Here is a 56480-nt window from a genome sequence, read left to right on the forward strand (position 1 = left end):
TTGCACTGGAGCACGATGCCGACGATGTTCTTGCCGATGTCGTGGACGTCGCCCTTGACCGTCGCGAGCACGATCTTGCCGGCGGACGAGGAGCCTTCGGTACCGATGCCGCTCGCAAGGTTGCGCGCCTTCTCCTCCTCCATGAACGGCATGAGGTAAGCGACGGCCTGCTTCATGACGCGGGCAGACTTCACCACCTGCGGCAAAAACATCTTGCCGTCGCCGAAGAGGTCGCCGACCACGTTCATCCCGGCCATCAGCGGGCCCTCGATGACGTCGAGCGGGCGCGAGGATTTCTTGCGGGCTTCTTCAGTGTCCTGCTCGATGAACTCGGTGATGCCATGCACCAGCGAATGCGACAGCCGCTTCTCCACCGGCCATTCGCGCCAGGCGAGATCGGCTTCCTTGCCTTCGGTCTTCTTGCCGCGGAATTTCTCGGCGAGCGCCAGCAGCCGCTCGGAGGCGCCCGCGTCACGGTTGAGGACGACGTCCTCGCACACTTGCCGCAGCTCCGGGTCGATGTCGTCATAAACGATCATCTGTCCGGCATTGACGATGCCCATGTCCATGCCGGCCTTGATGGCGTGATACAGGAACACCGAGTGCATCGCCTCGCGCACCGGTTCGTTGCCGCGGAACGAGAACGACAAATTGGAGACGCCGCCCGAGACATGCGCGCCCGGCAGGCTCTGGCGGATCCAGCGCGTCGCCTCGATGAAGTCGACGCCGTAATTGTTGTGCTCCTCGATGCCGGTCGCGATCGCGAAGATGTTCGGATCGAAGATGATGTCCTCAGGCGGGAAGTCGACCTTGTTCACCAGGATGTCGTAGGCGCGCTTGCAGATCTCGGTCTTGCGCGCGAACGTGTCGGCCTGGCCGACCTCGTCGAATGCCATCACGACAACGGCCGCGCCGTGGCGGCGGGCGATCTTGGCCTCAAGGATGAACTTCTCCTCGCCTTCCTTCATCGAGATCGAGTTGACGACCGGCTTGCCTTGCACGCATTTCAGGCCGGCCTCGATCACCGAGAATTTCGAGGAATCGACCATGACAGGCACGCGCGCGATGTCGGGCTCGGCGGCGAGGAGATTGAGGAACGTCACCATCGCCGCTTCGGAATCGAGCAGGCCCTCGTCCATGTTGACGTCGATGATCTGGGCGCCGTTCTCGACCTGATCGCGCGCGACCTGGAGCGCGGCGGTGTAGTCGCCAGCGGTGATCAGCTTGCGGAAGCGCGCCGAGCCCGTGACGTTGGTGCGCTCGCCGACATTGACGAACGGAATCGCGTCCGTCAGAATGAACGGCTCGAGGCCGGAGAGCCGCAGGCGCGGGGTGATCTCCGGCACGATGCGCGGCTTGTGCGGGGCCACTGCCGCAGCAATCGCCGCGATATGGTCCGGGGTCGTACCGCAGCAGCCGCCGACGATGTTGACGAGGCCGTCGCGCGCGAACTCGCCGATCAGCCGCGCCATGTATTCCGGCGTTTCGTCATACTGGCCGAACTCGTTCGGCAGCCCGGCATTGGGATAGGCGCAGACCAGCGTGTCGGCGACGCGGCCGATATCGGCGATATGCGCGCGCAGGTCTTCGGCGCCGAGCGCGCAGTTGAAGCCGATGGTGACGGGCTTGGCGTGCCGCACCGAATTCCAGAACGCTTCCGGCATTTGGCCCGACAGCAGGCGGCCGGATTTGTCGGTGATGGTGCCCGACACCATCACGGGCACGTCGAAGCCGAGCTCTTCGGTGATCTCGGCGATCGCATAGAGCGCCGCCTTGGCGTTGAGCGTGTCGAAGATGGTCTCGACCAGCAAGAGGTCGACGCCGCCGTCGATCAGGCCGCGGATCTGCTCGCCATAGGATTTGCGCAGATCGTCGAAGGTGACGGCGCGGTAGCCGGGATTGGAAACGTCGGGCGAGATCGAGGCCGTGCGGTTGGTGGGGCCGATGGCGCCGGCGACGAAGCGCGGCTTGCCGTCCTCGGCTTCGACGCGCCGTGCGGCATTGCCGGCGAGGCGGGCGCCTTCACGCGCCACCTCGTAGACGATGTCGGTGAGGTCGTAATCGGCCTGCGCGATCGAGGTCGTCGAGAACGTGTTGGTCGCGACGATGTCGGCGCCGGCGCGCAAATAGGCGGCGTGGATGTCCTCGATCGCCTGCGGCTGGGTCAGGATCAACAAATCGTTGTTGCCGCGCAGGTCGCGATGGAAGTTCTTGAAGCGCTCGCCGCGGAAGGCTTTCTCGTCGAGCTGCAGGTTCTGGATCATCGTGCCCATGGCGCCGTCGAGCACCAGGATGCGCTCGCGCGCGGCGTCGAGCAGGGCAGTTCGCTTCGGAGAGATGGTCACGGTCATTTCTCTTACGCCGCCTTCTGCGCGCTTTTCGCGCGAATGCCGAGCAAATGGCTGATCGCGAACACGAGATCGGCGCGGTTCATGGTGTAGAAATGGAAGGTGTCGACGCCGTGCTTGGCGAGCTTCTGCACCTGGCCGGCCGCAACGGTCGCGGCCACCAGCTTGCGCGTCTCGGCATCGTCATCGAGGCCCTCGAACTTCGCCGCGAACCAGTCGGGCACCGTGGTGCCAGCACGGGTCACGAAATTGCGCGCCTGCTTGAAGTTGTGCATGGGCATGATGCCCGGCACTACGGGGATGTCGATGCCGCGCGCACGCACGCGGTCGAGATAGCGGAAGTAGAGATCGTTGTCGAAGAACACCTGCGTGATCGCGCGCGTCGCGCCCGCATCGACCTTCGCCTTGAGCGTGTCGATATCGGCATCGAAGTCGCGCGCTTCGGGGTGCTTCTCGGGGTAGGCAGAGACCGAGACCTCGATGTCGCCGTGCCGCTTCTTGATGCCGGCGACGAGCGCGGCCGAGCTCTGATAACCCTCGGGATGGCTCGAATAGGGCGTGCCGATGCCGCCGACGGGATCGCCGCGCAAGGCCACGATGTGGCGGACGCCGACCTCGTGATAGCGGTCGACGATCTCGTCGATCTCGCCGCGCGAAGCGCCGACGCAGGTCAGATGCGCCGCCGGCAGCAGCGCGGTCTCTTTCAGGATGCGCGTGATGGTCGAATGGGTGCGCTCGCGGGTCGAGCCGCCGGCGCCATAGGTCACCGAGACGAATTTCGGCTCGAGCGGGGCCAGCCGGTTGATGGTCTCCCAGAGATTGCGCTCCATCTCTTCCGTCTTCGGCGGAAAGAACTCGAAGGAGATCGCGGGCCGCTTCAGGTGCCTGTCCTGCCGGTCGGCTGTCGCAGGCGTCGTCAGGTCAGTCATGGCGCCACTCACTCCAATGTCAGGCCGGCGATCGGTCTAGCCTCGGAGAGCTAAAATACGGCAAAGGCCCCTTGATCGACAGCCCATCATGCATGGGAAGTTGCCCATTCAGGTACAGTTTACGGGGTCTTTCTGGCGAATCATGTTTTGGGTGGGAAGCGTGCTGAATGACATAAGTTGTTGAATTTTCAGATATTTCTCTCGTCAGCCATATTTTGTGAACGATTTTCTTGGTGGGCAGACCAAAACCGTCTGCAAAGTAGCGGCGGTTGTCCCAACTCCAGCCGCTGGCGTGCCAGCCCGTCCGTACACGTCAGGCCTGCGCAGCCTGCCCATTGTCGCCGCGACCGCCTCCATTACGTTAAGCCGCGATGATCCCGCTCTCCGTCCTCGACCTCTCCGTCGTCACATCAGGCACCAAGCCCGCCGCGGCGCTGCGCAACAGCATCGATTTGGCGCGTCACGTCGATGGCCTCGGCTATGTCCGCTACTGGCTCGCCGAGCATCACAATCTCGCCTCCGTCGCGAGCCCCGCGCCCGACCTGATGATCGGCCAGATCGCGGCGGTGACGAAGCACCTCCGCGTCGGTTCCGGCGGGGTGATGCTGCCCAACCATGCGCCGCTGGTCATCGCTGAGCGCTTCAAGATGCTGGAGGCGCTATTTCCGGGCCGGATCGATCTCGGTCTCGGCCGCGCGCCGGGCACCGATGGTGCGACGGCTTACGCGCTCAGGAGCCGGCTCGACCGCCGCGAGGGCGACGATTTCCTGGAGCGGCTGCACGAGTTGATCCTGTGGGAGACGCGCGAATTCCCCGCGGGGCACCCCTACAACAACGTCGTCGCAATGCCCGACGACACCAGACTGCCGCCTATCTGGCTGCTCGGCTCCAGCGATTATTCCTCGGAATTGGCCGCCCAGGTCGGCATGGGCTTCGCCTTCGCCCATCATTTCGCGTCCCACGACGCGATCGATGCGATGGTGCATTACCGCAATCGCTTTCAACCCTCGGCCTGGCGTGCGAGCCCACATGCCATTCTCGCGGTCGCCGTCATTGCGGCCGATACCGACGAGGAGGCCGAAAGGCTCGCCTCGTCCTTCGACCTCAACCGTCTTCGCCGCGACCGCGGTCAATATCTGCCGCTGCCGAGCGTCGAGGAGGCGATGGCTTATCCGTATACGGACGCCGAGCGCACCTCGATCCTGCGCAACCGCTCGCGCCTGTTCGTCGGCAGTCCCGCGACGGTGCAGAAGAAGCTGCAGCCGCTGATCTACGCAAGCAAGCCGGACGAGCTGATGGTGATCACGGCGGTATATGACCACGCGGCGCGAAAGAAGTCGTATTCGCTGCTGGCGGAGGCATTCGGGCTCAGAGCGGCGGGGTAGCTTACCCTCCCCTGGAGGGGGCGGGTCGATTGCGCGCAGCGCGAGCGGGGTGGGGTGATCTCTCCACTCGGGCAGTATTCGACGTGGAGAGACCGTCACCCACCCCGCTACGCATTGCGCTGCGCTCCATGGGGAGCGACCCACGGGCGAGCTGCGCTCTCCCGGACCCCTCCAGGGGAGGGTGAGGGATCAATCCTGCACTTCGCTGAACGTGGCGCGGAACGGATGGCCCGGATATACGCCGACGATGCGGAATTCGCGCGAGAAGAATTTCAGCTCCTCGATGGCGAAGGCGAGGCCCTTGTCATCGGGATGGCCGTCGACGTCGGCATAGAACTGCGTGGCGAAGAAATTGCCGTCGACCATGTAGCTCTCGAGCTTGGTCATGTTGACGCCATTGGTGGCGAAGCCGCCGAGCGCCTTGTAGAGCGCCGCCGGCAAATTGCGCACCCGGAACACAAAAGTCGTGACGAGCGGCCCGGTGCCTTGGGGCGCCCATTTCGGCTCGCGCGCCAGCACCACGAAGCGAGTGGTGTTGTGGGCCTCGTCCTCGATGTCCTCGGCGAGGATGTCGAGACCGTAGATCTTTGCAGCAAGGCGCGAGGCGATCGCGGCCACCGTCTTGTCCTTGCGCTCCGAGATGTCGCGGGCGCTGCCGGCGGTATCGGCATGCACGATCGGCTTGATGCCGAGCTTGCGGATGATGCGCCGGCACTGGCCGAGCGCATGCACATGGCTCTCGACGCTCTTGATGTCTTCGAGCTTGGTGCCCTTCACGGCCATCAGCTGATGCCGGACCGGCAGAAACCATTCGCCGACGATGAAGAGGCCGGACGCCGGCAGGAGGTGATGGATGTCGGCGACGCGGCCGGCGACCGAATTCTCGATCGGGATCATGCCGAGATCGGCCTCGCCCGACGAGATCGCCGACAGCGCGTCTTCGAATGTGGCGCAGGGCATCGGTTCGGCGTCGGGATAGGCCTCGACGATGGCGATGTGGGAATTGGCGCCAGGCTCGCCCTGGAATGCGATCTTCATCTTGCTCATGCTCGGCCTTGTAGCAGCGGCTCAGGATTTGGAAAGGATGCTGCGCGCGGTCTCGAGGTCCGCCGGCGTATCGACCCCGCGGGGCACGGTGTCGACGATGGTGAAATCGATGCGCATTCCGGCCTCAAGCGCCCGGAGCTGCTCGAGCTTCTCCTGCAATTCCAGCGGAGACGGCGGAAGAGAGACGTAGCGCTCCAGCGCGGCGCGGCGAAAGGCATAGAGGCCGATATGGTGATAACGCGGTCCGTCGCCGGTCGGGGCGGTCGCGCGGGTGAAATAAAGTGCGCGCATCCGCCTGCCGCCAACCGAGGTTCCGATCGCCTTCACCACGCTTGGGGCGAGATCCTCTTCCTCGGTGTGGATCCGCGAGGCCAGCGTCGCGATGTCCACGGCCGGGTCTTGCAGCGGCGGCAGCACCTCGCGGATGTTGTCGATCGTGATGGTCGGGAAATCCCCCTGGACATTGACCACGATCTCGGCTTTGCCCTCGGGATCGAGCTTCTGCATGGCCTCGTGGATGCGGTCGGAGCCGGAGGGGTGGTCGCCGCGCGTCATGACGGCCTCGCCGCCATGGGCGGTCACGACCGAGGCGATCTCGTCGGTGTCGGTGGCCACCGCGACCCTGCCGATTGCGGCGGCCTCGGCACGGCGCAGCACATGCACGATCATCGGCAATCCCGCGATATCGGCGAGCGGCTTGCCGGGCAGACGGGTGGCGGCCATGCGAGCCGGGATCAGCACCAGGATGCGGGGATCGATCATCGGGTTCAAAGGTCTGAGGTCAAGAGCCTGAAAACGGAGCGTTTTCCGCACCGGGACATGGGGTGGGGACGGGCCTGAAGCCGGATCGCTTATACGGGTTGCCAGACCCCGGGCAAACCGATATCTCAATGGCAAAACTCGGGGAAACAATAAGGAACGTTTGATTCTCCGAGGCTCGTCCTGCGGCCATCCGGGCCGCTGTTTCCTTCTTGCGGTGGGGCCTGGCCGGAAATGGACTCTTTCGAACTCAACAAGATTCTCGGCGCCGTGTTCGGTACCTGTCTCTTCCTGCTGGTGACGAGCTTCACCGCGAGTGCGCTGTTCTCCCCCAAGATGCCGGAAAAGCCGGGCTTCGAGATCGCGGTCAAGCAAGATGCCGGCTCCGGCAAGGAGGGCGCCGCCGCCGCACCGTCCGAACCGATCGAAAAGCTGCTCCAAACCGCCTCCGTCGAGAAGGGCGCCGCGGCCGCCAAGAAGTGTGGCGCCTGCCACACCTTCGAGAAGGGCGGCCCGAACCGGGTCGGTCCGAACCTCTATGGCGTCGTTGGCGAGCCCAAGGGCCAGGGCCGTGGTGGCTTCAACTTCTCGGCCGCCATAAAGGCCAAGGGTGGCAACTGGAGCTTCGACGACCTCAACAAGTTCCTCGCCAATCCGAAGGGCTTCATTCCGGGCACCGCGATGGGCTTTGCCGGTGTTGCCAAGGATTCCGAGCGTGCCGATATCATCGCCTATCTGAATTCGCAGTCGGAGAAACCTCAGCCGCTGCCGACGGCGTCAAAATAAGGTCCCAAGAACCGGCGCTCGAATACGGCCAGGCTGAAAAGTCTGGCCGTTTCCTTATCCGGGCCTCGCGGCGACGTTATCGGGGCGTTTGGCCGCATCCGATAGGCCGGCCGGGCTTCCAAGATGAGGAAAAAGCAACATATTCGGTCGAAACCTCGCCTATATTGGGAACTTAAAGGAGTAGCCTCCTTCAAGACAGGGATGTTGATTTGGCCATTACCCGACGCGATCTCCTGCTCACCGGCACTGCAGCCGCAGCGCTTCCAGCCCTTGGCTCCGTCGCGGGCGTTCCCGTCGGCGTGGCGCATGCGCAATCAGCAACTGAGCTGCCTTCCGGCGGGTTGCCTTGGCGCCACGCGCTGTCGCTGTTCGGAAAGGTCAAGTACCCCGCTGACTTCAAGCGCTTCGACTACGTCAATCCGGACGCCCCCAAAGGCGGTGTCGCGCGCCAGATCGCCGTCGGCACGTTCGACAATTTCAACATCGTCGTCTCCGGTGTGAAGGGCCAGGTCGCCGGTGCCGTCGCGTTCATCTATGAATCGCTCCTGACGCAGTCGCTCGACGAGGTCTCGACCGAATACGGCGCGCTGGCCGAAGCGGTCAGCCATCCCGACGATTTTTCCTTCGTCACCTATCGCCTGCGCCCGCAGGCGAAATGGCATGACGGCAAGCCTGTTACGCCGGAGGACGTGATCTTCTCGCTCGATTCCTTCAAGAAGAACCATCCGATGTACTCGGCCTATTACAGCCATGTGGTGAAGGCCGAGAAGGTCGGCGAGCGTGACGTGAAGTTCGTGTTCGACGCACCCGGCAACCGCGAGCTGCCGCTGATCGTGGGACAGCTGATCGTCCTTCCGAAACATTGGTGGGAGGGGACGGACGCGCAGGGCCGCAAGCGCGATATCGCCACCACCACGCTGGAAGTGCCGCTCGGCTCGGGCCCTTACAAGGTCAAGGAATTCGTCGCAGGACGCTCGATCGCGCTGGAGCGCGTCAAGGACTATTGGGGCCGCGATCTTCCCATCAATATCGGCCGCAATAATTTCGATGAGCTGCGCTACGAATATTTTCGCGACGGCACCGTTGCGATCGAGGCCTTCAAGGCCGACCAGGTCGATTGGCGCACCGAGAACAGCGCGAAGAGTTGGGCGACCGCCTATGATTTCCCGGCCGTGACCGAAAAGCGGGTAATCCTCGAGGAATTCGCCAATCGCAGCTCGGGCGTGATGCAGGCCTTCGTGCCGAACCTGCGCCGCGCCAAGTTCAGCGATCCGCGCGTGCGGCGCGCGCTCAATTATGCGTTCGACTTCGAGGAGATGAACAAGCAGATCTTCTACGGCCAGTACAAGCGCATCAGCAGCTATTTCGACGGCATCGACGAGCTCATGGCAACGGGCCTGCCACAGGGAAAAGAGCTGGAAATTCTCGAGACGATTCGCGCGGAGGTACCGCCAGAAGTCTTCACGACGCCCTACACCAATCCGGCCGGGGGGAGTCCGGAGGCGGTGCGCGACAATTTGCGTGAGGCGCTGCGCCTGTTCAAGGAAGCCGGCTACGAGGTGCGAGATCGCAAGCTGGTCGACGTCAAGACCGGTGCGCAGTTCTCGCTGGAATTGCTCAACTCGGATCCCAGCTTCGAACGAATTACGCTGTTCTACAAGCCGTCGCTGGAGCGGCTCGGCATTGCGGTGAGCGTTCGGACGGTCGATCCGACCCAATATGAGAACAGGACGCGCGAGTGGGACTTCGACATCGTGACGAATTCCTGGAGCGAGTCGCAATCGCCGGGCAACGAGCAGCGCGAGTTTTGGTCCTCCAAGTCGGCCGACATCGCCGGCTCGCGCAATCTTGCCGGGATCAAGAATCCGGCCGTGGACAAGCTGATCGAGCGGGTGATCTACGCCACTGATCGCGACGATCTCGTCGCGGCCACCAAGGCCCTCGACCGCGTGTTGCTGTGGAATCACTACGTCGTGCCGCAATGGACCTACAACAAGGTGCGCACCGCGCGCTGGGATCGCTTCGGCCGGCCGACGGAATTGCCCAGGTATGGTCTGTCCGGCTTCCCGTTCATCTGGTGGTACGACGCAGACAAGGCGGCACGGATCGCAAAGAAATCGTGAAGGACAATCCCCGCATGACGCAGATGTCACGCCGCCATGTGCTGGTCCTGGGTGTTGGCGGCGCCCTCGGGGCGTCCGTCGGCGCGCCGCTGCTGCGCAGCGCGCGAGCATCGGAAGCGGCGACCGAGGCGCACGGCATGTCGGCATTCGGCGATCTCAAATATCCCGCCGACTTCCGTCATTTCGATTACGTCAATGTCGACGCGCCGAAAGGCGGCACGTTCTCGCTAATCCCGTCGGTGCGGGCCTACAATCAGTCCTACCAGACCTTCAACTCGCTCAACGCCTTCATCCTGAAAGGCGACGGCGCACAAGGTATGGGTATGACGTTCTCGCCGCTGATGATCCGCGCAGCTGACGAGCCCGACGCAATGTACGGCTTGGCGGCCAAATCCGTGCAGATATCGCCGGACAAGCTGGTCTACCGCTTCGCGATGCGACCCGAGGCGAAATTCCACGACGGGACCAGGCTCACCGCCCACGATGCAGCCTATTCGCTGACGACTCTGAAGACCAAGGGGCATCCGCTGATCACCGTGCAGATGCGCGACATGGTCAGTGCCGAAGCCCTCGACGATGCGACGCTCGTCGTCACCTTCGCCAAGGGGCGTGCACGCGACGTGCCGCTCTATGTCGCCAGCCTGCCGATCTTCTCGAAGGCGTACTACGCCTCCCGCCCGTTCGATGAATCGTCGCTGGAGATTCCGCTCGGCTCGGGCCCGTACAGGGTCGGCAGGTTCGAGGTCAATCGCTACATCGAGTTCGAGCGCGTGAAGGACTGGTGGGCCGCTGATCTGCCGCCCTGCCGCGGCAGCTATAATTTCGATGTCGTCCGCTATGAATTCTATCGCGACCGCGACGTCGCCTTCGAGGGCTTTACCGGCAAGAGCTATCTTTATCGCGAGGAGTTCACTTCGCGCATCTGGGCGACGCGCTATGACTTCCCCGCGGTGAAGGAAGGCCGAGTCAAGATGGAGGTCGTGCCCGACGATACGCCCTCCGGTGCGCAAGGCTGGTTCATCAATACGCGGCGCGACAAATTCAAAGACCCCAGCGTGCGCGAGGCCCTGATCAACGCTTTCGATTTCGAATGGACCAACAAGACAATCATGTACGGCGCTTACGCTCGTACGGTGTCGCCGTTCCAGAACTCGGACCTGATGGCCGGCAATGCGCCGCCTTCGCCGGAAGAGCTGAAGCTGCTGGAGCCGTTTCGCGGCCAGGTTCCTGACGAGGTGTTCGCGGCGCCGTTCACGCCGCCGGCCTCCGACGGCTCCGGACAGGACCGCAGCCTGCTCCGCAAGGCGCAGCAATTGCTGACCGAGGCCGGCGTGCCCATCAAGGACGGCAAGCGGGTGCTGCCGAACGGCGAATTGTTCAAGATCGAGTTCCTGCTGGATGAGCCCTCGTTCCAGCCGCACCACGCGCCTTACATCAAGAATCTCGCGACGCTCGGCATCGAAGCGAGCGTGCGCCTCGTCGATGCCGTACAGCACAAAGCCCGGCAGGAAGATTTCGATTTCGACATGACCATCCAGCGCTTCAGCATGTCGGCGACGCCAGGCGATGCCATGCGCGCGTTCTTCTCCTCGCAGGTCGCAAACACCAAGGGCTCGTACAATCTGGCTGGCGTCGCCAGTCCGGCGATCGACGCCATGATCGAGAAGATCATGGCGGCCGACAGCCGCGAAGACCTGACCGTCGCCTGCCGCGCCTTCGATCGCCTGTTCCGCGCCGGCCGGTATTGGGTGCCGCAATGGTACAACAAGACGCACCGGCTGGCTTATTGGGATCAGTTCGGACATCCGCCGAAGCTGCCGCGCTATGCCAACGGCGTCGGCGCGCCCGACATCTGGTGGTATGAGCCCGCCAAGGCGGCCAAGCTCGAGCAGGCAAAATAGCCATGAGCGCCTATATCGCCCGCCGCCTTCTGCTAATGATTCCGACCCTGCTTGGGATCCTCTTCGTGTCCTTCGTCGTGGTGCAATTCGCGCCCGGCGGCCCGGTTGAACGCGTGATCGCGCAGCTCTCGGGCGCCGACACCGGCGGCACCTCGCGCATATCGGGCGGCAGCGATTTTGCGCAGCGCGCGCCGGGGCAGGTCGGTGCCGGCAGCGATTCCGTCAACTCGAAATATCGCGGCGCGCAGGGCCTCGACCCCGATTTCATCAAGAAGCTGGAAGTGCAGTTCGGCTTCGACAAGCCGGCGCCGGAACGCTTCCTGCTGATGGTGTGGAACTTCGCCCGCTTCGATTTCGGCAAGAGCTATTTTCGCGACGTCAGCGTGCTGCAGCTCATCAAGGAAAAGCTGCCGGTCTCGATCTCGCTTGGCCTCTGGCTAACACTTCTGACCTACCTGATCTCGATCCCGCTCGGCATTCGCAAGGCCGTGAACGACGGGGCGCGGTTCGACACCTGGACCTCGACGGTGCTCGTGCTCGGCTATGCCATCCCCGGTTTTCTGTTCGCCATTCTCCTCATCATCCTGTTTGCCGGCGGCTCCTTCTTCAACTGGTTCCCGCTGCGCGGACTGACCTCGGACGGCTGGTCGCAGTTTCCCTGGTATTGGAAGATCATCGATTATTTCTGGCATCTGACGTTGCCACTTATCGCCATGGGGCTAGGTGCCTTCACCACCATGACGTTCCTGACCAAGAATTCGTTCCTGGATGAGATCCGCAAGCAATACGTCATGACCGCCCGCGCCAAGGGCTGCAGCGAGAACCGGGTGCTCTATGGCCACGTCTTCCGCAACGCGATGCTGATCGTGATCGCCGGCTTCCCCGGCACTTTCATCCACGCCTTCTTTTCCGGCTCGCTGCTGATCGAGACCATCTTCTCGCTGGACGGGCTCGGACTGCTCAGCTTCGAGAGCGTGCTCAATCGCGATTATCCCGTGGTGTTCGGCACGCTCTACATCTTCTCGCTGGTCGGCCTCGTGATCAACCTGATCTCCGACCTGACCTATATGTGGATCGACCCCCGGATCGATTTCGAAGCGCGGGAGGTCTGATGACGATCACCGCGCCGACGCCGATCGAGACCACAGCGAAGTCGCCGCTCGGCGATGCCGTTCCGATCACGCGCAAGCCGTTCGCTCCATCGCCGCTTAACCGGCGGCGGTGGCAGAACTTCAAGGCGAACCACCGCGGCTACTGGTCCTTCTGGATCTTCATCGGCCTGTTCGTGATCTCGCTGTTCGCCGAGCTGATCGCGAACGATCGGCCCTTCCTGATCAAGTTCGATGGCCGTCTCTATTGGCCGGCTTTCGTCACCTATTCGGAGACGACGTTCGGCGGCGATTTCGAGACGGCGGCCGACTATCGTGACCCCTACTTGCAGAAGCTGATCAAGGAGAAGGGCGGCAGCATCGTCTGGCCGCTGATCCGTTACTCCTACGATACCCACAATCTCGATCTGCCGACGCCGGCGCCGTCGCCGCCGACCTGGATGCTGACGGAGAAGCAGTGCAAGCCGGTGGTGGAGAAGAAGGGACTGAAGAGCTGCCGCGATCTCGAATACAATTGGCTCGGCACCGACGATCAGGGCCGCGACGTGGTGGCGCGGCTGATCTACGGCTTCCGCATCTCGGTGCTGTTCGGCCTTTGCCTCACCATCGTTTCGTCGGTCATCGGCATCGCGGCGGGTGCGGTGCAGGGCTATTTCGGCGGTTGGGTCGATCTGATCTTCCAGCGTTTCATCGAGATCTGGACCGCGATTCCATCGCTGTATCTTCTCCTGATCCTGTCCTCGGTGCTGGTGCCCGGTTTCTTCGTGCTACTCGGCATCTTGCTGCTGTTCTCCTGGGTCTCGCTGGTTGGCCTCGTGCGGGCCGAATTCCTGCGCGGGCGCAATTTCGAATACGTCCAGGCGGCACGTGCGCTCGGCGTCTCCAATCCTCTGATCATGTTCCGCCACCTGCTCCCTAACGCGATGGTCGCGACCATGACGTTCCTGCCGTTCATCGTTTCGAGCTCGGTGATGACGCTGACGGCGCTCGATTTCCTCGGCTTCGGCCTGCCACCGGGATCGCCCTCGCTCGGCGAATTGCTCTCGCAGGCCAAGGCCAATGTGCAGGCACCGTGGCTCGGCTTCTCCGGCTTCTTCTCGGTCGCGATCATGCTCTCGCTGTTGATCTTCATCGGTGAAGCCGTGCGCGACGCCTTCGACCCGCGCAAGACGTTCAGGTAAGGCCATGGATGCGATCAACCAGCCCCTGCTCGCCGTTCGCGACCTCTCGGTGGCCTTTCACCAGGGCGGCGCCACCACGCTTGCGGTCGACAAGGTCTCGTTCCAGATCAAGCGCGGCGAATGCGTCGCGCTGGTCGGCGAGTCCGGCTCCGGCAAGTCGGTCAGCGCACTCTCGATCCTGAAGCTGCTGCCGTATCCGAATGCCTCCCATCCCTCCGGCAGCATCCGCTTCAAGGGCCAGGAGTTGATCGACCAGTCCGAGCAGCAGATGCGGGAGATCAGGGGCAGCGACATCTCCATCATCTTCCAGGAGCCGATGACCTCGCTCAATCCGCTGCACACGATCGAGGCGCAGATCGGCGAGATCATCCAGCTGCACAATCCGACCAGCAATGCGCAGGCCCGCAAGCGGACGCTGGAGCTCTTGACCCAGGTCGGCATTCCCGATCCAGAGACGCGGCTGAACAGCTATCCGCACCAGCTCTCCGGCGGCCAGCGCCAGCGTGTGATGATCGCGATGGCGCTCGCCAACGAGCCGGACCTTCTGATCGCGGACGAGCCGACCACGGCGCTCGACGTCACCGTGCAGGCGCAGATCCTGGCGCTGCTCGCCGAGATCCGCGCGCGGCTCGGCATGAGCCTGCTGTTCATCACCCACGATCTCGGCATCGTGCGCCGCATTGCCGACACCGTCTGTGTCATGAAGGGGGGCGTGATCGTCGAGCAGGGTCCGGTCGAGCAGGTCTTCAAGACCCCGAAACATCCCTATACACGCGACCTGCTCGCGGCGGAGCCCAAGCCCGATCCGGCGCCGCCGCAGCCGAATGCGCCGGTGGTGATGTCGGCCAATGACCTAAAAGTCTGGTTCCCGATCAAGCGCGGCCTGATGCGCAAAACGGTCGGTCACATCAAGGCGGTCGATGGGGTCAGTGTCGCCGTACGCAAGGGCGAGACGCTCGGCGTCGTCGGCGAATCCGGCTCGGGCAAGACCACGCTGGGGCTGGCGCTGCTGCGGCTGATCTCCTCGAACGGACGCATCGTGTTCTTAGGGAACGACATCCAGGGCCTGCGCTTCAAGGAGATGCGTCCCTTCCGGCGCGACATGCAGATCGTGTTTCAGGATCCGTTCGGCTCGCTCTCACCGCGCATGTCGGTCGCCGACATCATCGCCGAGGGCCTGTCCGTGCATCAGCCGGCGCTCTCGCGCGAGGAACGCGAGGCGCGCGTGGTCAAGGCACTCGAGGATGTCGGACTCAATCCGGAGACGCGCTTCCGCTATCCGCACGAATTCTCCGGCGGCCAGCGTCAGCGCATCTCGATCGCGCGCGCGATCGTGCTGGAGCCTGATTTCGTCGTGCTGGACGAGCCGACCAGCGCGCTCGACATGCTGTTCCAGGCGCAGATGGTCGATCTGTTGCGCGAGCTTCAGCGCAAGCGCGAGCTCACCTACATGTTCATTTCGCACGATTTGCGCGTCGTCGCCTCGCTCGCCAGCCACCTCATCGTGATGCGCGGCGGCAAGGTCGTCGAGGAGGGGCAGGCGGCCGAGCTGTTCAGGAATCCGAAGACGGATTATACCCGAGCGCTGTTCGCGGCCGCGTTCCGGCTGGAGACGGCCGGGAACGGGGCGGTGGCGACGTAGCGCTCCGTCAGAGCCGCTTGATCGCGACGACCTCGCTGCCAGCCGCCTTGATCCGCGCGATCGCCGGCTCGATCGGCTCGATCACCGTTGCCATGTGATGCGCATTGGCGTGAACCATGGTGGTGGCGTCGCGCACGATGGCGACATGACCTTTCCAGAAGATCAGATCGCCGCGCTGCAAGCTGCTCCGCTCATGCGGCTCCAGCGTGCGGCCGAGACCGGCGAGCTGCATGTCGCTGTCGCGCGGGCAGCCGATCCCGGCTGATGTCAGCGAGACCTGGACGAGGCCGGAGCAATCGATGCCAAAGCTGCTCTTGCCGCCCCAGAGATAGGGCGTGCCGACGAAGCGCTCGGCCACCGCGACCAAATCCGGCTCGCGATGATCGAGCGGGATGAGATGCGTTCTCGGCAGATATCTGCCGTCGTGCGTCACGGCGAAGCTGCCGTCCTCGCGCGCCACGGCAAGCTTCGATCCCATCACGAGCGTGTCGGCCGGCGGCAGCTTGATCGAGGGGCCGGGGAACGCAAACGTCCGCAGTGCGCCGACCACGTGCGTTGGGGCGGCCGACGGCTTTGCGAGCGCCGCATCCGGGAGCCAGCCGACATAGCCATCGCTACTGAGCTGGCCCCAGGCCCAACCCTCGCCGTTGCGGTCGTAGATGGTGACGCGTTCGCCGCGCAGCGCTTCGGTCATCAACGTCGCGTTGGAGGACGGCTGCTCGCGCATGGGCGCGATCGGCTCGACGACCTCGAACTCGTCACCCTCGACGAAGCGCTGCGCCTCGACCTTGCCTTCGAGATATTTGGCGGCAAGGTCGCCCCGCGCCGGCGTCAGCCTCGGGTCGTGTCCTGGATCAGGCATAGCGCTCGCTCAGCAATGCGTAGATGGCGCGTGCGGCCTGGCATTCGCCGCCCTCGGGCCGCGCCGGCTTCGCCGACGGCGTCCAGCCATAGATGTCAACATGGAGCCAGCTCTTGGCGTGCTCGACGAAGCGTTGCAGGAACAGCGCGCAGGTGATCGAGCCGGCGAAACCGCCCGAGGGTGCATTGGTGATGGTGGCGGTCTTGGAGTCCAGCCAGGCATCGTAAGGCGGCCACAGCGGCATGCGCCACAACGGATCGTTCTCCCTCATCGCGCAGCGCGCGAGGTCGGCAGCCAGCGTCTCATCATGGGTGTAGAACGGCGGCAGATCCGGCCCCAGTGCGACGCGGGCCGCGCCGGTCAGCGTGCCCAGGTCGATCAGCAGATCGGGCTTCTCCTCATCGGCCAGCGCCAGCGCGTCGGCGAGAACGAGGCGGCCTTCGGCGTCGGTATTGCCGATCTCGACGGTGATCCCTTTGCGCGAGGTGAAGATATCGAGCGGGCGGAAGGCATTGCCGGCGACGGCGTTCTCCACCGCCGGAATCAGCACGCGCAGCCGCACCTTCAGCTTCGCATCCATCACCATGCGCGCCAGCGCCAGCACGTTGGCTGCGCCGCCCATGTCCTTCTTCATGATCAGCATGCCGCTCGACGGCTTCAGGTCGAGCCCGCCGGTGTCGAAACAGACGCCCTTGCCGACCAGCGTCACCTTGGGATGATCAGGATCGCCCCAGACGATGTCGATCAGCCGCGGCGCGCGGCTGGAGGCCATGCCGACGGCGTGGATCAGCGGAAAGTTCTTCGCCAGCTCTTCGCCGACGGTGCAGGAAAAGCTCGCGCCGAACTCGGTGGCGAGCGCTTGCGCGGCCGCGGCGAGCTCATCCGGGCCCATGTCGTTGGACGGCGTGTTGATGAGGTCGCGCGCGAGCATTGCCGCATCGGCAATCCGCTCGATCTCGGCCGCGTCGACACTGTCAGGCGGCACCAGCCGGATCTCGGGGCGATCTGCCTTGCGGTAGCGGGCAAAGCGGTAGCAACCCAGTGCGAAGGCGAGCGCGGCCAGCCGCGCATCGTGCGGTGCATTGGCAAACCGATAGGTGCCGGGCGGCAAGAGGCCGGGCAGGGCGCCGGGCCGAAACAGGTCGCGCGATCTTGCATCCTCTTCCTCGAGCCCGAACAGCACCTGCGCAATGGTGCCGTCGGTCGCGGGCAGCGCCAGATAGCTGCCCGGCTTGGCGGCGAAGGCGCTGGCACGCGCGAACTGGCGTTGCGGCGGCGGCAGCGTCTCGGCGACCTGATCCCAGCTCGATTTGGTGACGAAGGTGATCGGGGTGGCGGTGGATGACGTCTCGAAGACAGAAGGCATTGGCGGGTCCGGATCGTCAGTTCAGGCGAGTCATGCGAACGGACGAGACTTCGCAGAGTTTGGCCGCCGCTGCAATCGGCTTTGCCGTCACCGTTCAGCGAGCCGCTACTCGCCGCAAGGTGGGCATGCGGTTCGATGCGCTCGACGAGATCTGCAAGCGGCTTACGATCGAATATTGACCGGGCGCGACGAAACCGTCCGCGGACAAATCTCGTATCTCACGCCGAGAGCTGCCGTTCGCAACGCCACGGCCGCAGGGCTTTACTAGCGCTTCGGTTGTGTCATTATCGACGAACATTTCAGATTGTGTCGCTTGTTCTGCATGAACCCGAACGCAGACACGCGGCGGCATGGTGCCTGCCCAGGTTGGGTCGATACGGCTGAATCTGCTCGTCGAAGCATTTTTCTCATTGTTTGGGCGGCGCAGCATATGCAGATGAGCGGCGCAAAATGGATAGATCGTTCGTTGTTGCGCAGATTTCCGACCTGCATCTGGACGGGTCGGGCCGGCTGCTTCCGGCCATCGAGACGCTCAGGGCCGCGATTTGCGAGAAGATGGCGGCTGCCGCGAATGTTCCCGATCGCATCCTGCTGATCACGGGCGATCTGGTGGACGACCCAACGCCGCGCGCGCTCGACGAGGCGCTCGCCGTCATCGCATGCTTCCGGCAGACGGGGCTATTCACCGACATCCAAGCCGTGGCAGGCAATCACGACGTCAAGCGGCCGAGCCAGCGTGCGGGCCGTCACGACGCCTACGATTACCTGCACCTGCCGCGGACGGCGAAGAATGTCTATTACCGTCAGGCAGGCCTCGACCTGGTGCTGCTCGATTCCAATCGCGCCAACTTGAAGGCGCTCGCGAGCGGCAAGATCGACGAGAGCGCTTATAAGGCGATGGTCGCCGATTCCGCCCGGCTGAGCGCCGAGGTCGCGGGAAGCATCGGTTCGGCCGGGCGCGCCGACTACGCCGAGCCGGCGGAAAATCTGGTGCGTGTGCTGGCCCTGCACCATCACCCACTGCCGCAGGCCACCGGCGAAGGAAAGCGCTTTCTAGGCATGCCGGACGAGCCGCTGATGTATCTCGCCGCACCCGCGACCTTCCTCGAGGCCGCCACCTCGCTCAATGTCGATCTGGTTCTGCACGGTCATCGCCATGTCGAGGGGCTGACCCGCTATTCCATCCCCGATCCGCGTGCGACGTCGCGCGAGAGCGGTGAGGCGTTCTGGCGCACGATCTACGTGCTCTCCTGTCCGTCCTCGACCGGGCAAGCCGGCGACGATGCCGGTTTCAACCTCGTCCATTTCGGCCCCGCGTCCCATGCCGGCCGCAACGAGCACCGCTTCGCGATCACCCGCTATACGAGGCTCCGCAACGATGCGGCCTTCAGGCCGCTCGATTCCAACCTGCCGGGCGGCGTCATCAGGCTGCCGGCGGGGCGGGATTTTTCCCGCGATCCGGCCGTCCAGTCGGCGATCGAGGCGGCCTCGTCCCGCACACTGAAACGCGACCAGGTCGCGGCGATCGTCCGCCGGCTGTTCATGCGTGGCAGCTTTTACGATGAGGCGGAGCCGAACTGGGCGATAGCGCTCTACACCTACATGGTCTCGGCCCATGCCTGGGCGGAGCTCGAGCGTAAGGCCGCGAGATCCCGGCCGGGATTCGACAGCGACGCGCTCGCCGCGGTGAAGACGTTGCTCGGCCGATTGATCGAGCAATCCGCTGACGTGCTCGGCATCGATCGCGCTCAGCTCGATGAGCTCTACGGGAGAGGCCTGATCAATTGTAACGACTTCCTGCGTCAGGTGCCGCGGCTGCCTTCTGAAGGTGTCGACGTTCAGCGGCGGGGGCGGCAGAGGCTGCAACTGCTGCTGGAGCTGGATCAGCAGGTGCAGGCGCTCGGCCCCGATCTCGGCCTCGGCGGCAAAGCGCCGCCGCAACCATCGCCGGCGTGAGAGAAGCGCGTCTGAGCGCTGTTAACCGGCCGTTAGGGTTAACATTCTACTGCTGACACGTTCGGCTCGATCGAGCAGCTCGAGAGTCAAAGCGTCATGCGTCAACGGATCAGGCTTACCCGGCTACTTGCTTCGACGTCGCTGGTCGCGACAGTGGCGATGAGCCTCGGCGGCTGCACGGCGATGTCGAAGCTCTCGGAGGTGACGGGCTCGGTCGGCCCCCGGGCGGACGCGGCCTCCGCCGATCGCGCGCCCACCGATCCGGCGCGTGCGGTCGAAGCCTATGGCGAGCGCTACCGCGCCAATCCCAAAGATGCCGACGCCGCGCTCGCCTATGGACAGGCCTTGCGCGCCAACGGCCAGCGCGCCCAGGCCGCCGCCGTGCTCGAGCAGGCGACCATCGCCAACCCCGGCAACAAGGCGCTGCTTGCCCAGTACGGCCGCGCGCTCGCCGACAACGGCAATTTCCAGCAGGCCTTCGACGTGCTGTCGAAGGCGCATTCGCCCGACAATCCGGACTGGCGCCTGCTCTCCGTGCAGGGCACCGCGCTCGACCAGATGGGCCGTCATGAGGAGGCGCGATCCTATTACGCGAGCGCGCTCAAGATCGCACCGGGTGATCCCGGCGTGCTCTCCAACCTCGGCCTGTCCTACATGCTGTCGAAAGAGCTGCCGAAGGCGGAAGAGGCGCTGCGGCAGGCGCATGCCTCGCCGCGTGCCAGCGCCCGGGTCCGGCAGAATCTCGGCCTGGTCGTCGGCCTGCAGGGCCGCTTCGCGGAGGCGGAGACCATCGTCAAGGCGGACCTGCCGCCGGACCAAGCTGCGGCCAATGTCGCCTATCTCAAGGAGATGCTGAGCCGTAGCGAGGCCCCGCGCGGCGCGCCGAAGCGGACGCCGGTCGCTTCGCTGAGCCAGCCCGGCTGATCATCTGACTTCCTGGCCTTGGTGGCGGACCGTACGGTCCAGCCCGGCTCATTGCATCTCGGTGACCTTGATGGCGGTGGGTCCGAGAATGACCACGAACAGCACAGGCAGGAAAAACAGGATCATCGGCACCGTGAGCTTCGGCGGCAGCGCGGCCGCCTTCTTCTCGGCCTCGTTCATGCGCATGTCGCGATTTTCCTGCGCCATGACGCGCAGGGAATGGCCGAGCGGAGTGCCGTATCGTTCCGCCTGTTGCAGCGCCAGACACACCGACTTGACGCCCTCGAGCCCGGTGCGCCGTGCCAGGTTCTCATAGGCGACCTTGCGATCCTGCAGGTAGGACAGCTCGGCCGTGGTCAGGGTGAACTCCTCCGACAGCGCGATCGACTGGCCCACGATTTCGGTCGCAACTTTCCGGAATGCCATCTCGACCGACATGCCCGATTCGATGCAGATCAGGAGCAAATCGAGCGCGTCGGGAAACGCACGCTTGATCGAGAGCTGGCGCTTGGAGATCGCATTCCTGAGGAACAGCATCGGCGCCTGGAGGCCGAGATAGGCGGCGCCGATACAGATGCCGATTTTGATCGGCATCGCCTGTTGCATGTTTCCGATCACGAACACGTAGAGGGCCGAGCCGATCAAGAACACGATCGGGGCGACCATGCGGGCAAACAGGAAGGTGATGTAGGGCGCCTGGCCGCGGTAACCCGCCATGATGAGCTTGTCCCGCGCAGCCTCCTGCGCGAGCCACTTGGTCAGGTTGAAGTCCTCGACCACCTTGGAGACGAGTTGCTTCGGCGTCTGGCGCAGTGAAACCTTCTCGCTCTTGTTGAGACGCTCACGCTCGCGCTGCCGGATGCGTTCACGCTCGCTCGCCACCGCCTTCATGCGCTTGGAGAGGCCCTCGCCGGCGAACAACGGCATCACCAGCGTATAGACGGTGGCGCTCGCGGCGATCGCCGCGAGCAGCATGGTCATGAAACGGACGTCGTGCAGTTTCGAGACGAGGAATTCGACCATGCGACACCGTCAGAAATCGAAGTTGATCATCTTCTTCATCACCAGGATGCCGATCGACATCCAGACGACGCAGCCGACCAGCATCAGCTGGCCGGTGGGATGAGTCCAAAGCACCGAGATGTATTGCGGCGTCGTGAGATAGACCAGGAACATCACGATCGGCGGCAGCGAGCCGATGATGCCGGCCGAGGCCTTGGCTTCCATCGACATCGCCTGGATCTTTTCCTTCATCTTCTTGCGGTCGCGCAGCACCTTGGAGAGGTTACCGAGCGCTTCGGAGAGGTTGCCGCCCGATTTCTGCTGAATCGACACCACGATCCCGAAGAAATTGGCTTCCGGCAGTGGCATGCGCTCGTAAAGCCGCGCGCAGGCCTCGCCCAGCGGCATGCCGATCGCCTGCGTCTCGATGATGGCCAGAAACTCGCTGCGCAGCGGCTCGGGCGAATCGGCGGCTACGACCTTGATCGATTCGAACAAGGGCAGGCCTGCCTTGATGCCGCGGACGATCACGTCGACCGCGTCGGGCAGTGCAGCCAGGAACTTGGTTTCGCGACGCTTCTTGAGGAAGCCGAGTGCCCAGCGCGGCAGGCCGAAGCCGCCGGCAAAGGCAAGACCGGCGGCGCCGATCAGGCCCCCGCCCGCGAACATAGCGGCCGCGAAAAAAACGCCGGCCACCACGGCGGACACGGTCCAGAACTTCTGCGGCGTCCAGTCGAGCCCGGCCTGCGACAGGCGGACGCTGAGCGGAGCGCTCTTCTCCTGGGCGCGCCGCGCCTCGAGGTCCTTCAGCGTGGACTCGACCTGCTCGCGGCGAGAGCGCTGGGTTTTCTCGGCCTGCCGGGCCGTGGGCGCTTCGGCGCGCGCGACCGAGGCACGGCGGCTTTCCGCCTTTCGCTCCCCAGACAGCACCGGATAGAGGAATACCCAGGCGATGCCACCAACTGCTGCGGTGGCGAGGAAGGCGAGGGCGAGGACCTGCATGTTCATGGCGCTGCCAATCTGCTCACGTCTTCGGCGCGACTTCCGCCGCGTCGAGCGCCGCGGCGAGGCGCTTCTCCTCGCCGTAATAACGGGCGCGTTCCCAGAACTTCGGACGGCCGATGCCGGTTGAGCGGTGCCGGCCGATGATCTTGCCGTTGGCGTCCTCGCCGACCATGTCGTAGAGGAAGATGTCCTGGGTGATGATGGTGTCGCCTTCCATGCCCATCACCTCGGTGATGTGGGTGATGCGGCGGGAGCCGTCGCGCAGGCGCGCGGCCTGGATGATGACGTCGATCGAGGCGCAGATCATCTCGCGAATTGTTCGCGACGGAAGGGAAAAGCCGCCCATCGTGATCATGGATTCGCAGCGCGACAGCGCCTCGCGCGGGTTGTTGGCGTGCAGCGTGCCCATCGAGCCGTCATGGCCGGTGTTCATGGCCTGCAGCAGGTCGAAGGCTTCGGGTCCGCGGACCTCTCCGACGATGATGCGTTCGGGACGCATACGCAGGCAGTTGCGCACCAATTCGCGCATCGTGACCTGGCCCTCGCCCTCGATGTTGGGCGGACGGGTTTCCAGCCGCACCACGTGAGGCTGCTGCAGCTGGAGCTCGGCGGCGTCCTCGCAAGTGATGACGCGCTCGTCGTGCTCGATGTAGTTGGTGAGGCAGTTGAGCAGGGTCGTCTTGCCCGAGCCGGTACCGCCGGAAATCAGCACGTTGCAGCGGACGCGGCCGATGATCTGAAGGATCTCGGCGCCTTCCGGCGTGATCGCGCCGAACTTGACAAGCTGATCCAGCGTCAGCTTGTCTTTCTTGAATTTGCGGATGGTGAGCGCGGGGCCGTCGATCGACAGCGGCGGCACGATGGCGTTGACACGGGAGCCGTCGGCGAGGCGCGCGTCGCAGATCGGCGAGGATTCGTCGACGCGCCGGCCGACCTGGCTGACGATGCGCTGGCAGATGTTGAGAAGCTGCTGGTTGTCGCGGAAGCGGATGCCGGTACGCTGGATCTTGCCGCCGACCTCGATGTAGACGGTGTTGGCGCCATTGACCATGATGTCGGCGATGTCGTCGCGCGACAATAGCGGCTCGAGCGGGCCGTAACCGAGGACGTCGTTGCAGATGTCGTCGAGCAGCTCCTCCTGCTCGGCGATCGACATCACGATGTTCTTGATCGCGATGATCTCGTTGACGATGTCGCGGATTTCCTCGCGCGCGGACTCCGAATCGAGCTTGGCGAGCTGGGCGAGGTCGATGGCCTCGATCAGCGCGCCGAAGATGGTCGCCTTGACCTCGTAATAATTGTCCGAACGCCGGCTCTCCATGGCCGGAGGCGGCGGAGCCTTGGCGGGCGCAAGCGGCGGCGAGGCCACGGCCGGCGGAGGCGGAGCGCGCGAAACCGTCGGCGCCTGAGCCGGGGCAGGCTCGAGCGACACGGCGCCGGGCTTGGGTGCCCGAAGGTCGGTGTCTGTTCCGCTACGCTTACCGAACACTTAACAACTCCATGCGGCGGCTTATCTTCCCCGCAACTTCTCAATCAGAGGTGAAAGCAGGGACGACTTTTGCTTCTTGGTCTCGCTGCGGCCGGTCAGGCGCTGGGCGATCTGCAGGAACATCTCGATCGACTTGTGGTTGGCGGAGATCTCCGCGATCATCTGGCCGTTGTTGGCCGCCGAGCCGAAGATCTGCGGTTCGAACGGGATCGAGACGACCGGCTGGCTCTCGATTGCCTTGGCGAACTCCGCGGCGGCGATCTCGGGCCGTTTCGGCACGCCGACCTGGTTCAGGCAGTAGAGCGGCGGCCGGTCATTGGGGCGGGCGGCCTTCAATAGATCGAACAGGTTCTTGGTATTGCGCAGATTGGCGAGGTCCGGGGCGGCCACGATCAGGATGTCGTCCGCCCCGATCAAGGCGCGCTTGGTCCAGCCCGACCATTGATGCGGAACGTCGAGCACGATGCAGGGCATGGTGGAGCGCAGCGTGTCGAATACGGCATCGAAAGCGTCAGTGCCGAAATCATAGACCCGGTCGAGCGTCGCAGGCGCCGCCAGCAGGCTGAGATGGTCGGTGCATTTCGACAGCAGGCGGTCGATGAACGCGGTGTCAACGCGGTCAGGCGAGAACACGGCGTCGGCGATACCCTGCGGCGGATCCTGGTTGTAGTCGAGCCCGGCCGTGCCGAAGGCGAGGTCGAGATCGGCGACGACGGCGTCCATCGCGAGGTCTCGCGCGATCGCCCACGCGACGTTGTGCGAGATGGTCGAAGCCCCGACGCCACCCTTGGCTCCGACCACGGCGATGATGCGGCCGACTGCCTTGGCTTCGGGGGCCGAGAACAGGTTGCAGATCGAGCGTACGACGTCGATCGCGCCGACCGGCGCGAGCACGTAATCGCTGACGCCGCGGCGCACCAGCTCGCGATAGAGCGTGACGTCGTTGATGCGGCCGATCACCACCACGCGGGTGCCGGCATCGCAGACGGTGGCAAGCTGGTCGAGTCCGCCCAGCAGGTCGTTGCGACCGTCGCTCTCGAGCACGATCACGTTCGGCGTGGGAGCCGAGCGGTAGGCTTCGATCGCGGCCGCCATGCCGCCCATCTGGATCTTCAGATGAGCCTTGCCGAGACGGCGATCCTCGCCGGCCGACTGCACCGCGGCGGCCGTCTCCACGGTTTCGCAGAAGGCCTGAACCGAGACGCGCGGCGCGGGCGCAATATGCTCCTCGACCGGCGGAGGAGCTGCTGCCGGCTGCTCTTCGTGTGTCTGGCGCGCGTAACTGATCATTTGCCGGTGTCGCTGAGTTTGGCCCTGTCGGCCTCGGGATAGGTGGTCGCCGTCGTCGTTCCCTTGCGATACTTCTCGAACCCGGTGATGCGCCGCGGCGTGTATGACGGAGTTTCGGGCCGCGGCTGCTCAAGATCCGACGGATTGTCGACCATGGCCGCGAGGTTGCGCTGATAAGCGCAGCCGTAATTGTAATAGTCCTTGTTCTCGAACCAGCGCTTGTTCTTCATCGAGGGTCCGATGTCTTCCGGCCACAGGCCGCAGGGACCGGCGACTGCGGCAATCCTGGAATAGGTGAGCCGGATCGGGGGGAGGAAGCGCTTGTCTTGCGGCTGGTAGGGGTGAAGGCTGACGCCGCGCGGCGGAACGCCTGCCGCCGCCAGCATCGCCTGGATCTCACGCATCGTATCGGCGACCGGGCGAGCATTGGGCGTATTGGAAGGCACGTCGATGCGAATCGCGCCGGTGCCTTCTTGCAACCACGCCGATGCCACGCCCATCACGTCAGCGCGTTGGGCCGCGGTTAATCCGCCGCGGGCATGACCCACGAAGACGACGATCGAGCGATTCTGCTCCTCGACCGCGATCGGATGGCGCTGCTTGTAGTCGTCGGGAATGGACGCCGTGAGGACTTCGTCGTGCTGGCAGCCCCCGACCGCGAGCGCGAGGCCGATGAGCGCGCCACCGAGGCTGATGGCGCGCTTGCGAAGCTGGGGTGGTCTCGTGATCATCGTGAAATCCCCGTTCCGCCTCAGTCGGTAATGAAGCCGTAGGTGCCGCGGTAGTTCTTGGCCGGTTCGGTCCGGCCCGGCACGCCGTAGATCCGGTTGATATTGCCGATCAGCTGCGCCTGCGGATCCGCAGGCGGGGCGAAGCCGTCATCCGGCCGCGACAGGTCCTTCGGCGCCACCGCGCGGACCACATAGGGCGTCACGATCACGACCAACTCGGTTGCATTGTTGACGAAGTCGCGGCTGCGGAACAGCGTGCCGAGGATCGGGAGCTGCATCAGCCCCGGCATTCCGTTGACAGCTTGCTTGGTCTGCTGCTGGATCAGGCCGGCCATCGCCATCGCGCCGCCGGACGGAATTTCCAGCGAAGTCTCTGCGCGGCGTGTCTTGATTGAGGGTACCGTCAGCGAGTTGACCGTGTTCGAGGTCACCGCCTGCGACAGCGTGATCGCATTCTCATTGGACAGTTCGGAGACCTCGGTCATCACCCGCAAGCTGATCTTGCCTTCGCTCAGGACCACAGGCGTAAAGTTGAGTGAGATGCCGAACTTCTTGAAGCTGATCTGAGTGGTACAGACGCGCGTGACGGGATCGCACGAATAACCTGCAGGCACCGGAAATTCGCCGCCGGCGAGGAAGGTGGCGGACTCTCCGGAGATCGCGGTCAGGTTCGGCTCGGCAAGCGTCCTGATCACGCCCGCGCTCTCCATCGCACGCAGGGTCGCCTGCACCGAAGGCGCCGCGCCGAAACTCGCAGTGAGATTGTTGCCATCCACCAGATTACGGCCGAGGGCCGTGAACGGGTTGGAGTTGCTGAAGCTCACCACCGATGTGCCGTAGTTGAGGTTGGCGGTGAGGTCGATACCGAGCTGCTTGACGATCGTACGCGCGACTTCGGCAACGGTCACCTTGAGCATGACTTGGTCGCGGCCGCGGACCACGATCGAGTTCACCACCTTGTCGACGCCGCCGGCCAGGCGCGCAGCGAGCTCGTTGGCCTGCTGCGCCTCCATAGGGTTGGCGGCCGTGCCGGACAGGACGATACCGTCGCCCAGGCCGTCGATCTGGATGTCTGAGTTGGGCAGAACCTGCTTCAGTGCGGCCCGCACGCCGTTGAGGTCGCGCTTCACCGCGATGTCGTAGGCCGCAATCTGCTGCCCGGCGGAATCGAAGAACACGATATTGGTCTGGCCGACCGCGGCGCCGATGATATAGGCGCGCTGTGCGGAGCGGACCACCGCATTGGCGATCTTGGGATCGGCGACCAGCACGTCCTTGATGTCGCGCGGCAGGTCGATCACGACCGACTTGCCGATGCCGAGCGAGAGGAAACGCGCGTTGATCTGGCCGTCCGCCGCGGCCTGCGGCACGGGGCGGTAATCGGCGGCGACCGCCGGGGCGATCGCCGGGTTGAGCGCCAGCGCGAGGGCGGCCGAAAACGACAGGGCGCGGACCAGTGAGGTCCGCATCGTCGCCGAATCTGCCCTGTATTTGATGTCGACTGTCTTCATCGTGCCTTAGCCGTCTGACTTGGAATGCCGTAGCGAATGATCGAGACACCGTCGCGCTTCTGCGCGGAGTCATCGAGCGTGATCTCGCTCATCTTGACGTCGACGATGCTGCGCAGCGCCAGCGACAGCGTGCCGCTCTGACGAGCCGCGGAGAGCGTTGCGGTCTGCGCGGGATTGAGCTCGAGGGTGACGGTCTTGCCAATCACCGCGTTCTGCCCGTCCTTCTCCTTGGGTGCCTGGTCGATGGCCAGGACCCGGATATTGGCCAGGATGATCTCGGAGGTGACGATGTCGGGAGCGCCGCTGCTCTGATCCGGGTTCTTGAGCCGGCGGGTGAGCAGGACGTCGACGCGGTCGTTGGGCAGGATGAAGCCGCCCGCGCCGGTCTCCGGCGAGATCTCGGTCGAGATCGCCCGCATGCCGGTGGGCAGGATTGCCGCCATGAAGCCGGAACCTTCGGCCTTGACCAGCTTCTGGTCGCGGATCGGCTCACCCTGGATGAAAGGCGCGCGCGCGATCGAGCCGGTCACCTGGGTCGCACCGTCGGGGCGCTCGTTGCGTCGGATGAAGGTGGCGCTGGCGGTCGCGGTCGGCCAGGTCTGCCATTGCACGTCTTCGGGCTTCACGGTCTGGCCGAGGCCGATATCGTTCTTGGCCACAAGGACGTCGACGGTCGGCAGCTGCGCGACCGGAACCGGAGGCGGCGCAGAATTGTCGGAGCCGCTCGCCAGGTACGCGGCGACGCCGCCGGCGCAGATGGCGACCGTCAGGACGACAATGCGTGCCCTATTCATACGCTTCAACTTTCCAACAATACGCCGCGACGCTGCCGCCGCCGTGATCGGCAGTTGACCAGCTATTCGTCAAAGCATGGTTAATGAGGCGTATCTAAATCGCCTTAACGCCGGGTTTACCCGGAGCGTTCAGCGCAGCGCGAGGCGAGCGAGGTCGATCGCCTTCACCCATTCGGTCTCCGGGTAGACCATCAGCGCGCTCAGCGCGAGCGCGATGCCGTAGGGAATGCCGCTCTCCTTGGCGTGCAGCCGTGCGAGCCAGGCCTGTCCTGCCAGCCCGTAAGGCAGCGGCCACTGCCGGAACTGCAGCAGGAGCAGCGTCAGCGCGCCGCCGAACAGCGAGGCGTAGAGCAGGAAGTTCATCAGATGTGGGAAGCCGAACCAGAGCGCGACGGAGGCCGCGACCTTGGCGTCGCCGCCGCCCACCCAGCCCATGGCGAAGCAGGTGAAGGCCACGACCAGAACGAGCGCACCGGCGCCGACATGACTCAGCATCTCGTAAGGTGCCATGCCCCCGGCGAGGGCGAGCGCGCAGAAGCCCGCCACCAGCGCCAGCGATACGCGGTTCGAGATCGTCATCGTGAAGAGATCGCTCGCGGCGGCGAACGCCATCAGGGCCGGGAAGAGCAGAAGGCGCGCAAGGTCGAGAATCATGGGCTGCGTCTTGAGGCCTGGGTTTGTCGCGGGAGCTGCTTCGGGCGATGCTAGCGCGCGATGCTAAACAAACCGACAACGGAGGCACGGGCGCGCCGGGGCCTCGGCCGACGAACGCGCTTTCACCAGAAGCTGGCAATACGTGCGGCGAGCGCGACCGTCGCAACCAGCAGCGCAAGGCAGATCCAATAGACCGACGAGCCGGCCTGCGCCGCTTCCGCCTCGTGGGCCGCGACCGCGGCATCGGTTCTGAACTCGTGCAACGCCACTGGAACTCGCCGTCTTCAGAAAAACAAACGCCCCGGAGGTCCGGGGCTTTTGCCGTCGTTCGTGGACCCGCTTACTTCAGCGAGGTGCTGATCGAGCTGAACTTGGCGTTCAGCGTGGTGCCGAGATTGTTGACGACGGTGATGATGGCCAGCGCGATGCCGGCGGCGATCAGGCCGTATTCGATGGCGGTGGCGCCGGATTCATCCTTCGCGAAACGCGCAATCAAGTTCTTCATGAACAAAACTCCGTCTGGGTGGGACCGCCTCGTTCGGCGCTGTCGTTGACGCGACGACCATGAGAGCCGAGCTCTTTCGGGAGAGTTAATTCGACCGGGTAATCCCACGTCCGGCACGATGCTTTTGCCCAGAGTGAATTTCGCCTTAAGACGGCACCTGCAAATTCGTTGCGGTTCCGGATGCGCCGCCAACGCGGCGCGTGCTTCACCCTCCCTTAAATTTCGCGGAGTAGGCCTTGAGCTACAGCGGAATTCGCGGAGAGAGGCGACGATGTCGAGCCTGCCCATGCAAGTCGCCTTGATGTTCGGCGAGACCATCGTCAAGGTGATCCCGGTCACCTTCGTGCTCGCGGCGGTGTTCACCGTGCTGGAGCATTTCTGGGCTTGCAATCCCGGTGCGCCGTGGTGGCGCAAGCGGGAGATCGTCACCGACATCTGCTACTGGTTCTTCGTCCCGGTGTTCGCCCGCACCATGCGGATCGGGCTGCTGGTCGTCGGCGCCAGCGTCGTCTTCAACATCCACGACGCCGACGAGCTCATCGCCTTTTACGACAATGGCCACGGTCCGCTGGCGCAGCTGCCGCTGTGGCTGCAGGCCGTGCTGTTCCTGGTGCTGTCCGATTTCATGCTGTACTGGCTGCATCGGCTTTTCCACGACGGCGGCTTCTGGAAATATCACGCCATCCATCATTCGTCGGAGGAGATCGGCTGGATCTCCGCGGCGCGCTTCCATCCGGTCAATCTCTTGCTCGGGACGATCATCGTCGACGTCGTGCTGCTGATGGCAGGCATCTCCCCGAACGTCATGGTCTGGGTCGGCCCGTTCACCACCTTCCACTCGGCCTTTGTGCACGCCAACCTGAACTGGACTTTCGGACCGTTCAAATACGTGCTGGCGACTCCGGTCTTCCATCGCTGGCACCACACCTCCCTCGAAGAGGGCGGCGACACCAATTTTGCCGGAACGTTCCCGATCTGGGACGTGCTGTTCGGCACCTTCCGCATGCCGGAGGGCAGGCTGCCGCAGGACTACGGCAAGGACGAAGCGGCCATGCCCAAGGAGATCGGCGGGCAGCTCGCCTTTCCGTTCCGGCATTAGGGGGCGGGCCCCGCAAATGTCCGTCCGTTCAAACAATACTCGGCGAGTTTGCGGAACGTTCACGAATTAAAGGCAGGTTAGCCGGGTCGGGCACCGGCTCCGCTGTATTCGGTCGCTTCTGCCGGTCTGTGACGTCCCGGGGGTAAGAGTATGCGTAAAGAAATGCTGCGCCGTCATGTGCGCGTCTGTGTTCTGGTTGCCGCTGCGGTGCTGGCCTCGCCGGCCGCCAGCCTTGCCGAGCCCGTCGCCGATACCATCGCCGTCAATGTCGACCAGGCCAAGCTGGTGCGGCTGCCCGGCAAGGTGGCGACCATCGTGGTCGGCAATCCCCTGATCGCCGACGTCACGCTCCAGCCCGGCGGCATGATCGTCGTGACCGGAAAGGGCTACGGAGCCACCAACTTCATCGCGCTCGACCGCGGCGGCGAGATTCTGGTGGACCGCCAGATCCAGGTCGAAGGTCCGAGCGACCGGCTCGTCACCGTCTATCGCGGGGTCGAGCGGGAGTCCTACAGTTGCGTGCCGCTTTGCCAGCGCCGCGTGACGCTCGGCGACAGCGACACCTATTTCAACAACGCGATGAGCCAGGCCGGTACGCTGAGCAGCAGCGCCAGCGGAGGTGCGGGTGCCGGCGCGGCTGCCAAGCCAAACTAGCCCACGGGCGGGCCTCGATCCCGCCAAGCCGCTCGATTCGAGGGCGGCACCTCGTTGCATGCCGTGCTTCCTCCCGCTTGCGGGCGCTGGTTAACGCGGTGTTAACGGCGCGGTCCGCCGGAAGCGGATCGTCTGAAACACTTAGACAATCAGTTTCCGCTATTGAACGGGCAGATGATCGCCGGCCGCTGGGGAATTTGACGAGATGCCATCGCCTGCACCTACGAGGTTCACGCTCCGGAAAGCGCTGCTCCGGTTTCGCGGCAACCGCCGCGGCTCCGCAGCCGTCGAATTTGCGCTGGTCGCACCGATGTTCTTCGCGCTGCTGTTCGCGATCCTCGAGACGGCGCTCATGTTCTTCTCCAGCCAGGTGCTCGAGACCATCGCGCAGGACTCCGCGCGCGCGATTCTAACCGGCCAGGCTCAGGCGCAGGGCGGCTCGGTGGCGGCCTGCCAGTCCGCGCCCAACACAGTCGCTGCATGCGATCAGACGACGTTCAAGACCTTCGTCTGCAGCAAGATTCCGGCGCTGTTCGATTGCAGCAAGCTGTACGTCGACGTCGTCAGCACCAGCTCGTTCGGGACGCTCAGCCTCACCAATTTCGGCAATTCCTGCACCTTCAATCCCTCCGGGATGCAGTACAGTGCCGGAAGCTCCGGTCAGGTCGTCGTGGTGCGCCTGTTCTATCAATGGCCGCTCATCGTCACCGGCCTCGGCTACAACGCGGGATGCAGCAACAAGCGGCTGATGGTGGCGACGGTGGCGTTCAAGAACGAACCCTTCTGAGGCAGATGGATCTGGGCGGACCGATGCGGGCGATTGCGAACATCTGGAGGAATGCACGCGGCTCCGTGCGCGGCTTCGTCGCCGACAAGCGCGCGCTGGCGGCGACCGAATTCGCGATCATCGTACCGCTGATGCTGGTGATGTTCTTCGGCACTGTCGAATTTTCGTCCGCCGTGGCGATCGACCGCAAAATCACGTTGATCGCGCGGACATTGTCCGATTTGACCTCGCAGTCGACCACGCTCAACGATGCCAGCATGAAGGATACGTTCACGGCAAGCATCTCCGTCGTCATGCCTTACGACGCTGCGCTCGTGAAGGGCACGATCTCCCAGATCTACATCGACGCCAACAGCATCGCCAAGGTCCAGTGGAGCAGGGCCGGCACGATTGCGAGCGGCGCGACGCAAGCCACGCTTGCGACCTCGGCTCGGAACGCCGGCGACACGGTCACCACGATGATTCCCCCGGCACTCTTGATTCCGTCGAGCTATCTCATCCTGAGCGAAGCCAACTACACTTACACGCCGACCATCGGCTACGTGTTGAAGTCGAGCGTAACCCTGAGCGATCTCTCCTACACGCGGCCGCGTCAGGTCACCTGCGTGCCCTACAACAACGTGCCGTTGACGTGTTGAGATCTGTCAGCCGCCCGTGACATGAAAAAGGCCGTGCGTTGCGCACGGCCTTTTTGCTTTGGCTCGCTGATCGGGCCGGCGCCCGGCGGGCTCAGCCCGCAGCGCGCAGGTTGTCCGCCGCAGACTTGCCGGAACGGCGGTCGGCCACGATCTCGTAGGAGATCTTCTGGCCCTCGCGGAGCGAGCCGAGGCCGGCGCGCTCCACGGCGCTGATGTGAACGAACACGTCCTGGCCGCCATCGTCGGGCTGAATGAAGCCATAGCCCTTGGTTGCGTTAAACCACTTCACGGTTCCCATGCTCACGGGGGTAGTCCCTCTCAGATAACACTATGTCGGAGCCCGCTCGCGCGGGCAGGGTTAGATCGAATTTCTGGAAGGGTCGTCAGCGTGTCTGAACCGGCTGTACCGGTGGATGCCAATGTCGTCCGGCCGAAAATCGATTAATTCATTTTATCGGAAGCAACGGTTCGAAACAATCCGGACGCGCACGATTTTTTGATCCGCCGTGATGTCAACGCCGGATCACCTGACAGATCGGAATTCGAACCCGCGCCGCAGCCGACTAGCGGCGGCGGAACTGGCCGCCGCGCTGTCCGGGACGGGGCGGTCCGCCCGGCGTGCTGGGACGTTCGTCCTTGTGGCGGAAAATCAGCCGGCCCTTCTCGAGGTCATAGGGCGACATCTCCACGGTCACGCGGTCGCCCGCGAGCGTCTTGATGCGGTTCTTCTTCATCTTGCCGGCGGTATAGGCAACGATCTCGTGTCCGGCGTCGAGCTGCACGCGGTAGCGGGCATCGGGGAGGATTTCGGTGACCAGTCCTTCGAACTGGATCAGCTCTTCCTTAGCCATTGATATCTCCAGGTCGTGGACGGCTAGTGCGAATAGGGTTTGCGGTTCGGTTGGCTGTTTGGCCGACTCTGGCGGCGCAAAAAGGCAACGCCTTGTATCCCATCAGGGGTCCCGGCGCTATGCGCGGAACGCTGTTCCGGACGGTCGACAGGCGACGAATGCATCTTACCACCGGAGCGGCGGCGGCGAGAACCCTTGGAGGCATTCGGGCCACTGCCGGGCCGTCCGTCGGCATGCCTCGCCTCGGCGTGCCGGCCTTCACCGTGCCTGCCGTCGCCTTGCTTACCGGCACTATGGTGGCGCCCGTCGGCATGCCGTTCGTCGGCGCGACGTCCGTCACCGTGGCGTGCGCCTTGCGGGCGCTGGCCCGGACGACCGCCCGGCCGGCCCTGTCGTTGCTGCGACGGGGCGGGACCAGCATCGCGGCGGCCGGCGTCGGTGCGGTGGTCCTCCCGCGGCAGGGCGACGCGAATCAGCCGCTCGATGTCGCGCAGATAGCCGAGCTCCTCGCCGCCCGCGACCAGCGAGATTGCGGTGCCGTCGGCTCCGGCGCGCGCGGTGCGGCCGATGCGGTGGACGTAGGTCTCCGGCACGTTCGGCAGGTCGAAGTTGATGACGTGACTGATGCCGTCGACGTCGATGCCGCGAGCGGCGATGTCGGTGGCGACCAGGGTGCGGATCTCTCCCGAGCGGAACTGGGCCAGCGTGCGCTCGCGATGGTTCTGCGACTTGTTGCCGTGGATGGCGTTGGCGGCGATCCCGGCCTTGGCCAGCGTCTTTACCACCTTGTCGGCGCCGTGCTTGGTGCGGGTGAAGACCAGCGCGCGGTTGATCGCCTCGTCCTGCAGCAGCTTGGTCAAAAAGGCCGGCTTGGCCGCGAAGTCGACCTGCAGGATGCGCTGGTTGATCCGCTCGGCGGTCGAGGACACCGGGGTCACCGCGACACGGGCGGGGTCGCGCAACATGGAATCGGCGAGCTCGGCGATGTCCTTCGGCATGGTGGCCGAGAAGAACAGCGTCTGCCGCTTGATCGGCAGCTTGGCGACGATTTTGCGAATGTCGTTGATGAAGCCCATGTCGAGCATGCGGTCGGCTTCGTCGAGCACGAGGAACTCGACGCTTGAAAGCTTCAAGCCGTTGCTCTGCACGAGGTCGAGCAGGCGGCCGGGGGTGGCGACCAGCACGTCGACGCCCTGCATCAGCGCACGGACCTGGCGGCCCATCGGCACGCCGCCGATCGCGAGCGTCGAGGACAGGCGGATGTGGCGGCCGTAGGCGTTGAAGCTGTCAAGTATCTGGCCGGACAGCTCGCGGGTCGGCGACAGCACCAGCACGCGGGCGGTCTTGGGCTGCGCCTTGATGCGGTTCTCGAGCAGACGATGCAGGATCGGCAGCGCGAAGGACGCGGTCTTGCCGGTACCGGTCTGGGCGATGCCGACGACGTCGCGACCGGTCAGTGCCAGCGGGATGGTCTGGGCCTGAATCGGAGTGGGGGTGACGTAATTCTCTTCACGAAGAGCGCGCGCGATGGGTTCGGCGAGGCCGAAGTCCTGAAACGAAGTCAAAAGAGGGGTTCTTTCCATGTCAAAAGCGAACGCCCGGCGCATCAGCGCGGCGCGCGCAAAAGGGTGTCGAGAAGACACCTGCGTGTTTGGGGTGTCGGATGGCTTGGATGATATGGGGCAAGCCAGAGGCCCGTAGAGGGCTTAAGAACACGCGGCTCGCTACGACCCCTTGATTCGCAAGAGGTCTCGGACGCTCATATGGAACATCGAGGGGGCGCTTTCAAGGCACTTGCCTCCAAAACAGCGGGTGCGGTGCAAAAATACTGCTGCCAGAAATTTAGCCAGAATTGGCGATTTGCTTAGAAAGTAGTCTGACTGCCGCTTTCGCATACATTTATGTTGCCTATGATTTAGGCTGCAAGACTGCGAAGAAACTTCGATTTCTGCCAATTAGTTTTGCAAATTCAATAAGTTGATGGGTGCCCAGCCCATGGCATGGTTCTTGCGATTCCGTTAACCGCAGGCGGCCGTGGGGCCGTTTCGCAGCGTTTTTCACGTCTGCGTCAGGGAGATGAGGCACTCATGTTTAACAAATCCACTCACGATATAGCGGCGTCATTTAGCCGCCGCGGCGTGCTCGCTGCGACCGCCGGACTGATGCTCGGTCTGGCTTCATTGACTGGCGCAAAGGCCGCCGACGACACCATCAAGGTGGGTGTACTCCACTCCCTGTCCGGCACCATGGCAATCAGCGAAACCACGCTGAAGGACACCATCCTCTTCCTGATCGACGAGCAGAACAAGAAGGGCGGCGTGCTCGGCAAGAAGCTGGAAGCCGTCGTCGTCGATCCCGCATCGAACTGGCCGCTGTTCGCCGAAAAGGCGCGCGAGCTGATCACCAAGAACAAGGTCTCGGTCGTGTTCGGCTGCTGGACCTCGGTGTCGCGTAAGTCGGTGCTCCCGGTGTTCAAGGAGCTCAACAGCATCCTGTTCTACCCCGTGCAATACGAGGGTGAGGAGAGCGAGCGTAACGTGTTCTACACGGGGGCTGCGCCGAACCAGCAGGCGATCCCTGCCGTCGACTACCTCATGAAGGACGAGAAGGTGAAGCGCTGGGTGCTCGCGGGCACCGACTACGTCTATCCGCGCACCACCAACAAGATCCTGGAGGCCTATCTGAAGTCCAAGGGCGTCGCCCAGGAAGACATCATGATCAACTACACGCCGTTCGGTCATTCCGACTGGCAGACGATCGTGGCCGACATCAAGAAGTTCGGCTCGGCCGGCAAGAAGACCGCGGTGGTCTCGACCATCAACGGCGACGCCAACGTTCCCTTCTACAAGGAGCTCGGCAACCAGGGCATCAAGGCCAAGGACATCCCGGTGGTGGCGTTCTCCGTGGGTGAGGAAGAGCTCGCCGGCATCGACACCAAGCCGCTGGTCGGCCACCTCGCCGCCTGGAACTACTTCCAGTCGATCAAATCGCCGGAGAACGAGAAGTTCATCAAGGCGTGGCAGGCCTACACCAAGAATCCGAAGCGCGTGACCAACGATCCGATGGAAGCGCACGTGATCGGCTTCGACATGTGGGTCAAGGCGGTCGAGAAGGTGAAGTCGACCGATCCCGACAAGGTCATCGACGCTCTCCCGGGCATCGAAGCCAAGAACCTGACCGGCGGCACCTCCAAGATGCTCCCGAACCACCATATCACCAAGCCGGTGTTCATCGGCGAGATCAAGGGCAACGGCCAGTTCGACGTGGTCTGGAAGACCCCGAGCCTCGTCCCCGGCGACGCCTGGTCGAAGGAGCTCGACGGCTCCAAGGACCTGATCGGCGACTGGGTCGGCAAGAAGTGCGGTAACTTCAACACCAAGTCCAACAAGTGCCTCGGCTCGGGCTCCTGATCCCGATCTGACGCTCCATTGCAAGACCGGAGAGGGCGGCGATCCCGCCGCCTTCTCCACTCATTTCTGCCGGGGTCATTCACAGTGCCAGCCCATTTGTCCGCTCGTCTCTGTTCGCTTGCACTCTCGTTGTTCCTGATTGCGTTCGCGCTGCCGGCCTTCGCCGGTCCGTTCGAGGATGCGGTCGCCAAATTCGCCAACGATGATTTTTCCGACACGGAAGAAGCGATCGGTGTGATCGCGGGCAGCGGCAGCAAGCTGGCTTTTCCGATCATCAATGCGCTTCAGGACGGTCGCCTCATGGCCGATCCCGACAGTAAGAAGGTCTACGTCACCGATGCGGACGGCAAGTCGATCGACGCTGCGACCGGCGAGGCCGTTGCCAGCGTTCCCGACAGTGCGAGCGCGGTTCGCCTCAACAACCGCCTGCGCCGCAGCGTCGACGCCGCACTCGGGAGCCTGACACTGCAGTCTCCGGATCTGGGAACGCGCCTGCAAGCCGCGCAGTCCGTCTTCAAGTCGCACGAGGAGACCGCGCTCGAGGCGGTCGATGCCGCGCTTGCCAAGGAAGCCAACAAATCCGTCAAGGCGGCGCTCACTGAGGCCCGAGCCGCGATCCTGCTGTTCAAGTCCGACGCCACCGAGGTCGAGAAGCTCGAAGCGGTCGCAACCCTCAAGGCGCGGGGCGACCAGGATGCGCTGGCGCTGCTCACCGGCATGGGCGACCAGCCGGCCTCGGTCACCAAGGCCGCCGCGAGCGCGATCGGCTCGATCCAGAATTCGCTCGCGGTCTGGTCGATGGTGCAGAATGCCTGGTACGGTCTCTCGCTCGGCTCGGTGCTGCTGCTCGCCGCGATCGGGCTCGCCATCACATTCGGCGTGATGGGCGTCATCAACATGGCGCATGGCGAGATGGTGATGATCGGAGCCTACACCACCTTCGTGGTGCAGGAGGTGATCCGCACCCGCTATCCCGGCCTGTTCGACTATTCGCTCTTGATCGCCGTGCCGCTTGCCTTCCTCGTCGCCGGCGCGATCGGCGTCTTGATCGAGCGCAGCATCATCCGCTTCCTCTATGGCCGCCCGCTGGAGACGCTGCTCGCGACCTGGGGCCTATCGCTGGTGCTGCAGCAGGCGGTACGCACCATGTTCGGCCCGACCAATCGCGAGGTCGGCAACCCCTCCTGGATGAGCGGCGCGTTCGAGCTCGGCCAGATCACCATCACCTATAACCGGCTCTGGATCCTTCTCTTCACGCTCGCCGTGTTCGCGATCCTGCTCGCGATGCTGCGCTACACCGCGCTGGGCCTCGAAATGCGCGCCGTGACGCAGAACCGCCGCATGGCGGCTTCCATGGGCATCGCCACCTCGCGCGTCGACGCGCTGACCTTCGGCCTCGGTTCGGGCATTGCCGGCATCGCTGGCGTGGCGCTGTCGCAGATCGACAATGTCAGCCCCAATCTCGGCCAGAGTTACATCATCGACAGTTTCATGGTCGTGGTGTTCGGCGGGGTCGGCAATCTCTGGGGCACGCTCGTCGGCGCCTTCACGCTCGGCATCGCCAACAAGTTCCTGGAGCCGGTCGCCGGCGCCGTGCTCGGCAAGATCGCGATCCTGGTTCTCATCATCCTGTTCATTCAAAAGCGGCCGCGCGGCCTGTTCGCGCTCAAGGGCCGTGCGGTGGAAGCATGACCCCTCACGTGCTGACGCGATCGCTGGACCGCAGCGCGACGATCTTCCTTGCCGTCGTCGCGGCCTGCGGCATCCTCATTCCGCTCTCCAACCTGCTGCTTCCCGCGGGCTCGTTCCTGCAGGTGCCGACCTATCTCGTCGCGCTCTGGGGCAAGTATGTCTGCTACGCCATCCTGGCGCTGTCGATCGACCTGATCTGGGGCTATTGCGGCATCCTCTCGCTCGGCCACGGCGCCTTCTTCGCGCTCGGCGGCTACGCCATGGGCATGTACCTGATGCGACAGATCGGCACCCGCGGCGTCTACGGCAATCCGATCCTGCCCGACTTCATGGTGTTCCTGAACTGGGAGAAGCTGCCCTGGTACTGGTACGGCTTCGACATGTTCTGGTTCGCGGCGCTGATGGTGCTGGTCGTACCGGGCCTGCTCGCCTTCTGCTTCGGCTGGCTCGCCTTCCGCTCACGTGTCACCGGCGTTTATCTGTCGATCATCACGCAGGCGATGACCTACGCGCTGCTGCTCGCCTTCTTCCGCAACGACTTTGGCTTCGGCGGCAATAACGGCCTGACCGACTTCAAGGACATCCTGGGCTTCAACGTCCAGGCGGAGGGGACGCGCGCCGCGTTGTTCGCGCTGAGCTGTCTGGCGCTGATCATCGGCTTCCTGATCTGCCGCGCCATCGTCTCCTCCAAGCTCGGCAAGGTCTTGATTGCCGTGCGCGACGCGGAATCGCGCACGCGCTTCCTCGGCTACCGCGTCGAATCCTACAAGCTGTTCGTGTTCACGGTGTCGGCCTGCATGGCCGGCGTCGCCGGCGCGCTCTACGTGCCGCAGGTCGGCATCATCAACCCGAGCGAATTCGCCCCCGGCAATTCGATCGAGGCGGTGATCTGGGTCGCGGTCGGCGGCCGCGGCACGCTGGTCGGCGCGGCGCTCGGCGCCGTCGTCGTCAACTACGCCAAGACGTTCTTCACCTCGGGCGTGCTCGCGCCGTACTGGCTGTTCATGCTGGGCGCATTGTTCATCCTGGTGACGCTGCTGCTGCCCAAGGGCATCGTCGGCACCTTCAATGCCTGGTGGGATCAATCGAAGGAAAGACGCACCTCCGCCACCTCCATGAGTGCCGCGGCCGAAGACGGCGTCACCGAACCCAAGATGGCGGAGTAAGCGGTCATGAACGTCATGGACACCCGCGCCACCTCCGCGATGCTCTATCTGGATGGCGTGCACGTCTCCTTCGACGGCTTCCACGCCATCAACAATCTATCGCTGACGCTCGAGCCCGGCGAGATGCGCGCCATCATCGGCCCGAACGGCGCCGGCAAGACCACGATGATGGACATCATCACCGGCAAGACCAAGCCGGATGAAGGCACCGTGCTGTTCGACGGCGTCACCGACCTGACGCGCCTCGACGAGACTCGCATCGCCGAGCTCGGCATCGGCCGCAAATTCCAGAAGCCGACCGTATTCGAGAGCCAGACCGTGCAGGACAACCTCCTGCTGGCGCTCAATGTCGACCATTCGGTCCGCGGCACGCTGTTCTGGCGCGGCAGCAAGGCGGAGTCCGAGCGCATCGACAAGGTGCTGGAGACGATCCGCCTCACCGAGGCTCGCAATCGTCTCGCCGGCAGCCTCAGCCACGGCCAGAAGCAATGGCTGGAGATCGGCATGCTGCTGGCGCAGGACCCGAAGCTGCTGCTGGTCGACGAGCCCGTCGCGGGAATGACCGACGTCGAGACGCATCTCACCGCCGAGCTGCTGAAGGAAATCAACAAGACCCACACCGTCATGGTGGTCGAGCACGACATGACCTTCGTGCGCGAGCTCGGCGTCAAGGTCACCTGCCTGCACGAAGGCACGGTGCTCGCGGAAGGGACCATCGACCAGGTCTCGTCCAACGAGAGGGTCATCGAAGTGTATTTGGGAAGGTAGCGAATGGCGAATAGGGAATGGCGAATGGACTGACCGCTTCTCCTATTCGCTACTCGCCATTCGCTATTCGCTCGCAAAGGTGTTTCCGATGCTTGAAGTGAAAGACATCAACCTGTTTTACGGTGCTGCCCAGGCGCTGCGCGGCGTCTCGATCTCGGCCGAGCCCGGCAAGGTCACGTGCGTGCTCGGGCGCAACGGCGTCGGCAAGACCTCGCTGCTGCGCGCGATGGTCGGGCAATATCCGATCTCGTCGGGCGCAATCGTGTTCGACGGCAGCGATATCACCGGCCTCAGGCCGTACGAGCGGGCGCGCAAGGGCATCGGCTTCGTGCCGCAGGGCCGCGAGATCTTCCCGTTGCTGACAGTCGAGGAGAACCTCAAGACCGGCTTCGGTCCGCTCAAGCGCGAGGACAAGCACATTCCGGACGACGTGTTCTCGCTGTTTCCGGTGCTGCAATCCATGCTGGGCCGGCGCGGCGGCGACCTCTCCGGCGGCCAGCAGCAGCAGCTCGCGATCGGCCGCGCGCTGGTGATGCGGCCAAAACTACTTTTGCTCGACGAGCCCACCGAAGGCATCCAGCCCTCGATCATCAAGGACATCGGCCGCGCCATCTCGTACCTGCGCAATCTCGGCAACATCGCCATTGTGCTGGTCGAACAATATCTCGACTTTGCCTGCGAACTCGGCGACAGTTTCGCGGTGATGGATCGCGGCGCAGTGAAGTTCACCTGCGACCGCTCCAATCTCGATCCGGCCGAGATCAGCCGCCAGATGGCACTGTAGGCCATTCTGCCGCGACCGGCTGGGGGAGGCGGATGCGCAGCGAATTGTCAGTCACATCCACCGTGTTTGAGGCAAACCGTGCCCGCGGCGCGGTGCGCTTCGACGTGCATGCGCGCGACGGCGTGACGCGGCGCGGCGCCTTGCATGAATCCGGTTCGCTCCGCGTCCGCTTTCCCTCCCCGGAAGATCAGGGTCTGTCCGGCGTGTTCGTCAACACGGCGGGCGGAGTTGCCGGCGGCGATCGCTTCGACATCGAGATAGCGGCGGCGGATGCAGCGCGGCTGACGCTGACCACAGCGGCCGCCGAAAAGGTCTATCGCACCCCCGGAGCGGCAGCGCAGCTCAACATCGCCTTGAAGGTCGGGGCGGGCGCGCATCTTGCCTGGCTGCCGCAGGAGACGATTCTGTTCGACCGTGCCCGCGTGCAGCGCCGCTTCGACATCGGCCTCGACGAGGCGGCCTCGCTCCTGCTCTGCGAGACCGTCGTGTTCGGCCGGACCGCCATGGGCGAGCGGATGGAGCAGGGCGAGTTCGTCGACCGCTGGCGGCTACGCCGCGGCGGGCGGCTGGTGTTCGCCGAGACGGTCCGGCTCGACGGCGATATCGGTGCCAAGCTCGGCCGGTCCGCCGTCGCCAAAGGTGGCGCGGCGATCGGCACAGCCCTGATCGTGCCCGGCGACGAAGCCTTGGTCGAGCGCATCCGGGAGGCGTCGGAATCGTTCTCCGGCGAAGTCGGAATCTCGGCCTGGAATGGCTTTGCAATGGCGCGGTTCTGTGCCCAAGATGCGGCGCGTTTGCGTACCGACATGATGACGGTGCTGGCGCGCACCGGTGCGGCCCTGCCGCGGCTCTGGCTGAACTAGACTGGTTGAATTGACGTGTTGAACGGAAGAGATATCGCATGAATCTGTCTCCCCGCGAAAAGGACAAGCTTCTGATCTCGATGGCGGCGATCGTGGCCCGCCGCCGGCTGGACCGCGGCGTCAAGCTCAACCATCCCGAGGCGATCGCGATCATCTCCGATTTCATTCTGGAAGGCGCGCGCGACGGCCGCACCGTCGCCGAGCTGATGCAGTCAGGCGCGCAAGTTCTGACCCGCGACCAGGTGATGCCGGGCATTCCCGAGATGATCCACGACATCCAGGTCGAGGCAACTTTTCCTGATGGCACCAAGCTCGTCACCGTGCACGAGCCGATCAGGTAGGAGCAGAGCATGATCCCCGGCGAACTCTTCATCCAGGACGGCGAGATCGAGCTCAATGCCGGCCGCAAGACGGTGACGTTGACCGTGGCCAATACAGGCGACCGCCCGATCCAGGTCGGCTCGCACTACCACTTCTTCGAGACCAACCCCGCGCTGAAGTTCGACCGCAAGAAGGCGCGCGGCATGCGCCTCGACATCGCCGCCGGCACCGCCGTCCGCTTCGAGCCCGGCCAGACCCGCGACGTCCAGCTCGTCGCCATGGCGGGGAAGAAGACGATCTACGGCTTCCGCGGCGATGTGATGGGGAAGCTGTGACCTCCGCAGGAACGAGCACGGCGCGGCATGGTTGAGGCGGAAACGGAGGTATTTCCATGCTCTCACCAATCCGCCTCGTCTCGGAAGCTGCCGAGCTCGCCGCGCAGCGCCATAACGGCATGGCGCGCAAGGGCCGCGGCAATGAGCCCTATATCAATCATCTCGCAGAGGTCGCGAACCTGCTCGCGACTGCGACCGACGGCGCCGATGCCGAGCTGGTCGCGGCCGGCTGGCTGCACGACACCATCGAGGACACCGACACCACGCGCGAGGAGCTCGCGCAGAGATTTTCCGATCGGGTCGCGTCCCTCGTTGCCGAGTGCACCGACGACATGAGCTTGCCGAAAGCGAAGCGGCGGCAGAAGCAAATCGAGGACGCGCCCCACAAATCGCCGGGCGCCAAGCTGATCAAGATCGCCGACAAGATCAGCAATACGGGCGCGCGCATTCAGACCGATCCGAATGCTGGGGAGCGCGAAGATCTCGCCGACTATATCGCCTGGGCCACGCAGGTCGTGGCGGGGTGCCGCGGCGGCAATGCGTGGCTCGACGAAAAATTCGATGACGCCGTGAAAGCAGCAAAGGCCTTGCTGTGACCAACCAGACATTCAATCGCAAACGGGGCTTGTGATGTCCGTCAAGATGAAGCGTTCCGTCTATGCCGACATGTTCGGCCCGACCACCGGCGACAAGGTGCGGCTGGCCGACACCGACCTCATCATCGAGGTCGAGAAGGATTTCACCACCTATGGCGAGGAGGTGAAGTTCGGCGGCGGCAAGGTGATTCGCGATGGCATGGGGCAGTCGCAGGTCACCAACAGGCAGGGCGCGGCCGATACCGTCATCACCAATGCGCTGATCGTGGACCATTGGGGCATCGTGAAGGCCGACGTCGCTATCAAGGACGGCATGATCGCAGGCATCGGCAAGGCCGGCAATCCCGACATCCAGCCCGGGGTCACCATCATCATCGGCCCCGGCACCGACGTGATCGCGGGTGAGGGCAAGATCCTCACCGCCGGCGGCTTCGACAGCCACATCCATTTCATCTGTCCGCAGCAGATCGAGCACGCGCTGATGTCAGGAGTCACCTCGATGCTGGGGGGCGGCACCGGCCCGTCGCACGGCACCTTCGCGACCACCTGTACGCCGGGGCCCTGGCATATGGGGCGGATGATCCAGTCGTTCGACGCCTTCCCGGTCAATCTCGGCATTTCCGGCAAGGGCAACGCCTCGCGGCCCGCCGCGCTGGTCGAGATGATCAGGGCCGGCGCCTGTGCGCTGAAGCTGCACGAGGATTGGGGCACCACGCCGGCCGCGATCGACAATTGCCTGTCGGTCGCCGACGATCACGACATCCAGGTGATGATCCACACCGACACGCTGAACGAATCCGGCTTCGTCGAGGACACGATCAAGGCCTTCAAGGGCCGCACCATCCACGCCTTCCACACCGAAGGCGCCGGCGGCGGCCATGCTCCTGACATCATCAAGGTCGCCGGCCTGAAGAACGTGCTGCCCTCGTCGACCAACCCGACGCGGCCGTTCACCCGCAACACCATCGACGAGCATCTGGACATGCTGATGGTGTGCCACCATCTCGATCCGTCCATCGCCGAAGATCTGGCGTTCGCCGAAAGCCGCATCCGCAAGGAGACGATCGCGGCCGAGGACATCCTCCACGACCTCGGCGCGCTCTCGATGATGTCCTCGGACTCGCAGGCCATGGGCCGCCTCGGCGAAGTCATCATCCGGACCTGGCAGACCGCGGACAAGATGAAGAAGCAGCGCGGGTCGCTGCCGCAGGACAAGGGCAAGGACAACGACAATTTCCGCGTCAAGCGCTACATCGCCAAGTACACCATCAATCCCGCCATCGCGCACGGCGTGTCGAAGCTGATCGGCTCGGTCGAGAAGGGCAAGATGGCCGATCTCGTGCTGTGGTCGCCGGCCTTCTTCGGCGTCAAGCCGGACTGCATCGTCAAGGGCGGCACGATCGTCGCGGCGCCCATGGGCGATCCCAACGCCTCGATCCCGACGCCGCAGCCGGTGCACTACCAGCCGATGTTCGGCGCGTTCGGCAAGGCGCGTACGGCATCCTCGGTGGTGTTCACCTCCAAGGCCGCGGTCACCGGCGGCCTCGCGCGAAAGCTCGGCCTCGAGAAGAAGCTCTATGCCGTCCAGAACACCCGCGGCAAGATCTCCAAGAAGAGCATGATCCACAACGACGCGACGCCCAATATCGAGGTCGATCCGGAGACCTATGAAGTGCGCGCCGATGGCGAGCTCCTGACCTGTGCTCCGGCGGAGGTACTGCCGATGGCGCAGCGATATTTCATGTACTGAAATAGCGCTCGACGCATGTCCCCGGCGGTGTCCGGGGACGGCTTTTTGCGGTTTTGCGTTCGGTCCCGCCTGGTCTAATGTCCCGCCCGGTATCGTAACCCTCAGAAGAAAAGCCGGGAGGATTTCTCGTGATCTACGTCGTTGCTACCTTGACCATCAAGCCCGAGACGCGCGCCGAATTCATTGCAGCCGCCACCGCCTGCATCAAGGAGACGCGGAAAGAGCCCGGCAATATCGCCTATGACCTGCATGAGAGCGTCACCGACCCTGCCAAGATGGTGTTCGTCGAGCAGTGGGAGAATATGGAAGCGCTGGGGCCGCATCGCGCTGCCGAGCACATGAAGACGTTCGGCCGTGTTGCTGTGAAATGCTTCACGGCGCCGCCGAAGATCGAATACATCACGCCCGAGAAGGTCGAGACACGGTAAAGAGGTAAGACGCATGATCCGGGCGACGCAGGTCAGGGGACAGCACCGCTTCACGGAAGCTCCGGCGGACACGGTCGTGCTCGATTTCGACGATCGGCACCGTCGTCGCATGACGATGACGGGAACGCGTGGTCTCGAATTCCTGCTCGACCTGGAACATGCCGTCGCGCTGCGCGGCGGGGATGCGCTGGTGCTGGAGGATGGAAGGCTGATCGAGGTGGTCGCGGCGCCCGAGCCGCTGCTCGAAATCCGCGGCCGCGATCCGCACCACCTCGTCCGCGTCGGCTGGCATCTCGGCAACCGTCATCTGCCGACCCAGATCATGGCCAAGGCCCTGCGCATCCGCCGCGATCACGTCATCGAGGCGATGGTGAAGGGCCTTGGCGCGCGTGTAATCGAGATCGAGGCGCCGTTCGATCCCGAAGGCGGCGCCTACGCCGATGCCGGCCACGCGCATGGACACGACCATGCGCATCACGATCACGGCCATCATCACCATGACCATGGTCACCTCCATGATCATGGCTCGCACGACCATAGCCACGAGCACCACCATCACCACGACGAGCATTGCGATCATCCCGACCATCACCACGGCCACAAGCATGCTCATGACCTCAAATGAGCCGGTCGGCGGCGGTGATCTTGCCGAGGGCGAGGCGGCGGCGCTGTACCGGTTGATGACCTGGCTGTCGCCGGCGTTTCCGGTGGGCGGTTTCTCCTATTCCAGCGGCATCGAATGGGCGGTCGAGGCGGGCGACGTGATCGACACGACGACGCTGGCGGATTGGCTCGATGCGATGCTCGGCGACGGCTCCGGCTTCTGTGACGCCACGTTTCTGGTCCACGCCTATCGCGCCACGGAATCGGGCGAGACGGCCGCATTGAACGAGATCGCCGAGCTCGCGAGCGCCTTCGTGCCGTCGCGCGAGCGGCAGCTGGAGACGACCTCACAGGGCCGCGCCTTCATCGACATCTCGCGCGCCGCATGGGATGCCGACGGACTGGATGCCACGGTCGCGGCATGCGGCGCGCCGCTAGTCTATCCGGTCGCGGTCGGTGTGGTTGCCGCGATGCACGCCGTGCCGTTGGCGCCGACGCTGCACGCCTTCCTGCATGCGCTGGTCTCGAACTGGATTTCCGCCGCCAGCCGGCTCATTCCGCTCGGCCAGACCGATAGCCAGCGTGTGCTGGTGAGGCTGGAAGCCGCCGTCGCCGCCACCGCCAATCGCGCGTTGAATGCGACCTTGGACGATCTCGGCAGCGCGACGTTCCGGGCCGATCTCGCCAGCTTGCGGCACGAGACGCAATATACCCGCTTGTTTCGGTCGTGAGCGGTGCGGCCGTCAAGTCATCAGGAGAGAACGAGTCACATGGCGAAATCTCACGGTCCCTTGCGTGTCGGCGTCGGCGGTCCGGTCGGATCGGGCAAGACCGCGCTGATGGACCTGCTCTGCAAGACCATGCGCGAGCGCTATGACATTGCGGCGATCACCAACGACATCTACACCAAATGGGATGCGGAGTTCCTGGTGCGTTCGGGATCGCTGACGCCGGATCGCATCGCCGGCGTCGAGACCGGCGGTTGTCCGCACACGGCGATCCGCGAGGATGCCTCGATGAATCTCGCTGCGGTCGCGGACATGCGCGCCAAGTTTCCCGGACTTGACCTCGTGCTGATCGAATCCGGCGGCGACAATCTCGCTGCCACTTTTTCCCCGGAGCTGGCCGACCTCACCATCTATGTCATCGACGTCGCCGCTGGCGACAAGATCCCGTCCAAGGGCGGCCCCGGCATCACCCGGTCCGACCTCCTGGTCATCAACAAGACCGACCTTGCGCCCCATGTCGGCGCCTCCCTGGAGAAGATGGAGACGGACGCCAGGCGCATGCGCGGCGAACGTCCCTTCGTCATGACCAACCTCAAGAAGAGCGAGGGGCTCGACCGAATCGTCGGCTTCATCGAGGCCAAAGGCGGCCTGAAACGGGCGGGCTGACCGGACGCGACCAGTTGGCGCAGGCGTTTTTCGTCGTTAACGCCTGGGCCGTGCCGCAACCCACGGAACAAATTTCGGACACGGCGATTAACTACCTCCGGCGCCCGGGGCGAATTCATCCCGGCCAGACCATCGGCCGGGCGGATTAAGCTTTTCAGGCGACCCAAGTTGCGTACTGATGCCTCCTCCTTCATTATCTCCGCCACTGGGGTTTACCCTGCTTCGGCCTCTGGCCGTTCGAGCGGCGTTCATGTGCTCCGTGTTCATTGCCGACCTCCTGCTTTCGCCTGAGTAATCGCGTGGTCAGGCTGGGTTTCATCATCGGCTTCATCGCTCTGCTCGGGGCCTTGCTCTCCGGGCTTGCGGCTTATCGCGTCCACGACCAGGAGCTGGCGCTGGACCGGATCGCGCTAGCGCGGGCGATCGACGTGCATGCGAGCCTGGTTCAGGACCGCCTGACCGAGCGGGAGCTGCTCGCGCGTGTCGCCTCGGGCCTGTTCCGCGCGCCGTCGGTGATCAAGCCGAACATGCTGGAGCCGCTGCGCTCGGCGATCTACGCCTTCAAGACCGACTTTGTGGTGGCCGGCTGGATCGCCCGGCTGAAGCCGAACGAGCTTGCGGACGCGCAAGCCGCCATCGCCAGCGCCGGCTTCCCGAATCCGCAGATCCGCTCGTTTGACGACAAGCCGATCAATCCTGCCGATGTCACCCAGCCGATCGACGTGCTGTTGGATCTCGAGCCGCGCAGCAACGAGACCACGGCCTTGCCCGGCCGCAGCTACGATCAGGATCCGGTTCGCAGCGCGATGCTCACGCGGGCGCGCGCCCAAAAGAGGTCGGTTGCCTCTGACCCGGTGCCGTTGATCCGCGGAAACGGTCCGATCGGCATCATCGTGGCCGCGCCCGTCGTTCCCGAGGGCGCGACGGAGCCGGCCGGGTTCGTCACATTTTCCTACGAGCTCGCCTCGCTGATGCTGGCCAATGACGACATGTCGCTGTTCGCGGTGGCGCTCAGGGATCCGCGCAAGGACGGCGGCGAGCTGATCGCCAACGATCAGGGCGTGGTCTCGACGCGGATCGCGGCGGCGGACGGGGCGCCGTCGGCGACGCGCACGGTGAGCTTCGGTGGCCGCGATTGGCAGCTCGGCTATTACGCGAAGACCAATTCGGTGCGCCGCGCCGAGCAGACCGCCATCATCGTGGCGGCGATCGGCTTTGCCATCACCGCAATGGTGTGCGGCCTGTTCGGTTACGTCGCCTACAACAATCTGCGGCTCAGCCGGGAGATTCAGGTCAGGATCGGATTCGAGCGGCGTTTGACCGCGGTGATCGACGAGCTCAACCACCGCGTCAAGAACATCCTGGCGGTGATCCAGTCGATCGTGACGCGCACCTTGCGCCACGGCTCGGACATCGACATCGCGCGCGAGCTCCTGATCGGGCGCATCCACGCCATGTCCAATGTGGTCTCGCTGCTCAGCGAGAGCCAGTGGCAGGGCGTCAAGCTCAAGGGCCTGTTCGAGGCGCGCGCGATTCCGCATGCCGATCGCATCGCCGTCACCGGCCCCGACATCGCGGTCAGCGCGCGTGCCGCACAGAGCCTGTCGCTGCTGTTCTTCGAGCTCGCCTCGCATTCCGACGAGGGCCTGTCGCTGGTCGGCAAGCACCCGCACATCACCGCCAACTGGACGGTGACCGGCGAGGAGGGCGACGAGGTCTTCCATTTCCGCTGGGAGGAGTTCAACACCAGCGAGGCGACGCGCCGGCCCGATTCCGATTTCGGCCTGATCCTGCTCGACCGCGTCGCGCCCGAGGCGCTGGGCGGGACCGCCAAGCGCTTCTTCACCGACGTCTCCTACGTCTATGAATTGACCGCGCCGATGGAGACGGTGGTCGACATGACCGAGCGCGACCGCACGGATAAAATCTCGGCGCCCGTCAGGCCGGTGCGAAGTTAGCCCTTCGGCCGCAACACCAGATCGACGAGGCTGCGCGCGTAGCCGGGTGTGATCGGTGCGATGCCGAAGATATAGCGGTAGAACAGGCTGCCATAGATCGCGTCGTAGAGATTCTCAGGAGGACCCTCGGCCTGAATGCTGCCGTCCTTCTGGCCGGCGGCGATCATGTCCACCAGCGCGTCGCGGCGGAATTGCAGGTACCGGGCGTAGAACAGCTCGGCCGACCCGGTCTTGGAAATGCATTCGGAGACGACGGCGAGCTGCACCTTGCCGAACTCGCCCTGCAGCGCCTCGGCATAGGCGGCGGCGTGGCGCCGCGCGCGCGCCGCGGGCGTGCCCGCGCTCGCGGGCGGCAGCGGCAGCATTTGCGCGGCATGGTGGAGGAAGGCGTCGATCAGCAGCGCTTCCCGCGACGGCCACCATTTGTAGATCGTCATCTTGGACACGCTGGAGTGCCGTGCGATCGCATCGATGGTGGTGGCGGCAAGGCCGGTGGTCGCCATCAGTGCATAGGCGCTTTCGAGGATGGCGTTGGTGGTCTCGATCGACCTTGGCCGGCCGCGCCGGGGCGCGCGCTCCGCCTCTTCACGCCCGTCTTTCGCCATCGCCACGCCCGGTCTCCTCACGCAGGGTCCCGGCATAGCCCAGGGGCGGCATTCGGCCTAGCAGAATCGCACGATTTCGTCGCGAAGCGATCAGCTCTGGGCCTGCTGCCGCAGGGCTGCCGGCAGATCCTGCCGTTTCGACCAGGCGATGTAGTAGGCGAGCCCGGTCATCGCCGCGAAGCCGGTGATGCTCACCGCCACCTGCATCACCGCCAGGTTCGGCCCGGTGATCAGGATGAGGTGGCCAGCGAAGGATAGGAACACGGCGACGCAGAATACCGCGAGCCATTCCTCACCACATGCGATCACCGCTTGCAGCGGTTTCCATCTCAGGCCGGGGTGATCCGCCGGAATGAGATGGGTGGCAATGAACGCGAGGGCGAGGAAGTGGACCACCCGATAGGGAGCGAGGTTTTCCTTGTCGGTCGGAGCGATGCTGTTGAGGAGCAGATCGGGCAGGTAAGCCGACAGCGCCGGCGAATGGCGCATCAAGGTGACGGCCATCGCGAAGACCAGGTAGGCGCCGGCGAGGATCCGCAGCCAGGACATGCCGTGCAGCGCACGTCCCGGAGCGCCCGTCACGGCGAACCAGCCGCCCAGCACCATCAACATCTGCCAGCACAGCGGATTGAAGGTCCATTCCCCGTCCGGATAGATCCGAAAATTCCAGTCGAACCAGCGTGCGGCGAGATACAGCGCGACCGATGCCGCCAGCGTCAGGTTCGGGCCCCGCAGCAGGCCCCACAACGCGAACGGAAAGAACGCCATCAGCGGGACCATCAGCTGCAGCAGGTCGAGGTTCAGCGGCTCTTCCTGGAGAACGAGACCGCGGACCAGGATGCGCAGTGGATGCTCGAGAATGCCGGAGATGTTGTATTGGTGGATGATCTCCGGCGCCATCGATTGCCTGGCGACATAGGCGATGGCATCGATATAGATCACGAACAGCACGACATAGGCGGCATAGAGCCGCCAGACCCGGCGAAAGATGCGCGTCGCCGCGACCAAGTAGCCGCGTTCCAGCGCCATCCTGCCATGGATGATGGCGACCCCGTAGCCCACCACGAACACGAACAGGTCCGCCGCGCCGCTGAAGCCGAAATTGCGCAGCGTCAGCAGGTTGACGACGTTGTTGGGAATATGGTCGACGAATATGGACCAATTGGCGATGCCGAGCGTCAGATAGAGCCTGGCGTCATGCTGGAATGCGGCGAGGTTCGCCTTGACGGACGGTTTCATTGAGCAAAATAGCTTTGGGAATCAGGATGATGCTTTTAACGGCAACCGCCTGCTCGTCCGAGTAGCGTTTGCGTGAGCGGCAAGGCAATCGCGCCGAACGGCGCAGACTGCGGCCCTCGCCTACTATCGAAGTAGGATAGATGCGCCGGAAGGACTTACGACGAAATTTTCTACCCAGCTCCGATCGCTACTCGGCAGGTTCGGCCGACACCTCGTCGGACACGCCGGCGCGGCTCGCCAGGATGCCCAGGGCGACGCCCCCGATCGCCAGGATCGGCAGCAGCCGCTTGACGCCGATGGCACGAACGATCTGGAGCCCGGTGGCGAGGAGCATCGGATCTGCAAGCATGCTCTGCGCGGCCGATTTCGCGGCGCGCTCGGCCGCGATCTGGGCGCGTTTCTGCACCTCGCGCTTGTAGCTCCAATAGGAGCCTGCCGCGGCCAGGGTCAGCAGAAAGAAGATGCCGGCGCCGGCAAGACAAGCCTGCACCGGGCCATATTTCTGCAGCACCCAAATGAAGACGGCGGCACAGAGGAAGCCTGTGGTCACGAGCAGCGCGAAGGCAGCGCCCGCGGCAAGGGAGGTCAGCCGAACCGTCGTGCCGGTTGATGCGCTGATGCCGTCGATGATGCGCTGAAACATGGCCTTGCTCCTCAATCCCCGCCAGCCGAATGGTCACGAGCCAACAGCGGCGGCGTGCCGCCGCCGTATCAAATGGGCGTCGACATCCTTAGCGACGCCAGGCGACGCCGATCAGGAAGCCGATGCCGAGCGCCAGCCCGACGGTCGCCAGCGGCCGCTGCGTGATCGCCTCTTCCAGCGTCTCCTCGATCGAGCCGTAGGCGTCATGTGCAGCTTCCATCATCGCGCTGCCGCGCTCGGACATGTCGTCCATCGCGGAGTCCATGTTCTCGCGCGCCTGGCGATAGCCGCGGCGAGCCTGCTTGCTGGTGGAGTTGGCGAAAGTATTGAGCGCGTCGGTGATCTGGTCGGTGAGGGCGGCGATATCGCTTTTCACGGCTGCTACATCCTTTTCGAGGCGGTCTCGGGTGGCTTTGTCGGTCCAGTCTCTCATCCCGGCTTCGGCATTGGGCGTGGACATCGGGAGCTCCGAACTGTTGACGGCTGAGATGGGCGGAGAACGTTTCGTCGCCGGGTAAGTTCCGTTCGCTGAAACCGGTCAGGCTTGCGGCAGCTGCGGCGAATTCTCCGGCAGCAGGTGGTCCTTCAGGATCAGCGCGACGATCAGGAGCGGCGACGACAGGAACGCGCCCATCGGCCCCCACAGCCAGGTCCAGAACGCGAGCGCGAGCAGCACGGCGAGCGCGTTCAGGGCGAGCCGCCGCCCGATGATCGTCGGCGTGATGAAGTGACCCTCAAGAAAGGTGAGGCCACCGAAGGCGAGCGCGGCCATCAGGCCGCCGCCGAGGGTCGGGAAGGCGATCAGCCCGACCACGACCAGCACCACGAACATCGCGACGGGCCCGATGATCGGGATGAAGTTGAGCGTGGCCGCCAGTGCGCCGAGCCCGGCCGGATTGGGCATTCCGGTCAGCGCACAGATCAGGCCGGTGGCGACGCCGACGCCGACATTGATGAGGGTGACGGTCAGCAGATAATTGCCGAGATGGACCTCGATCTCGTTGAGGATCCGGAGCGTGCGCAGCCGCGCGTCGTGATTGCTGAAGGTCATGATCATGGCCCGCCGCAGGTCGCGCCAGCTTGCGATGAACAGGATCAGGGTGACGAAGAACAGCAGGAATTCGGTAAAGGTCGGTGACAGGAATTCCAGCGTCGGCTGCACCCACTCGATCTTGGGCATGTGCAGGCTCGGCAATCCCTCCGAGCCGCCGAGCATGGCTTGCAGCTCCCGCCAGAGCGCAAGCGGCCGGTCGAACACGTGCAGCTTGTCCTTCAATTGCGCGCCGAGCTCTGGCAGGCGCGTGCTCCACGCCATGACCGGCGAAGCGATCAACGCGACGGCGAAAGCGACCACCGCGCTCACTGCGACCACGATCAGCACGGCGCCGACGCTGCGTGGGACCTTGCTTCGCTCCAGGAAGGTGGCCGCCGGAGACAGCATGGTCCCGATGACGAACGCCATCACGACCGGCAGGAAGAACGCCCGGCCGACATAGAGCACGGCGACGATGGCGATCAGCAACAGCCCGGCCAGCGCGAACGCGACGAATTCAGTGCGGCGGATCACCGGCGGCAGCTCGACATGGCTCTCGGGAAGCGGATCGCCTTCGCTGTTGCCGGAAATCAAACGTTCACTGGGTAGGACGCGCACAATATCTCTCCCGCACGGAATCCGTGATCCGCGCGCCCATTGATGACGTGACTAATGCTTGGGCGGCGTGCTGGTTCCATCGCGGCTTCGTGAACGGATGCTCGCTTGACTGTGACGTCGCTGCCGCACGCTGCGCCGGAACTTCGATTGAGGCGGCGGAGTTTGTTGAGGCAGCGCATCACCTGATGCACATCCAACGGGGCAGCTCATGACAAAGTTGTTTGCAGTCCGTCGCAGCTTCTCGCCGCGCGCCGTCGGCGCGTTCGCCTTCGCAACCGCTCTTCTCGCAGTGCCGGTGGGCACCGCAAGCGCCCAAACCTTCGGCTATACGCCGATGCAGCGGGTGTATCCGCAGGACGTTTACTCGCAGGGCCAATACTTGCGGGGCCAACACTTGCAGGACCAAGGCTATTCGCAGGATGACATCAACGAGGCGCCGCAGGTCGCCGATGAGGATACCCAATTGCCCGACCGGCTGCGCAGGCAGATCGTCGGCTTCGACCGGAGCGAGCCGGCCGGTACCATCGTCATCGATACCAACAGCACCTATCTCTATTACGTGCTCGGAGGCGGCCGCGCGATCCGCTACGGCGTCGGCGTCGGCCGCGAGGGCTTTACCTGGTCGGGCGTGCAAAGCGTCAGCCGCAAGGCCGAGTGGCCGGACTGGCATCCGCCGGCCGAGATGATCGCGCGCCAGCCCTATCTGCCGCGCTTCGTCGCCGGCGGGCCCGGCAACCCGCTCGGTGCGCGCGCGATGTATCTCGGCTCGAGCCAATACCGCATCCACGGCACCAATGATCCCTCCACCATCGGCAAGTTCGTCTCGTCCGGCTGCATCCGCATGACCAACGAGGACGTCGTCGACCTGTATAGCCGCGTCAATGTCGGCGCCAAGGTCGTGGTGCTGCCGAAGAACGCGCCGCTAATGGCGAAGGGAGGTGATCCCGTGCGCAAGCGTCCGGCCGTGACGACACTGCCTTCGGGTCGGCAGGCGCTGAACATGACCACGTCGGCCGTGAATTAGTCTGCGAGGTCCTATGGCGAGACGGCTGATTGACAAACTGGCGGGCGGAGCGGCGATTGTCGTCGTCGTCTCCAGCGGGCTGGCGATGGCGCCGTCGGCGCATGCGCAGGATTTCTTCTCGGGCCTGTTCGGCGGCTTTCGGATGCGGCCGCCGCCAGAAATCCGGATGCCTTTCCCCACCGACGATATGCCGCGCTATGAGGCGCCACGCCAGCGCGCGTCCTACGGCGGCGGCACCGCCTATTGCGTGCGCAGCTGCGACGGTCGCTACTTCCCGGCACAAGGCAATGATGCCGAGAGCAAGGCGCAATCCTGCAAGAGCTTCTGCCCTGCCTCGGAGACCTCGCTCGTCTATGGCGGCAACATCGACGATGCCACGACTGAGAAGGGAAAGTCCTATTCCGACCTGCCGAACGCGTTCCGCTATCGCAACGAGATCGTCGCGGGCTGTACCTGCAACGGCAAGGACCCGGTCGGGCTCGCATCGGTCAAGGTCGAGGACGACCCGACCCTGCGCAAGGGCGACATCGTCGCCGGCGCCAATGGCCTCGTGGTCGCCAGCCGCAATGCCAATGACCGCCGTGGCGTCGCGATGAACTTCTCGCCGCTGCCGGAATCGGTGCGTGCCAGATTCCGTCAAGTCCCGGTGGTGGCGAAGGAGTAGGGAGCGCCCTATCGGACGGCGTCCGAACCTTGTTCGGACGGCCAAATGCTGGACTAGGCCCGCCGCGGGACGTTGCGCGGCAGGGTTTCCGAGATGGAACCGGCTTGGGTGCAGCGCGTTAGAACAGCGTAGCAATTGCCTGAAGGGGGCCTCGCGATGCTGGTCGGCGTACTCGTCACCTTTCTCGTCGTCATTCTTGTGCTCTATCTCATCAACATGCTGCCAATGGACGGCCGCGCCAAGCAGATCGCGCGCGTCATCGTCATCATCATCGGAATTGTTTCGCTGCTGAAATACCTGGCGGTGTTCTAGCAATCGCAGCCCGGACAAGCGAAGCGGTATCCGGGCCGCAGCGAAGGTCCCGGATCGCACTTCACGCCATCCGGGGCTACACCTCAAATCAAAAGCCCCCGGCTTTCGCCGGGGCTTCGTTCGTGCTGCTTCAGTGCAGCGACTTCAGCCAGTCGTCGACATCCTGACGGACCTGGTCCTTGGCCTTGCCGTAACGCTCCTGCAACCGGCCCTCGAGCTGCTCGCGGCGGCCCTCGATCAGTTGGAGGTCGTCGTCAGTGAGCTTGCCCCATTTCTCCTTGGCCGATCCCTTGAACTGCTTCCAGTTTCCTTCGATCCGATTCCAGTCCATGACCATCTCCCGTTGGTTGATGGCCCGACAACGCGAGGCGCACGCAGCCTGTTCCGTGACACAGCGCGACGTTTCCCCAACAAAAAAGCCCCGGGTTCGGCCGGGGCTTTCGATGTTCCGTGACTCTGCTCAGCCGAGCGCCTCTTTATCCAAGAGCCTCTTTTATCGAAGAGCCTCTTTATGCAAGAGCCTTGGCCTCGCGGCGGCGCGCGGTGAGGATGTATTCGGTGTAGCCGTTCGGCTGTTCGCGCCCCTTGAAGATGAGGTCGCAGGCAGCCTTGAAGGCGACGCCGTCGAAGGCAGGCGCCATCGGCTTGTAGATGGGATCATCCGCGTTCTGCTTGTCGACGACGACCGCCATGCGCTTGAGCGATTCCATCACCTGCGCCTCGGTGATCACGCCCTGGTGCAGCCAGTTGGCAAGGTGCTGGCTGGAGATGCGCAAGGTGGCGCGGTCTTCCATCAGGCCGACGTCGTGGATGTCGGGCACCTTGGAGCAGCCGACGCCCTGGTCGATCCAGCGCACGACATAGCCCAGGATGCCCTGGCAATTGTTGTCGATCTCCTGCCTGACGTCATCGGGCGCCCAGTTCGACTTCGACACCGGAATGGTGA

Annotated in this window: 57 protein-coding genes (2 of these 57 cut by a window edge); 31 read left to right on the forward strand and 26 right to left on the reverse strand. The window is 64.3% G+C overall.

Annotation, left to right across the window (positions count from 1 at the left end):
- Both metH and metF read right to left on the reverse strand, forming a co-directional pair.
- Nucleotides 1-2351, reverse strand: partial view of a methionine synthase gene (metH, locus tag I6F33_RS03090; protein ID WP_225141048.1) — the 5' portion only. It extends 1492 nt beyond the left edge of the window; the window shows 2351 of its 3843 coding nt (coding positions 1-2351); its start codon is at nt 2349-2351; its stop codon lies off the left edge, out of view.
- A gap of 5 nt (nt 2352-2356) precedes the next feature.
- Nucleotides 2357-3277, reverse strand: coding sequence for a methylenetetrahydrofolate reductase [NAD(P)H] (metF, locus tag I6F33_RS03095; protein ID WP_225141050.1), 921 nt, complete (start codon nt 3275-3277; stop codon nt 2357-2359).
- 371 nt (nt 3278-3648) lie between these two features.
- On the opposite strand from metF, the gene I6F33_RS03100 reads away from it, so the two are divergent.
- Nucleotides 3649-4662 (forward strand): LLM class flavin-dependent oxidoreductase, encoded by a 1014-nt coding sequence (locus I6F33_RS03100; protein ID WP_109142420.1) that lies wholly within the window; start codon nt 3649-3651, stop codon nt 4660-4662.
- Nucleotides 4663-4851: 189 nt separating this feature from the next.
- Here the strand turns inward: I6F33_RS03100 and I6F33_RS03105 are convergent, their stop codons facing one another.
- Together I6F33_RS03105 and I6F33_RS03110 are read right to left on the reverse strand one after the other, a co-directional pair.
- The gene (locus I6F33_RS03105; RefSeq protein WP_035998021.1) at nt 4852-5709 is read right to left on the reverse strand and encodes a prephenate dehydratase; all 858 of its coding nucleotides are present in this window, start codon (nt 5707-5709) and stop codon (nt 4852-4854) included.
- A gap of 21 nt (nt 5710-5730) precedes the next feature.
- A complete protein-coding gene (locus I6F33_RS03110; RefSeq protein WP_035998024.1) occupies nt 5731-6471 on the reverse strand; it encodes a 3-deoxy-manno-octulosonate cytidylyltransferase in 741 nt (246 codons plus the stop codon).
- Between the two features lie 231 nt (nt 6472-6702).
- On the opposite strand from I6F33_RS03110, the gene I6F33_RS03115 reads away from it, so the two are divergent.
- The 6 genes from I6F33_RS03115 to I6F33_RS03140 all read left to right on the forward strand — a co-directional run bounded on the left by I6F33_RS03115 (nt 6703) and on the right by I6F33_RS03140 (nt 15210).
- Nucleotides 6703-7254 (forward strand): cytochrome c family protein, encoded by a 552-nt coding sequence (locus I6F33_RS03115; protein ID WP_035998026.1) that lies wholly within the window; start codon nt 6703-6705, stop codon nt 7252-7254.
- 209 nt (nt 7255-7463) lie between these two features.
- A complete protein-coding gene (locus I6F33_RS03120) occupies nt 7464-9377 on the forward strand; it encodes an extracellular solute-binding protein (RefSeq protein ID WP_225141052.1) in 1914 nt (637 codons plus the stop codon).
- A gap of 14 nt (nt 9378-9391) precedes the next feature.
- On the forward strand, nt 9392-11278 hold the full coding sequence (locus I6F33_RS03125; RefSeq protein ID WP_225141054.1) for an extracellular solute-binding protein: 1887 nt from the start codon (nt 9392-9394) through the stop codon (nt 11276-11278).
- Nucleotides 11279-11280: 2 nt separating this feature from the next.
- Nucleotides 11281-12390: a microcin C ABC transporter permease YejB gene (locus I6F33_RS03130; protein WP_225141057.1), complete on the forward strand. Its 1110-nt coding sequence runs from the start codon at nt 11281-11283 to the stop codon at nt 12388-12390.
- Entirely contained in the window at nt 12390-13568 is a 1179-nt protein-coding gene (locus I6F33_RS03135; protein WP_036021579.1) for an ABC transporter permease, read from the forward strand. The genes I6F33_RS03130 and I6F33_RS03135 overlap by 1 nt, the downstream gene beginning before the upstream one ends.
- A 4-nt stretch (nt 13569-13572) precedes the next feature.
- Nucleotides 13573-15210: an ABC transporter ATP-binding protein gene (locus I6F33_RS03140; protein WP_036021581.1), complete on the forward strand. Its 1638-nt coding sequence runs from the start codon at nt 13573-13575 to the stop codon at nt 15208-15210.
- 7 nt (nt 15211-15217) lie between these two features.
- Here I6F33_RS03140 and I6F33_RS03145 read toward each other — a convergent pair whose 3' ends face one another.
- On the reverse strand, nt 15218-16072 hold the full coding sequence (locus I6F33_RS03145) for a C40 family peptidase (protein WP_225141059.1): 855 nt from the start codon (nt 16070-16072) through the stop codon (nt 15218-15220).
- Nucleotides 16065-17438 carry a M17 family metallopeptidase gene (locus I6F33_RS03150; RefSeq protein WP_225141061.1) on the reverse strand — a complete coding sequence of 458 codons (1374 nt, stop codon included), beginning with the start codon at nt 17436-17438 and terminating at the stop codon, nt 16065-16067. The genes I6F33_RS03145 and I6F33_RS03150 overlap by 8 nt, the downstream gene beginning before the upstream one ends.
- Nucleotides 17439-17888: 450 nt before the next feature.
- On the opposite strand from I6F33_RS03150, the gene I6F33_RS03155 reads away from it, so the two are divergent.
- Nucleotides 17889-19394, forward strand: coding sequence for a metallophosphoesterase (locus I6F33_RS03155; RefSeq protein ID WP_225141063.1), 1506 nt, complete (start codon nt 17889-17891; stop codon nt 19392-19394).
- A 96-nt stretch (nt 19395-19490) separates the two neighbouring features.
- Complete coding sequence (locus tag I6F33_RS03160; protein WP_036021589.1) at nt 19491-20318, forward strand: tetratricopeptide repeat protein; 828 nt, start codon at nt 19491-19493, stop codon at nt 20316-20318.
- Nucleotides 20319-20366: 48 nt separating this feature from the next.
- Here the strand turns inward: I6F33_RS03160 and I6F33_RS03165 are convergent, their stop codons facing one another.
- The 10 genes from I6F33_RS03165 to I6F33_RS03210 all read right to left on the reverse strand — a co-directional run bounded on the left by I6F33_RS03165 (nt 20367) and on the right by I6F33_RS03210 (nt 29299).
- Entirely contained in the window at nt 20367-21341 is a 975-nt protein-coding gene (locus I6F33_RS03165; RefSeq protein ID WP_036021591.1) for a type II secretion system F family protein, read from the reverse strand.
- A 9-nt stretch (nt 21342-21350) separates the two neighbouring features.
- Entirely contained in the window at nt 21351-22328 is a 978-nt protein-coding gene (locus tag I6F33_RS03170; RefSeq protein ID WP_057028159.1) for a type II secretion system F family protein, read from the reverse strand.
- A 16-nt stretch (nt 22329-22344) separates the two neighbouring features.
- Nucleotides 22345-23814: a CpaF family protein gene (locus tag I6F33_RS03175; RefSeq protein WP_035998067.1), complete on the reverse strand. Its 1470-nt coding sequence runs from the start codon at nt 23812-23814 to the stop codon at nt 22345-22347.
- A gap of 21 nt (nt 23815-23835) precedes the next feature.
- Nucleotides 23836-25104, reverse strand: a complete 1269-nt coding sequence (locus I6F33_RS03180) for an AAA family ATPase (RefSeq protein ID WP_035998070.1) — start codon at nt 25102-25104, stop codon at nt 23836-23838.
- Complete coding sequence (locus I6F33_RS03185; protein WP_035998073.1) at nt 25101-25835, reverse strand: CpaD family pilus assembly protein; 735 nt, start codon at nt 25833-25835, stop codon at nt 25101-25103. Before I6F33_RS03185 ends, I6F33_RS03180 begins: the two co-directional genes overlap by 4 nt.
- A gap of 20 nt (nt 25836-25855) precedes the next feature.
- Nucleotides 25856-27346: a type II and III secretion system protein family protein gene (locus I6F33_RS03190; protein ID WP_225141065.1), complete on the reverse strand. Its 1491-nt coding sequence runs from the start codon at nt 27344-27346 to the stop codon at nt 25856-25858.
- Nucleotides 27343-28140, reverse strand: a complete 798-nt coding sequence (cpaB, locus tag I6F33_RS03195; protein WP_036021604.1) for a Flp pilus assembly protein CpaB — start codon at nt 28138-28140, stop codon at nt 27343-27345. The genes I6F33_RS03190 and cpaB overlap by 4 nt, the downstream gene beginning before the upstream one ends.
- A gap of 129 nt (nt 28141-28269) precedes the next feature.
- Nucleotides 28270-28794, reverse strand: coding sequence for a prepilin peptidase (locus tag I6F33_RS03200; protein WP_225141067.1), 525 nt, complete (start codon nt 28792-28794; stop codon nt 28270-28272).
- Between the two features lie 122 nt (nt 28795-28916).
- Nucleotides 28917-29057, reverse strand: coding sequence for a hypothetical protein (locus I6F33_RS03205; RefSeq protein ID WP_162130831.1), 141 nt, complete (start codon nt 29055-29057; stop codon nt 28917-28919).
- Between the two features lie 77 nt (nt 29058-29134).
- Nucleotides 29135-29299, reverse strand: a complete 165-nt coding sequence (locus tag I6F33_RS03210; protein WP_025033956.1) for a Flp family type IVb pilin — start codon at nt 29297-29299, stop codon at nt 29135-29137.
- 271 nt (nt 29300-29570) lie between these two features.
- Between I6F33_RS03210 and I6F33_RS03215 the strand changes: the two genes are divergently transcribed.
- From I6F33_RS03215 to I6F33_RS03230, 4 genes are all read left to right on the forward strand, one after another.
- Nucleotides 29571-30398: a sterol desaturase family protein gene (locus I6F33_RS03215; protein ID WP_225126420.1), complete on the forward strand. Its 828-nt coding sequence runs from the start codon at nt 29571-29573 to the stop codon at nt 30396-30398.
- Between the two features lie 150 nt (nt 30399-30548).
- On the forward strand, nt 30549-31052 hold the full coding sequence (locus I6F33_RS03220) for a pilus assembly protein N-terminal domain-containing protein (RefSeq protein WP_035998084.1): 504 nt from the start codon (nt 30549-30551) through the stop codon (nt 31050-31052).
- 205 nt (nt 31053-31257) lie between these two features.
- A complete protein-coding gene (locus I6F33_RS03225; RefSeq protein ID WP_036021610.1) occupies nt 31258-31839 on the forward strand; it encodes a TadE/TadG family type IV pilus assembly protein in 582 nt (193 codons plus the stop codon).
- Nucleotides 31840-31862: 23 nt separating this feature from the next.
- The gene (locus tag I6F33_RS03230) at nt 31863-32477 is read left to right on the forward strand and encodes a TadE/TadG family type IV pilus assembly protein (RefSeq protein ID WP_225141069.1); all 615 of its coding nucleotides are present in this window, start codon (nt 31863-31865) and stop codon (nt 32475-32477) included.
- A gap of 91 nt (nt 32478-32568) precedes the next feature.
- On the opposite strand, the gene I6F33_RS03235 is transcribed toward I6F33_RS03230, so the two are convergent.
- From I6F33_RS03235 to I6F33_RS03245, 3 genes are all read right to left on the reverse strand, one after another.
- Nucleotides 32569-32781 (reverse strand): cold-shock protein, encoded by a 213-nt coding sequence (locus tag I6F33_RS03235; RefSeq protein ID WP_035998097.1) that lies wholly within the window; start codon nt 32779-32781, stop codon nt 32569-32571.
- 259 nt (nt 32782-33040) lie between these two features.
- Nucleotides 33041-33328 (reverse strand): translation initiation factor IF-1, encoded by a 288-nt coding sequence (gene infA, locus I6F33_RS03240; RefSeq protein WP_035998101.1) that lies wholly within the window; start codon nt 33326-33328, stop codon nt 33041-33043.
- Nucleotides 33329-33351: 23 nt separating this feature from the next.
- Entirely contained in the window at nt 33352-34935 is a 1584-nt protein-coding gene (locus I6F33_RS03245) for a DEAD/DEAH box helicase (RefSeq protein ID WP_225139311.1), read from the reverse strand.
- Between the two features lie 480 nt (nt 34936-35415).
- Here I6F33_RS03245 and urtA point away from each other — a divergent pair, with 480 nt between their 5' ends.
- From urtA to I6F33_RS03320, 15 genes are all read left to right on the forward strand, one after another.
- Nucleotides 35416-36738 (forward strand): urea ABC transporter substrate-binding protein, encoded by a 1323-nt coding sequence (gene urtA / locus I6F33_RS03250; RefSeq protein WP_035998103.1) that lies wholly within the window; start codon nt 35416-35418, stop codon nt 36736-36738.
- An 84-nt stretch (nt 36739-36822) separates the two neighbouring features.
- Nucleotides 36823-38430 (forward strand): urea ABC transporter permease subunit UrtB, encoded by a 1608-nt coding sequence (gene urtB, locus I6F33_RS03255; protein ID WP_035998106.1) that lies wholly within the window; start codon nt 36823-36825, stop codon nt 38428-38430.
- A complete protein-coding gene (gene urtC, locus I6F33_RS03260) occupies nt 38427-39596 on the forward strand; it encodes an urea ABC transporter permease subunit UrtC (protein WP_225141071.1) in 1170 nt (389 codons plus the stop codon). Before urtB ends, urtC begins: the two co-directional genes overlap by 4 nt.
- A gap of 6 nt (nt 39597-39602) precedes the next feature.
- Nucleotides 39603-40364 (forward strand): urea ABC transporter ATP-binding protein UrtD, encoded by a 762-nt coding sequence (gene urtD / locus I6F33_RS03265; RefSeq protein WP_018646608.1) that lies wholly within the window; start codon nt 39603-39605, stop codon nt 40362-40364.
- Nucleotides 40365-40452: 88 nt separating this feature from the next.
- Nucleotides 40453-41148: an urea ABC transporter ATP-binding subunit UrtE gene (urtE, locus tag I6F33_RS03270; protein ID WP_225141073.1), complete on the forward strand. Its 696-nt coding sequence runs from the start codon at nt 40453-40455 to the stop codon at nt 41146-41148.
- A gap of 32 nt (nt 41149-41180) precedes the next feature.
- A complete protein-coding gene (locus I6F33_RS03275) occupies nt 41181-42011 on the forward strand; it encodes an urease accessory protein UreD (protein ID WP_225141075.1) in 831 nt (276 codons plus the stop codon).
- 38 nt (nt 42012-42049) lie between these two features.
- A complete protein-coding gene (locus I6F33_RS03280; RefSeq protein ID WP_007605424.1) occupies nt 42050-42352 on the forward strand; it encodes an urease subunit gamma in 303 nt (100 codons plus the stop codon).
- A 9-nt stretch (nt 42353-42361) separates the two neighbouring features.
- Nucleotides 42362-42667, forward strand: a complete 306-nt coding sequence (locus tag I6F33_RS03285; protein ID WP_026202067.1) for an urease subunit beta — start codon at nt 42362-42364, stop codon at nt 42665-42667.
- A 56-nt stretch (nt 42668-42723) separates the two neighbouring features.
- Entirely contained in the window at nt 42724-43263 is a 540-nt protein-coding gene (locus I6F33_RS03290; protein WP_035998123.1) for an HD domain-containing protein, read from the forward strand.
- 34 nt (nt 43264-43297) lie between these two features.
- A complete protein-coding gene (gene ureC / locus I6F33_RS03295; RefSeq protein WP_225141077.1) occupies nt 43298-45013 on the forward strand; it encodes an urease subunit alpha in 1716 nt (571 codons plus the stop codon).
- Between the two features lie 128 nt (nt 45014-45141).
- Nucleotides 45142-45441, forward strand: a complete 300-nt coding sequence (locus I6F33_RS03300; protein ID WP_035998129.1) for a putative quinol monooxygenase — start codon at nt 45142-45144, stop codon at nt 45439-45441.
- Between the two features lie 13 nt (nt 45442-45454).
- Nucleotides 45455-46066, forward strand: coding sequence for an urease accessory protein UreE (ureE, locus tag I6F33_RS03305; protein WP_225141079.1), 612 nt, complete (start codon nt 45455-45457; stop codon nt 46064-46066).
- Nucleotides 46047-46775 (forward strand): urease accessory protein UreF, encoded by a 729-nt coding sequence (locus I6F33_RS03310; protein ID WP_225141306.1) that lies wholly within the window; start codon nt 46047-46049, stop codon nt 46773-46775. Before ureE ends, I6F33_RS03310 begins: the two co-directional genes overlap by 20 nt.
- Before the next feature lie 39 nt (nt 46776-46814).
- Nucleotides 46815-47438 (forward strand): urease accessory protein UreG, encoded by a 624-nt coding sequence (gene ureG, locus I6F33_RS03315; protein ID WP_025033975.1) that lies wholly within the window; start codon nt 46815-46817, stop codon nt 47436-47438.
- Nucleotides 47439-47737: 299 nt separating this feature from the next.
- Complete coding sequence (locus I6F33_RS03320) at nt 47738-49396, forward strand: HWE histidine kinase domain-containing protein (RefSeq protein ID WP_225126407.1); 1659 nt, start codon at nt 47738-47740, stop codon at nt 49394-49396.
- On the opposite strand, the gene I6F33_RS03325 is transcribed toward I6F33_RS03320, so the two are convergent.
- The 5 genes from I6F33_RS03325 to I6F33_RS03345 all read right to left on the reverse strand — a co-directional run bounded on the left by I6F33_RS03325 (nt 49393) and on the right by I6F33_RS03345 (nt 53534).
- Entirely contained in the window at nt 49393-50001 is a 609-nt protein-coding gene (locus I6F33_RS03325; RefSeq protein ID WP_225141308.1) for a TetR/AcrR family transcriptional regulator, read from the reverse strand. The genes I6F33_RS03320 and I6F33_RS03325 overlap by 4 nt on opposite strands.
- Nucleotides 50002-50091: 90 nt before the next feature.
- Nucleotides 50092-51240, reverse strand: coding sequence for an OpgC domain-containing protein (locus I6F33_RS03330; protein ID WP_035998141.1), 1149 nt, complete (start codon nt 51238-51240; stop codon nt 50092-50094).
- 187 nt (nt 51241-51427) lie between these two features.
- On the reverse strand, nt 51428-51883 hold the full coding sequence (locus I6F33_RS03335; protein ID WP_057028148.1) for a hypothetical protein: 456 nt from the start codon (nt 51881-51883) through the stop codon (nt 51428-51430).
- Nucleotides 51884-51971: 88 nt separating this feature from the next.
- Nucleotides 51972-52343: a YqjD family protein gene (locus I6F33_RS03340; protein WP_035998171.1), complete on the reverse strand. Its 372-nt coding sequence runs from the start codon at nt 52341-52343 to the stop codon at nt 51972-51974.
- 78 nt (nt 52344-52421) lie between these two features.
- Entirely contained in the window at nt 52422-53534 is a 1113-nt protein-coding gene (locus I6F33_RS03345) for an AI-2E family transporter (protein ID WP_035998174.1), read from the reverse strand.
- A gap of 208 nt (nt 53535-53742) precedes the next feature.
- Between I6F33_RS03345 and I6F33_RS03350 the strand changes: the two genes are divergently transcribed.
- From I6F33_RS03350 to I6F33_RS03360, 3 genes are all read left to right on the forward strand, one after another.
- Nucleotides 53743-54558, forward strand: a complete 816-nt coding sequence (locus I6F33_RS03350) for a L,D-transpeptidase (protein ID WP_225141081.1) — start codon at nt 53743-53745, stop codon at nt 54556-54558.
- Nucleotides 54559-54571: 13 nt separating this feature from the next.
- Nucleotides 54572-55222: a DUF2865 domain-containing protein gene (locus tag I6F33_RS03355; protein WP_035998181.1), complete on the forward strand. Its 651-nt coding sequence runs from the start codon at nt 54572-54574 to the stop codon at nt 55220-55222.
- 156 nt (nt 55223-55378) lie between these two features.
- Nucleotides 55379-55534: a Thivi_2564 family membrane protein gene (locus tag I6F33_RS03360; protein ID WP_008546817.1), complete on the forward strand. Its 156-nt coding sequence runs from the start codon at nt 55379-55381 to the stop codon at nt 55532-55534.
- Nucleotides 55535-55664: 130 nt separating this feature from the next.
- On the opposite strand, the gene I6F33_RS03365 is transcribed toward I6F33_RS03360, so the two are convergent.
- Together I6F33_RS03365 and I6F33_RS03370 are read right to left on the reverse strand one after the other, a co-directional pair.
- On the reverse strand, nt 55665-55865 hold the full coding sequence (locus tag I6F33_RS03365; protein ID WP_008546815.1) for a CsbD family protein: 201 nt from the start codon (nt 55863-55865) through the stop codon (nt 55665-55667).
- Between the two features lie 178 nt (nt 55866-56043).
- Nucleotides 56044-56480 carry the end of a malate synthase G gene (locus tag I6F33_RS03370; RefSeq protein ID WP_225134634.1) on the reverse strand. Its footprint extends 1729 nt past the window's final position, so the window shows 437 of its 2166 coding nt (coding positions 1730-2166); its start codon lies off the right edge, out of view; it ends in the stop codon at nt 56044-56046.

This window comes from Bradyrhizobium sp. BRP20 (assembly GCF_020194215.1).
Classification (GTDB): domain Bacteria; phylum Pseudomonadota; class Alphaproteobacteria; order Rhizobiales; family Xanthobacteraceae; genus Bradyrhizobium; species Bradyrhizobium yuanmingense.

Bases quoted from the DNA above. Each gene is read 5' to 3' on its own strand.
- urtD (WP_018646608.1), top strand. From the start codon at position 39,603: ATGAACGTCATGGACACCCGCGCCACCTCCGCGATGCTCTATCTGGAT.
- I6F33_RS03115 (WP_035998026.1), top strand. From the start codon at position 6,703: ATGGACTCTTTCGAACTCAACAAGATTCTCGGCGCCGTGTTCGGTACC.
- I6F33_RS03180 (WP_035998070.1), bottom strand. From the start codon at position 25,104: ATGATCAGTTACGCGCGCCAGACACACGAAGAGCAGCCGGCAGCAGCT.
- urtA (WP_035998103.1), top strand. From the start codon at position 35,416: ATGTTTAACAAATCCACTCACGATATAGCGGCGTCATTTAGCCGCCGC.
- I6F33_RS03160 (WP_036021589.1), top strand. From the start codon at position 19,491: ATGCGTCAACGGATCAGGCTTACCCGGCTACTTGCTTCGACGTCGCTG.
- I6F33_RS03355 (WP_035998181.1), top strand. From the start codon at position 54,572: ATGGCGAGACGGCTGATTGACAAACTGGCGGGCGGAGCGGCGATTGTC.
- I6F33_RS03285 (WP_026202067.1), top strand. From the start codon at position 42,362: ATGATCCCCGGCGAACTCTTCATCCAGGACGGCGAGATCGAGCTCAAT.
- I6F33_RS03125 (WP_225141054.1), top strand. From the start codon at position 9,392: ATGACGCAGATGTCACGCCGCCATGTGCTGGTCCTGGGTGTTGGCGGC.
- I6F33_RS03190 (WP_225141065.1), bottom strand. From the start codon at position 27,346: ATGAAGACAGTCGACATCAAATACAGGGCAGATTCGGCGACGATGCGG.
- I6F33_RS03170 (WP_057028159.1), bottom strand. From the start codon at position 22,328: ATGAACATGCAGGTCCTCGCCCTCGCCTTCCTCGCCACCGCAGCAGTT.
- I6F33_RS03230 (WP_225141069.1), top strand. From the start codon at position 31,863: ATGCGGGCGATTGCGAACATCTGGAGGAATGCACGCGGCTCCGTGCGC.
- cpaB (WP_036021604.1), bottom strand. From the start codon at position 28,140: ATGAATAGGGCACGCATTGTCGTCCTGACGGTCGCCATCTGCGCCGGC.
- I6F33_RS03150 (WP_225141061.1), bottom strand. From the start codon at position 17,438: ATGCCTTCTGTCTTCGAGACGTCATCCACCGCCACCCCGATCACCTTC.
- I6F33_RS03225 (WP_036021610.1), top strand. From the start codon at position 31,258: ATGCCATCGCCTGCACCTACGAGGTTCACGCTCCGGAAAGCGCTGCTC.
- I6F33_RS03220 (WP_035998084.1), top strand. From the start codon at position 30,549: ATGCGTAAAGAAATGCTGCGCCGTCATGTGCGCGTCTGTGTTCTGGTT.
- I6F33_RS03360 (WP_008546817.1), top strand. From the start codon at position 55,379: ATGCTGGTCGGCGTACTCGTCACCTTTCTCGTCGTCATTCTTGTGCTC.
- I6F33_RS03130 (WP_225141057.1), top strand. From the start codon at position 11,281: ATGAGCGCCTATATCGCCCGCCGCCTTCTGCTAATGATTCCGACCCTG.
- I6F33_RS03350 (WP_225141081.1), top strand. From the start codon at position 53,743: ATGACAAAGTTGTTTGCAGTCCGTCGCAGCTTCTCGCCGCGCGCCGTC.
- urtC (WP_225141071.1), top strand. From the start codon at position 38,427: ATGACCCCTCACGTGCTGACGCGATCGCTGGACCGCAGCGCGACGATC.
- I6F33_RS03325 (WP_225141308.1), bottom strand. From the start codon at position 50,001: ATGGCGAAAGACGGGCGTGAAGAGGCGGAGCGCGCGCCCCGGCGCGGC.
- I6F33_RS03185 (WP_035998073.1), bottom strand. From the start codon at position 25,835: ATGATCACGAGACCACCCCAGCTTCGCAAGCGCGCCATCAGCCTCGGT.
- I6F33_RS03135 (WP_036021579.1), top strand. From the start codon at position 12,390: ATGACGATCACCGCGCCGACGCCGATCGAGACCACAGCGAAGTCGCCG.
- I6F33_RS03335 (WP_057028148.1), bottom strand. From the start codon at position 51,883: ATGTTTCAGCGCATCATCGACGGCATCAGCGCATCAACCGGCACGACG.
- I6F33_RS03100 (WP_109142420.1), top strand. From the start codon at position 3,649: ATGATCCCGCTCTCCGTCCTCGACCTCTCCGTCGTCACATCAGGCACC.
- I6F33_RS03330 (WP_035998141.1), bottom strand. From the start codon at position 51,240: ATGAAACCGTCCGTCAAGGCGAACCTCGCCGCATTCCAGCATGACGCC.
- ureG (WP_025033975.1), top strand. From the start codon at position 46,815: ATGGCGAAATCTCACGGTCCCTTGCGTGTCGGCGTCGGCGGTCCGGTC.
- urtE (WP_225141073.1), top strand. From the start codon at position 40,453: ATGCTTGAAGTGAAAGACATCAACCTGTTTTACGGTGCTGCCCAGGCG.
- I6F33_RS03200 (WP_225141067.1), bottom strand. From the start codon at position 28,794: ATGATTCTCGACCTTGCGCGCCTTCTGCTCTTCCCGGCCCTGATGGCG.
- I6F33_RS03155 (WP_225141063.1), top strand. From the start codon at position 17,889: ATGGATAGATCGTTCGTTGTTGCGCAGATTTCCGACCTGCATCTGGAC.
- I6F33_RS03210 (WP_025033956.1), bottom strand. From the start codon at position 29,299: ATGAAGAACTTGATTGCGCGTTTCGCGAAGGATGAATCCGGCGCCACC.
- I6F33_RS03290 (WP_035998123.1), top strand. From the start codon at position 42,724: ATGCTCTCACCAATCCGCCTCGTCTCGGAAGCTGCCGAGCTCGCCGCG.
- I6F33_RS03140 (WP_036021581.1), top strand. From the start codon at position 13,573: ATGGATGCGATCAACCAGCCCCTGCTCGCCGTTCGCGACCTCTCGGTG.
- I6F33_RS03245 (WP_225139311.1), bottom strand. From the start codon at position 34,935: ATGCGCCGGGCGTTCGCTTTTGACATGGAAAGAACCCCTCTTTTGACT.
- I6F33_RS03280 (WP_007605424.1), top strand. From the start codon at position 42,050: ATGAATCTGTCTCCCCGCGAAAAGGACAAGCTTCTGATCTCGATGGCG.
- I6F33_RS03310 (WP_225141306.1), top strand. From the start codon at position 46,047: ATGCTCATGACCTCAAATGAGCCGGTCGGCGGCGGTGATCTTGCCGAG.
- I6F33_RS03275 (WP_225141075.1), top strand. From the start codon at position 41,181: ATGCGCAGCGAATTGTCAGTCACATCCACCGTGTTTGAGGCAAACCGT.
- ureE (WP_225141079.1), top strand. From the start codon at position 45,455: ATGATCCGGGCGACGCAGGTCAGGGGACAGCACCGCTTCACGGAAGCT.
- I6F33_RS03105 (WP_035998021.1), bottom strand. From the start codon at position 5,709: ATGAGCAAGATGAAGATCGCATTCCAGGGCGAGCCTGGCGCCAATTCC.
- I6F33_RS03340 (WP_035998171.1), bottom strand. From the start codon at position 52,343: ATGTCCACGCCCAATGCCGAAGCCGGGATGAGAGACTGGACCGACAAA.
- I6F33_RS03365 (WP_008546815.1), bottom strand. From the start codon at position 55,865: ATGGACTGGAATCGGATCGAAGGAAACTGGAAGCAGTTCAAGGGATCG.
- ureC (WP_225141077.1), top strand. From the start codon at position 43,298: ATGTCCGTCAAGATGAAGCGTTCCGTCTATGCCGACATGTTCGGCCCG.
- I6F33_RS03110 (WP_035998024.1), bottom strand. From the start codon at position 6,471: ATGATCGATCCCCGCATCCTGGTGCTGATCCCGGCTCGCATGGCCGCC.
- metF (WP_225141050.1), bottom strand. From the start codon at position 3,277: ATGACTGACCTGACGACGCCTGCGACAGCCGACCGGCAGGACAGGCAC.
- I6F33_RS03215 (WP_225126420.1), top strand. From the start codon at position 29,571: ATGTCGAGCCTGCCCATGCAAGTCGCCTTGATGTTCGGCGAGACCATC.
- I6F33_RS03145 (WP_225141059.1), bottom strand. From the start codon at position 16,072: ATGCCTGATCCAGGACACGACCCGAGGCTGACGCCGGCGCGGGGCGAC.
- infA (WP_035998101.1), bottom strand. From the start codon at position 33,328: ATGGCTAAGGAAGAGCTGATCCAGTTCGAAGGACTGGTCACCGAAATC.
- I6F33_RS03165 (WP_036021591.1), bottom strand. From the start codon at position 21,341: ATGGTCGAATTCCTCGTCTCGAAACTGCACGACGTCCGTTTCATGACC.